The organism is Burkholderia sp. 572, assembly GCF_040545135.1.
Lineage (GTDB): Bacteria > Pseudomonadota > Gammaproteobacteria > Burkholderiales > Burkholderiaceae > Burkholderia > Burkholderia cepacia.
The window spans coordinates 386,726-443,669 of the sequence record NZ_JBEPLH010000004.1; the positions used below are offsets into that span (position 1 = coordinate 386,726).

At 66.9% G+C, this 56,944-nt stretch carries 51 protein-coding genes and 1 tRNA gene (2 of these 52 cut by a window edge); 16 read left to right on the forward strand and 36 right to left on the reverse strand.

Going from position 1 to position 56,944, the window contains the following annotated elements; translation table 11 throughout:
• From pheS to ABIC51_RS10500, 10 genes are all read right to left on the reverse strand, one after another.
• Positions 1-800, reverse strand: the 5' portion of a protein-coding gene (gene pheS / locus ABIC51_RS10455) for a phenylalanine--tRNA ligase subunit alpha (RefSeq protein ID WP_021162419.1). The gene continues 214 nt to the left of window position 1, outside the view; the window shows 800 of its 1,014 coding nt (coding positions 1-800); it begins with the start codon at positions 798-800; its stop codon lies beyond the left edge, outside the window.
• A gap of 148 nt (positions 801-948) precedes the next feature.
• Positions 949-1,308, reverse strand: coding sequence for a 50S ribosomal protein L20 (gene rplT, locus ABIC51_RS10460; RefSeq protein ID WP_004192938.1), 360 nt, complete (start codon positions 1,306-1,308; stop codon positions 949-951).
• 30 nt (positions 1,309-1,338) lie between these two features.
• Positions 1,339-1,536 carry a 50S ribosomal protein L35 gene (gene rpmI / locus ABIC51_RS10465; protein ID WP_004191477.1) on the reverse strand — a complete coding sequence of 66 codons (198 nt, stop codon included), beginning with the start codon at positions 1,534-1,536 and terminating at the stop codon, positions 1,339-1,341.
• Positions 1,537-1,725: 189 nt separating this feature from the next.
• Positions 1,726-2,250, reverse strand: coding sequence for a translation initiation factor IF-3 (gene infC, locus ABIC51_RS10470; protein ID WP_071734130.1), 525 nt, complete (start codon positions 2,248-2,250; stop codon positions 1,726-1,728).
• A gap of 49 nt (positions 2,251-2,299) precedes the next feature.
• On the reverse strand, positions 2,300-4,207 hold the full coding sequence (gene thrS / locus ABIC51_RS10475) for a threonine--tRNA ligase (protein ID WP_354006471.1): 1,908 nt from the start codon (positions 4,205-4,207) through the stop codon (positions 2,300-2,302).
• Between the two features lie 271 nt (positions 4,208-4,478).
• Positions 4,479-4,555 (reverse strand) — tRNA-Val (locus ABIC51_RS10480).
• Between the two features lie 87 nt (positions 4,556-4,642).
• Entirely contained in the window at positions 4,643-6,877 is a 2,235-nt protein-coding gene (locus tag ABIC51_RS10485) for a RelA/SpoT family protein (RefSeq protein WP_175900098.1), read from the reverse strand.
• Positions 6,878-6,921: 44 nt separating this feature from the next.
• Complete coding sequence (locus tag ABIC51_RS10490; RefSeq protein ID WP_021162422.1) at positions 6,922-7,275, reverse strand: RidA family protein; 354 nt, start codon at positions 7,273-7,275, stop codon at positions 6,922-6,924.
• Positions 7,276-7,355: 80 nt separating this feature from the next.
• The gene (locus ABIC51_RS10495) at positions 7,356-8,252 is read right to left on the reverse strand and encodes an alpha/beta fold hydrolase (RefSeq protein WP_175900101.1); all 897 of its coding nucleotides are present in this window, start codon (positions 8,250-8,252) and stop codon (positions 7,356-7,358) included.
• 296 nt (positions 8,253-8,548) lie between these two features.
• The gene (locus ABIC51_RS10500) at positions 8,549-9,433 is read right to left on the reverse strand and encodes an EamA family transporter (RefSeq protein WP_124816499.1); all 885 of its coding nucleotides are present in this window, start codon (positions 9,431-9,433) and stop codon (positions 8,549-8,551) included.
• Positions 9,434-9,525: 92 nt separating this feature from the next.
• Between ABIC51_RS10500 and ABIC51_RS10505 the strand changes: the two genes are divergently transcribed.
• Positions 9,526-10,458 carry a LysR family transcriptional regulator gene (locus ABIC51_RS10505; RefSeq protein ID WP_175900104.1) on the forward strand — a complete coding sequence of 311 codons (933 nt, stop codon included), beginning with the start codon at positions 9,526-9,528 and terminating at the stop codon, positions 10,456-10,458.
• A 79-nt stretch (positions 10,459-10,537) separates the two neighbouring features.
• Here the strand turns inward: ABIC51_RS10505 and ABIC51_RS10510 are convergent, their stop codons facing one another.
• Both ABIC51_RS10510 and ABIC51_RS10515 read right to left on the reverse strand, forming a co-directional pair.
• Positions 10,538-11,179 carry a CoA transferase subunit B gene (locus ABIC51_RS10510; protein ID WP_021162427.1) on the reverse strand — a complete coding sequence of 214 codons (642 nt, stop codon included), beginning with the start codon at positions 11,177-11,179 and terminating at the stop codon, positions 10,538-10,540.
• Between the two features lies 1 nt (position 11,180).
• The gene (locus ABIC51_RS10515; RefSeq protein WP_021162428.1) at positions 11,181-11,885 is read right to left on the reverse strand and encodes a CoA transferase subunit A; all 705 of its coding nucleotides are present in this window, start codon (positions 11,883-11,885) and stop codon (positions 11,181-11,183) included.
• A 222-nt stretch (positions 11,886-12,107) separates the two neighbouring features.
• Between ABIC51_RS10515 and ABIC51_RS10520 the strand changes: the two genes are divergently transcribed.
• Positions 12,108-12,653 (forward strand): LuxR C-terminal-related transcriptional regulator, encoded by a 546-nt coding sequence (locus tag ABIC51_RS10520; protein ID WP_027787711.1) that lies wholly within the window; start codon positions 12,108-12,110, stop codon positions 12,651-12,653.
• Positions 12,654-12,758: 105 nt separating this feature from the next.
• Here the strand turns inward: ABIC51_RS10520 and ABIC51_RS10525 are convergent, their stop codons facing one another.
• Positions 12,759-13,199: an acyl-CoA thioesterase gene (locus ABIC51_RS10525; protein WP_027787712.1), complete on the reverse strand. Its 441-nt coding sequence runs from the start codon at positions 13,197-13,199 to the stop codon at positions 12,759-12,761.
• Positions 13,200-13,231: 32 nt separating this feature from the next.
• Complete coding sequence (locus ABIC51_RS10530) at positions 13,232-14,014, reverse strand: SDR family oxidoreductase (RefSeq protein WP_011351770.1); 783 nt, start codon at positions 14,012-14,014, stop codon at positions 13,232-13,234.
• A 178-nt stretch (positions 14,015-14,192) separates the two neighbouring features.
• Here ABIC51_RS10530 and ABIC51_RS10535 point away from each other — a divergent pair, with 178 nt between their 5' ends.
• Complete coding sequence (locus ABIC51_RS10535) at positions 14,193-15,866, forward strand: electron transfer flavoprotein-ubiquinone oxidoreductase (RefSeq protein WP_060151308.1); 1,674 nt, start codon at positions 14,193-14,195, stop codon at positions 15,864-15,866.
• Positions 15,867-16,000: 134 nt separating this feature from the next.
• On the opposite strand, the gene aroC is transcribed toward ABIC51_RS10535, so the two are convergent.
• The 3 genes from aroC to ABIC51_RS10550 all read right to left on the reverse strand — a co-directional run bounded on the left by aroC (position 16,001) and on the right by ABIC51_RS10550 (position 19,870).
• The gene (gene aroC / locus ABIC51_RS10540) at positions 16,001-17,101 is read right to left on the reverse strand and encodes a chorismate synthase (RefSeq protein ID WP_059699057.1); all 1,101 of its coding nucleotides are present in this window, start codon (positions 17,099-17,101) and stop codon (positions 16,001-16,003) included.
• Positions 17,102-17,340: 239 nt separating this feature from the next.
• Positions 17,341-19,275 (reverse strand): MFS transporter, encoded by a 1,935-nt coding sequence (locus ABIC51_RS10545; RefSeq protein WP_175900107.1) that lies wholly within the window; start codon positions 19,273-19,275, stop codon positions 17,341-17,343.
• Positions 19,276-19,414: 139 nt separating this feature from the next.
• Positions 19,415-19,870: a CBS domain-containing protein gene (locus ABIC51_RS10550; protein WP_006755543.1), complete on the reverse strand. Its 456-nt coding sequence runs from the start codon at positions 19,868-19,870 to the stop codon at positions 19,415-19,417.
• 159 nt (positions 19,871-20,029) lie between these two features.
• Between ABIC51_RS10550 and ABIC51_RS10555 the strand changes: the two genes are divergently transcribed.
• Positions 20,030-20,347, forward strand: a complete 318-nt coding sequence (locus ABIC51_RS10555) for an Mpo1-like protein (RefSeq protein WP_175900110.1) — start codon at positions 20,030-20,032, stop codon at positions 20,345-20,347.
• Positions 20,348-20,363: 16 nt separating this feature from the next.
• Here ABIC51_RS10555 and ABIC51_RS10560 read toward each other — a convergent pair whose 3' ends face one another.
• Positions 20,364-21,695, reverse strand: a complete 1,332-nt coding sequence (locus ABIC51_RS10560; RefSeq protein WP_027787716.1) for a YihY family inner membrane protein — start codon at positions 21,693-21,695, stop codon at positions 20,364-20,366.
• A gap of 145 nt (positions 21,696-21,840) precedes the next feature.
• On the opposite strand from ABIC51_RS10560, the gene wrbA reads away from it, so the two are divergent.
• From wrbA to ABIC51_RS10580, 4 genes are read left to right on the forward strand one after another with little or no spacing between them, the layout of a single operon-like run.
• Positions 21,841-22,461: an NAD(P)H:quinone oxidoreductase gene (wrbA, locus tag ABIC51_RS10565; protein WP_354006472.1), complete on the forward strand. Its 621-nt coding sequence runs from the start codon at positions 21,841-21,843 to the stop codon at positions 22,459-22,461.
• Positions 22,458-22,850 (forward strand): DUF2069 domain-containing protein, encoded by a 393-nt coding sequence (locus tag ABIC51_RS10570; protein ID WP_021160810.1) that lies wholly within the window; start codon positions 22,458-22,460, stop codon positions 22,848-22,850. Before wrbA ends, ABIC51_RS10570 begins: the two co-directional genes overlap by 4 nt.
• 18 nt (positions 22,851-22,868) lie before the next feature.
• The gene (locus ABIC51_RS10575) at positions 22,869-24,290 is read left to right on the forward strand and encodes an FAD-binding oxidoreductase (RefSeq protein WP_060349701.1); all 1,422 of its coding nucleotides are present in this window, start codon (positions 22,869-22,871) and stop codon (positions 24,288-24,290) included.
• 25 nt (positions 24,291-24,315) lie between these two features.
• Positions 24,316-25,146 (forward strand): metallophosphoesterase, encoded by an 831-nt coding sequence (locus tag ABIC51_RS10580; protein ID WP_354006473.1) that lies wholly within the window; start codon positions 24,316-24,318, stop codon positions 25,144-25,146.
• A gap of 70 nt (positions 25,147-25,216) precedes the next feature.
• Here ABIC51_RS10580 and ABIC51_RS10585 read toward each other — a convergent pair whose 3' ends face one another.
• Together ABIC51_RS10585 and ABIC51_RS10590 are read right to left on the reverse strand one after the other, a co-directional pair.
• Positions 25,217-25,369, reverse strand: a complete 153-nt coding sequence (locus ABIC51_RS10585) for a hypothetical protein (RefSeq protein WP_006476208.1) — start codon at positions 25,367-25,369, stop codon at positions 25,217-25,219.
• Positions 25,370-25,486: 117 nt separating this feature from the next.
• Entirely contained in the window at positions 25,487-26,428 is a 942-nt protein-coding gene (locus ABIC51_RS10590) for a LysR family transcriptional regulator (protein ID WP_027787721.1), read from the reverse strand.
• 157 nt (positions 26,429-26,585) lie between these two features.
• Here ABIC51_RS10590 and ABIC51_RS10595 point away from each other — a divergent pair, with 157 nt between their 5' ends.
• From ABIC51_RS10595 to ABIC51_RS10610, 4 genes are read left to right on the forward strand one after another with little or no spacing between them, the layout of a single operon-like run.
• A complete protein-coding gene (locus ABIC51_RS10595) occupies positions 26,586-28,193 on the forward strand; it encodes an efflux transporter outer membrane subunit (protein ID WP_175900113.1) in 1,608 nt (535 codons plus the stop codon).
• A gap of 14 nt (positions 28,194-28,207) precedes the next feature.
• Entirely contained in the window at positions 28,208-30,409 is a 2,202-nt protein-coding gene (locus ABIC51_RS10600) for an FUSC family protein (RefSeq protein ID WP_175900116.1), read from the forward strand.
• On the forward strand, positions 30,406-30,609 hold the full coding sequence (locus ABIC51_RS10605; protein WP_011351756.1) for a DUF1656 domain-containing protein: 204 nt from the start codon (positions 30,406-30,408) through the stop codon (positions 30,607-30,609). The genes ABIC51_RS10600 and ABIC51_RS10605 overlap by 4 nt, the downstream gene beginning before the upstream one ends.
• 12 nt (positions 30,610-30,621) lie before the next feature.
• Positions 30,622-31,497: an efflux RND transporter periplasmic adaptor subunit gene (locus tag ABIC51_RS10610; protein ID WP_014897260.1), complete on the forward strand. Its 876-nt coding sequence runs from the start codon at positions 30,622-30,624 to the stop codon at positions 31,495-31,497.
• 37 nt (positions 31,498-31,534) lie between these two features.
• On the opposite strand, the gene ABIC51_RS10615 is transcribed toward ABIC51_RS10610, so the two are convergent.
• Positions 31,535-32,563: an EpsG family protein gene (locus ABIC51_RS10615; RefSeq protein WP_175900118.1), complete on the reverse strand. Its 1,029-nt coding sequence runs from the start codon at positions 32,561-32,563 to the stop codon at positions 31,535-31,537.
• Positions 32,564-32,763: 200 nt separating this feature from the next.
• Complete coding sequence (locus ABIC51_RS10620) at positions 32,764-34,437, reverse strand: methyl-accepting chemotaxis protein (RefSeq protein WP_027787725.1); 1,674 nt, start codon at positions 34,435-34,437, stop codon at positions 32,764-32,766.
• Between the two features lie 407 nt (positions 34,438-34,844).
• Here ABIC51_RS10620 and ABIC51_RS10625 point away from each other — a divergent pair, with 407 nt between their 5' ends.
• On the forward strand, positions 34,845-36,083 hold the full coding sequence (locus ABIC51_RS10625) for an MFS transporter (protein WP_021162356.1): 1,239 nt from the start codon (positions 34,845-34,847) through the stop codon (positions 36,081-36,083).
• A 69-nt stretch (positions 36,084-36,152) separates the two neighbouring features.
• On the opposite strand, the gene ABIC51_RS10630 is transcribed toward ABIC51_RS10625, so the two are convergent.
• Both ABIC51_RS10630 and ABIC51_RS10635 read right to left on the reverse strand, forming a co-directional pair.
• On the reverse strand, positions 36,153-36,950 hold the full coding sequence (locus tag ABIC51_RS10630) for a 5'-methylthioadenosine/adenosylhomocysteine nucleosidase (protein WP_124674062.1): 798 nt from the start codon (positions 36,948-36,950) through the stop codon (positions 36,153-36,155).
• Entirely contained in the window at positions 36,947-39,310 is a 2,364-nt protein-coding gene (locus ABIC51_RS10635) for a UvrD-helicase domain-containing protein (RefSeq protein ID WP_060357992.1), read from the reverse strand. The genes ABIC51_RS10630 and ABIC51_RS10635 overlap by 4 nt, the downstream gene beginning before the upstream one ends.
• A 224-nt stretch (positions 39,311-39,534) precedes the next feature.
• On the opposite strand from ABIC51_RS10635, the gene ABIC51_RS10640 reads away from it, so the two are divergent.
• Both ABIC51_RS10640 and galU read left to right on the forward strand, forming a co-directional pair.
• A complete protein-coding gene (locus tag ABIC51_RS10640; RefSeq protein WP_175900121.1) occupies positions 39,535-42,402 on the forward strand; it encodes a valine--tRNA ligase in 2,868 nt (955 codons plus the stop codon).
• 87 nt (positions 42,403-42,489) lie between these two features.
• Entirely contained in the window at positions 42,490-43,374 is an 885-nt protein-coding gene (galU, locus tag ABIC51_RS10645) for a UTP--glucose-1-phosphate uridylyltransferase GalU (protein ID WP_027787729.1), read from the forward strand.
• Between the two features lie 60 nt (positions 43,375-43,434).
• On the opposite strand, the gene ABIC51_RS10650 is transcribed toward galU, so the two are convergent.
• The 7 genes from ABIC51_RS10650 to ABIC51_RS10680 all read right to left on the reverse strand — a co-directional run bounded on the left by ABIC51_RS10650 (position 43,435) and on the right by ABIC51_RS10680 (position 50,716).
• Positions 43,435-44,049, reverse strand: coding sequence for a DUF4136 domain-containing protein (locus ABIC51_RS10650; RefSeq protein ID WP_175900125.1), 615 nt, complete (start codon positions 44,047-44,049; stop codon positions 43,435-43,437).
• Positions 44,050-44,086: 37 nt separating this feature from the next.
• Entirely contained in the window at positions 44,087-46,474 is a 2,388-nt protein-coding gene (locus ABIC51_RS10655; protein WP_059699037.1) for a CHASE2 domain-containing protein, read from the reverse strand.
• Between the two features lie 10 nt (positions 46,475-46,484).
• Complete coding sequence (locus ABIC51_RS10660; RefSeq protein ID WP_027787732.1) at positions 46,485-47,846, reverse strand: FecR family protein; 1,362 nt, start codon at positions 47,844-47,846, stop codon at positions 46,485-46,487.
• The gene (locus tag ABIC51_RS10665; RefSeq protein ID WP_006490421.1) at positions 47,843-48,547 is read right to left on the reverse strand and encodes a response regulator transcription factor; all 705 of its coding nucleotides are present in this window, start codon (positions 48,545-48,547) and stop codon (positions 47,843-47,845) included. The genes ABIC51_RS10660 and ABIC51_RS10665 overlap by 4 nt, the downstream gene beginning before the upstream one ends.
• 269 nt (positions 48,548-48,816) lie before the next feature.
• Positions 48,817-49,239, reverse strand: coding sequence for a hypothetical protein (locus ABIC51_RS10670; RefSeq protein ID WP_027787733.1), 423 nt, complete (start codon positions 49,237-49,239; stop codon positions 48,817-48,819).
• Positions 49,240-49,435: 196 nt separating this feature from the next.
• On the reverse strand, positions 49,436-49,663 hold the full coding sequence (locus ABIC51_RS10675; RefSeq protein WP_006402122.1) for a sulfurtransferase TusA family protein: 228 nt from the start codon (positions 49,661-49,663) through the stop codon (positions 49,436-49,438).
• A gap of 117 nt (positions 49,664-49,780) precedes the next feature.
• A complete protein-coding gene (locus ABIC51_RS10680; protein ID WP_027787735.1) occupies positions 49,781-50,716 on the reverse strand; it encodes a LysR family transcriptional regulator in 936 nt (311 codons plus the stop codon).
• A 113-nt stretch (positions 50,717-50,829) separates the two neighbouring features.
• Here ABIC51_RS10680 and ABIC51_RS10685 point away from each other — a divergent pair, with 113 nt between their 5' ends.
• A complete protein-coding gene (locus ABIC51_RS10685; RefSeq protein ID WP_354006474.1) occupies positions 50,830-52,350 on the forward strand; it encodes a CoA-acylating methylmalonate-semialdehyde dehydrogenase in 1,521 nt (506 codons plus the stop codon).
• Positions 52,351-52,429: 79 nt separating this feature from the next.
• On the opposite strand, the gene ABIC51_RS10690 is transcribed toward ABIC51_RS10685, so the two are convergent.
• From ABIC51_RS10690 to ABIC51_RS10710, 5 genes are all read right to left on the reverse strand, one after another.
• Positions 52,430-53,314 carry a MurR/RpiR family transcriptional regulator gene (locus ABIC51_RS10690; protein ID WP_021162369.1) on the reverse strand — a complete coding sequence of 295 codons (885 nt, stop codon included), beginning with the start codon at positions 53,312-53,314 and terminating at the stop codon, positions 52,430-52,432.
• Positions 53,315-53,662: 348 nt separating this feature from the next.
• Complete coding sequence (locus ABIC51_RS10695; RefSeq protein ID WP_027787737.1) at positions 53,663-54,835, reverse strand: Gfo/Idh/MocA family protein; 1,173 nt, start codon at positions 54,833-54,835, stop codon at positions 53,663-53,665.
• A 56-nt stretch (positions 54,836-54,891) separates the two neighbouring features.
• The gene (locus tag ABIC51_RS10700) at positions 54,892-55,818 is read right to left on the reverse strand and encodes a TIM barrel protein (RefSeq protein WP_175854843.1); all 927 of its coding nucleotides are present in this window, start codon (positions 55,816-55,818) and stop codon (positions 54,892-54,894) included.
• 36 nt (positions 55,819-55,854) lie between these two features.
• Positions 55,855-56,868, reverse strand: coding sequence for a bifunctional inositol 2-dehydrogenase/D-chiro-inositol 1-dehydrogenase (gene iolG, locus ABIC51_RS10705; RefSeq protein ID WP_021162372.1), 1,014 nt, complete (start codon positions 56,866-56,868; stop codon positions 55,855-55,857).
• A gap of 59 nt (positions 56,869-56,927) precedes the next feature.
• A protein-coding gene (locus tag ABIC51_RS10710) for a sugar phosphate isomerase/epimerase family protein (protein WP_049096986.1) crosses the window boundary here: on the reverse strand, positions 56,928-56,944 show its 3' end. 895 nt of this gene lie beyond the right edge of the window; 17 of the gene's 912 nt are visible here — the last part of the coding sequence; the start codon falls outside the window, past its right edge; the stop codon is at positions 56,928-56,930.

The following is a 56,944-nucleotide window of genomic DNA, read 5'->3' on the forward strand; positions in this document are numbered from 1 at the left end:
AACATCATGTCGATCTCGGCCGACGGTTCCGTGAACGGGAAATACGACGGACGGAAGCGCACGAGGATGTCGTCGCGCTCGAAGAATTTTTTCAGGAAGTCGGTATAGACGCCCTTGAGATCGGCGAAGCTGATGTTTTCGTCGATCCACAGCCCCTCGACCTGATTGAACATCGGCGAGTGGGTCGCATCGCTGTCGACGCGATACGTGCGGCCCGGCGCGATCACCTTGATCGGCGGACGGTTCATGCGCGCGTAACGCACCTGCATCGGGCTCGTGTGCGTGCGCAGCAGCAGCTGGCGGCCGTCGGCATCCTTGCCTTCGACGTAGAAGGTGTCCTGCATCGAACGCGCCGGATGGTTCTCCGGGCTGTTCAGCGATGTGAAGTTGTACCAGTCGGTCTCGATTTCGGGGCCGTCTGCCACATCGAAGCCGATCGAGCCGAAAATCTGTTCGACACGCTCCCACGTGCGCATCACGGGGTGCAGGCTGCCTGCACCGGCGCCGCGGCCCGGCAACGTCACGTCGATCGACTCGGCGGCGAGGCGCTGGTTCAGCAGCGCGTCGGCCAGTGCCTGACGGCGTGCGGTCAGCGCGGCTTCAACCTGCTGCTTCGCGACGTTGATGCGTGCGCCTTCGGTCTTGCGTGCTTCGGGATCGAGCTTGCCGAGGCCCTTCAGCAACTCGGTCAGCGCACCCGACTTGCCGAGAAATCGTGCTTTCTCGTTTTCGAGCGTGGTGATGTCGGCAGCCTGTTCGAAGGACTGCTGCGCGTCGGCGACAATCTGGTCCAGATCCATAGATCCCATCATTTCCAACGTCATTCGGTCTTGGCGAGCGAAATCGCACACCAAACAAAAAAGGGGCTCGGAAGAGCCCCGTTTTCGCTGCAGCGGCCGAAACTACCGGAGCATCGCTGCAACTAACCACGCAGTGCTAATTTCGCAATTAGGCTGCAACGGCGGCTTTCACCTGCTTGACGATCGCAGCAAAAGCAGCCTTGTCGAACACCGCCATGTCAGCCAGCACCTTACGGTCGAGTTCGATCGACGCCTTCTTCAGGCCATTGATGAACACGCTGTAGGTCATGTCGTGCTGACGAACCGCCGCGTTGATACGCGTAATCCACAGTGCGCGGAACACACGCTTCTTGTTGCGACGATCGCGATATGCGTACTGACCAGCGCGCATCACCGCCTGCTTGGCGATGCGGTAGACGTTATTGCGGCGACCGCGATAACCCTTGGCCAGGTTGATGATCTTCTTGTGGCGGGCCCGTGCGGTTACCCCACGTTTGACTCGAGGCATGTTTCTCTCCTTAGAGTATCGATTGAGGGGTTACGCGAACGGCAGCATCGCGCGGACGGAGTTCAGATCGGAATCATGAACTGCCGTTGCGCCGCGCAGGTGGCGCTTGTTCTTCGTGGTTTTCTTGGTCAGGATGTGACGCTTGAAGGCTTGACCGCGCTTGACGGTACCGCCCGGACGCACCACGAAGCGCTTTGCAGCGCTCTTCTTGGTCTTCATCTTAGGCATGACGAACAACTCCAGTTTATTAGATGGCGATGGGTGTGCGGTTGGCTTGCGCCCTTGACCCGCCCTTCGAAACCCAGTCCACTTGTGTACGGCGAACCGCTTGCGCAGCCGCCGTCATTGCTGGCACGTTGCCCTGACCGGGCAACGCGCCGAACCACTGCGAACCTGCACGCGAAGCGCGCGGGCCCGTTACTTCTTTTTCTTCGGCGAGAGCACCATGATCATCTGGCGCCCTTCCATCTTCGGCATCTGCTCGACCTGGCCGACTTCCTCGAGATCCGTGCGCAGACGCTCAAGCATCCGCATACCGATTTCCTGGTGAGCCATTTCGCGACCGCGGAAACGCAACGTGATCTTCGTCTTGTCGCCTTCTTCGAGGAAGCGCACGAGATTGCGGAGCTTGACGTTGTAATCCCCGTCATCGGTACCCGGGCGGAACTTGACTTCCTTGACCTGGATGACCTTCTGCTTCAGCTTCGCTTCGTGCTGCTTCTTCGATTCCTGGTACTTGAACTTGCCGTAATCCATCAGACGGCAAACCGGGGGAACCGCTTGCGGCGCGATTTCCACCAGGTCAACATCCAGTTCTTCCGATTTACGGAAAGCATCAGCGAGTTTTACGATACCGAGCGGTTCGTTCTCGATCCCGACCAGACGCACTTCCGGCGCAGTGATTTCACCGTTGATGCGATGCGACGACTTATCAGTAGCGATGTTACGTTTCCTCTAAAAATTAAAAAAACGAGCCGCGCTGCCAGGGCGGTTACTTGAACGAGCGCAGGTCTTCCTGCAGACGCTCAACGAAGGCTTCGACCGGCATCACGCCAAGATCGACGCCGCCACGGGCACGCACGGCTACCGTTTGCGCATCACGCTCCTTATCACCCACGACGAGGAGATAAGGCACCTTTTCCAGCGTGTGCTCGCGTATTTTATAGCCAATCTTCTCATTGCGCAAATCGGCCGTCACTCTAACCCCTTGTTTTTGCAACGATTGGGCCAGAGATTGCGCATATTCGGCCTGACTTTCGGCAATATTGAGCACAACTGCCTGGAACGGCGCGAGCCAGGCAGGCATTGCACCAGCATGGTGCTCGATCAAAATGCCGAGGAAACGCTCCATCGAACCGACGATCGCACGGTGCAACATCACCGGCCGGCGACGGCTGCTGTCGTCGGCAACATACTCGGCGCCGAGGCGTTCCGGCAGCACCATGTCGAGCTGCAGCGTACCGCACTGCCACGAACGGCCGAGCGCATCCTTGATGTGGTACTCGATCTTCGGACCGTAGAACGCGCCTTCACCCGGCAATTCTTCCCACGTCAGACCGCAGGCGGTCAGTGCGTCGCGCAGGCCCTGCTCGGCACGATCCCACGTCTCGTCCGTGCCCGCACGCTGATCCGGGCGCAGCGACAGCTTGATGTCGATGTGATCGAAACCGAAGTCCTTGTACACGCTCATCGCCAGCGTATTGAACGCGATCGACTCCGAGATGAACTGGTCTTCCGTACAGAAGATGTGCGCATCGTCCTGCACGAAGCCGCGCACGCGCATCAGGCCGTGCAGCGCGCCCGACGCCTCGTTGCGGTGGCACGAACCGAATTCCGCGTAGCGCAGCGGCAGGTCGCGATACGAGCGCAAACCGTGCTTGAACACCTGGACGTGACCCGGGCAGTTCATCGGCTTGATCGCGTAGTCGCGCTTCTCCGACTCCGTCGTGAACATGTTCTCGCGGTAGTTCTGCCAGTGGCCCGACGCCTCCCACAGCGAGCGGTCCATGATCATCGGCGTCTTGATCTCGAGGTAGCCGGCTTCGTTCACGCGGCGGCGCATGTACTGCTCGACCTGCTGCCACAGCGCCCAGCCCTTCGGATGCCAGAACACCATGCCCGGCGACTCTTCCTGCATGTGGAACAGGTCGAGCTGCTTGCCGAGCTTGCGGTGGTCGCGCTTTTCCGCTTCCTCGAGCATGTGCAGGTACTGGTCCTGGTCTTCCTTCTTCGTCCAGGCCGTGCCGTAGATGCGCTGCAGCTGCTCGTTCTTCGAATCGCCGCGCCAGTACGCGCCCGCGACCTTCATCAGCTTGAAGACCTTCAACTTGCCCGTCGACGGCACGTGCGGGCCGCGGCACAGATCGGTAAAGCCGCCGTGCGAATACAGCTTGATTTCGTCGCTCTGCGGAATCGATTCGATGATCTCGGCCTTGTACTTCTCGCCGATGCTGCGGAAGTAGCCCGCCGCTTCGTCGCGCGACACGACACGGCGCGTCACGGGCTCGTCCTTCTTCGCGAGCTCCTGCATGCGCTTTTCGATCTTCTCCAGATCTTCAGGCGTAAACGGACGGTTGTACGAGAAGTCGTAATAGAAGCCGTTGTCGATCACCGGGCCGATCGTCACCTGCGCGTCCGGATACAGTTCCTTCACCGCGTATGCGAGCAAGTGCGCCGTCGAGTGGCGAATGATGTCGAGGCCATCGGCATCCTTGTCGGTCACGATCGCGAGCGACGCGTCGCGGTCGATCACGGCCGACGTATCGACGAGCTCGCCATCGAGCTTGCCACCAAGCGCAGCCTTCGCAAGGCCGGGACCGATCGAGGCTGCAACCTCGGCAACTGTCACCGGATGCTCGTATTGTCGAACTGAGCCGTCAGGCAAGCGTATCGAAACCATAGCAATCTCCGTGATGCCGACAGTGGGCGGCAGACCAGGTACGCGACATGAAAATCGCGCGGGAAAATTTCGCGACAAAAAAAATGCGGCCCCGCTTTCGAGGGGCCGCATTCGATACTTCACTCAGACTGAAAGGGCGAAAGGGTTCCTCGACTAGCGTCGCTCCGAAAAGGTTTCGGTCAACGTTCGCGGTGTCATAACCGTATTCGCCTTGTTCGCGTTGAGTTATTTACTGCATCGAACACCCGGAGACCGGGCATTCTCAATTCGTTGGTAGGCTCGATTGGACTCGAACCAACGACCCCCACCATGTCAAGGTGGTGCTCTAACCAGCTGAGCTACGAGCCTAAAGAAGCTAAGATTATATGGAGCCGTTACCGGCTTGGCAAGTGTTTTTATGCGGTCGCAGCAAAATAACGGGGCTCCAACCCCATGTCATGCCTTCCGCCCCGCCCGCACGACGCCCTGCACCTCGCCGAGCAGCGCGCACGCGCGCTGCACCTGCGCCGAGTTCGACACCTCGACCGTGAACTGCATGAATGCCGCATTGCGGCGGCTCTGCGTCTTCACACCCACCACGTTCATCTTCTCGCGCGCGAACACTTCGGAGATATCGCGCAGCAACCCTTGCCGGTCGCTTGCCTCGATCATCAGGTCGACCGGATAGACGGACGCACCGCGCCCGCCGAGTACGTCGGCCGACCAAGTCGTCTGCAGCACGCGCTCCGGCGCGCGCTCGACCATCCGGCGGAACGTCGGGCAATCGGTGCGGTGGATCGACATCCCCTTGCCGCGCGTGACGAAACCGCTGATCGGATCAGGCGGCGCCGGACGGCAGCAGCGCGCGAGCTGGGTCAGCAGCGCGTCGACGCCCACGACCAGCACGCCGGTCGACGCGCCGTGCGCCACGCTCGCGCCGCTGCTGCGCTTCTCGAAATCGGCGGGCGCTTCGGGCGCCGGCTCCGGCGGCGGCGCATCGGACAGCGCGTGCTCGACATTGCGCAGGCTGAACTCTTCCTTGCCGACGACCGAGAACAGCTCCTCGGGCGACTTGAAGCCGAGCTTCGCGGCGAGATTGTCCAGGTTGACCGATGTCTTGCCCTCGCGCTGCAGCGTCTTTTCGACGAGCGCGCGGCCGTGCGAGATGTTTTCTTCCTGCTCGATCGAGTTGAACCATGCACGCACCTTCTGACGCGCGCGCGGGCTCTTCATGTAACCGAGCTGCAGGTTCAGCCAGTCGCGCGACGGCCCGCCCTCCTTCACCGCGACAATCTCGACCGTCTGGCCGTTTGCGAGCGGCGTGTTGAGCGGCACCATCGCGCCGTCGACGCGCGCGCCACGGCAGCGATGGCCAAGCTCGCTGTGCAGGTGGTACGCGAAATCGACCGGCGTCGCGCCCTGCGGCAACGCAATCACACGCGCCTGCGGCGTCAGCACGTAGATGTGGTCGTCGTCGAGCGACGTCTCGCGTAATTGGGCCCACGCCTTGTCGCCCGACTTTTCCGCGCCGTCCTCGACGTCATCCTTCCACGCGAGCAGCTGCCGCAGCCATGCGATCTTCTCGTCGTATTTGTCGCTCGCCGAGAACTGGCCGCCGTAGCCGCGCGCGCCGGCCTCCTTGTAGCGCCAGTGCGCGGCGACGCCGTACTCGGCGAAACGGTGCATCTCCTGCGTGCGGATCTGCACCTCGAACGCGCGGCCGTCATCGCCGATCACGACCGTATGCAGCGACTTGTAGCCGTTCGGCTTCGGCCGCGAGATGTAGTCGTCGAATTCCTTCGGCACCGGCTGCCACAGGTGATGCACGATGCCGAGCACCGCGTAGCAATCCTTGATGTCCGGCACGATCACGCGAAACGCGCGCACGTCGTACAGCTCGGAGAAATCGAGCTCCTTGCCGCGCATCTTGCGCCAGATGCTGTAGATATGCTTCGGCCGGCCGCTCACATCGGCCTGGATGCGCGCGTCCGCCAGCTCCTGCTGCAACCGGTCGATCGCCTGCGTGACGTACGCTTCGCGCTCGATGCGCTTCTCGTCGAGCAGCTTCGCGATCCGCTTGTAGGTGACGGGATCCTCGAAGCGGAACGCGAGATCCTCGAGCTCCCACTTCAGTTGCCAGATACCGAGACGGTTCGCGAGCGGCGCATAGATCTCGAGCGTCTCGCGTGCGACGTCGGGCGGCGGGTCGATCTTCGCGGCAGCGTAGTAGCGCAGCGACTGCAGGCGCGACGCGAGCCGGATCAACACCACGCGGATGTCTTGCGCGAACGCGAGTAGCATCTTGCGCAGCGCCTCGATCTGCGTACGCCGCTCTTCCGCCGTGTCGCGCCCCGCATCGGGCACCGCGTTCTGCGCGGCACGCAGGCTGACGGTACCGAGCCGCAACAGCTTACGCACGTCGGACACGAGCCGCGCCACTTCGTCGCCGAAACGCTCGGTGAGTTCGCGCTCAGGGTCGCTCAAGTGCGGCGTCAACACGAACAGTGCGGCCGCCTGCATCGCGGGCGGATCGACGTTCAGCGTGCGCATGATCGACGCCGTGCCCGCCGAGTGATCGGCGAGCAGTTCGCCCGACGACAGGCGCGCGTCGCCGGCCCGTTCGCGCACGAACGCGAGCACGTCGTCGAACGACGGTGCCGCGACGGGGGAAGCGGAAACGGACTCGGTCATTGCTTGGCCTGGCGGAATGCGATCATCGTCGGGTTACGTCCGGTTCAGCTCCGCTGTGCGGCGACCACCACGATCTCGACGAGCAGCGCCGGATCCGCGAGCTTCGCCTCGACGGTGGCGCGCGGCGGCGTGTTGCCCTGCGCGACCCATGCGTCCCACTCCGCATTCATGCCGTCGAAATTCGCCAGATCGGAAATGTAGATCTGCACCGACAGCAGATGCGCCTTGTCGCTGTTCGCTTCGGCGAGCAGGCGGTCGATGTGGCCGAGCACTTCGCGCGTCTGGCCCTTGATGTCCTGCGTGGTGTCTTCGGCGATCTGGCCGGCCAGATACACGGTACCGTTGTGGATCGCGGTTTCGGAGAGTCGGGCCCCGACGTGGTGACGAATGACTGCCATGGAATGTTCCGGTCGTGAGTGGATGGAGATTCGGGTGACGGCACGGCCCGCGTGCCGTCGAACCGCATATTATGACGCGTTTATGCGCCGCCTTCGACGAAAAACCGCCGCGCGAGCGCAATCTGGCCTGCGTCGACGAACGCCGGCGCGTGGCCCGCCCCCGGAATCTCGGCGTGCGTGACGTGCCGGCCACGACGCACCATGTCGGCCACCGTCTCGCGCGACAGCAGGTCGGACGTCTCGCCGCGCACGACGAGCAGCGATGCATCCGTCGTCTCGATGGCGTGCCACAGCGCGGCCTCGCCGAGTGCGGCCAACTCGGGCGTGGTTGCCTTGAACGGCTCGGCGATGCGCGGATCGTAGCGGACCGTCCAGCCACCTTCGGGTAGTTCGCGCAACAGCGGCCCGTTGATCTCGCGCCACTCGTCGGCGCTCAGCGCACCGAACGGCAGCGACAGCGACGTCAGATAGTCGATGCCCTCCTGCTCGGTCGCAAAGCGCGGCTGCACGCCGAGATATTCGCCGATGCGCGTCAGCGAATCGGGTTCGATGCGCGGGCCGACGTCGTTGACGATCATCCGGCGCAGCGGCGAACCGGGCAGCCCCGCGAACGCCATGCCGATCAGGCCGCCCATCGACGTGCCGAACCAGTCGACCGATTCGACGTCGAGTCGCGCGATCAGCGTCACCATGTCGGCCACGTATTGCGGAATCGCGTAGAGCCGCGGATCGGCCAGCCAGTCCGATTGGCCGCGCCCGACGATGTCGGGGCAGACGACGCGATACGTATCGGACAGCGCCGTGGCAAGCCGGTCGAAGTCGCGCCCGGAACGGGTCAGGCCGTGCACGCAAACCAGCACGCGCGGGTTCGCGGGCTCGCCCCACTCGGTATAGGCGACGTGGTGAAGGCCGGCCGCGCTCGCACACTGCACGCGCCGCTGACGGGGAATCGGGGAGTTCACGGGGGAAGTGGGCATCGGAGGCGTCCTGCCGAACGGTGCGGCGCGATGGCATGTGGGCCCGGCCCGCCAGGGCAGCCGGGGGATGCGATCGATTGTAAACCCGTTCCGGATCACGAGTCGCCTGACCACCCTTGCGGGCTTGCGGCTCGTGCGAGCGCCAATGAAATGTCACGCGGCCGTGCGGAATCGGGCGCGGTGTTCCGTGTTCAGCAGGCTACCGATCCAGCCTCCCCTGCGGCCGCGGCGACGGCGCCGCAAACGCACCATCGCGCACCATCGCGCACCGGCCCGTCATGACCGGGAAAGCGCGGCTATTTCTGCATGACCGCGCCGATGCTCGCACCGACCACGCACAGCGTGCCGGCGACCTGCAGCGTGCTCATCGGCTGCGCAAGCACGACATAACCGATCCCCGCAGCGATCGCGGGCTCGGCGCTCATCAGGATGCCGAATGCCGATGCGCTCATCCGTCGCAATGCAATCAGTTCGAGCACGTAAGGAAACAGCGGGACGAGCACTGCCAGATACGCTGCATCGATCAGTTGACCGGCCGGCAAGTGGCCGCCGCTTTGCGCCAGCCCGAACGGCGTCGTGACGAGCGCGGCCACGAACAGCGACGCGGACAGCCCTTGCAGCCCGTCGAACAGCGTGCCGACACGCTTCATCAACACGATATAGGCGGCCCAGCCAAGCGCAGAGCCGACCGGGAAGACCAGCGCGGCCGGCGCCGTCACCCACATGCCGTCCTGCCGCGCCAGCAGCAGCACGCCAGCCAGCGCAAGTGCCGGCCATGCCAGCATCGCCGGCTTGCGCACGCCGATCGTGGCGACCGCCAGCGGCCCGAGAAAGTTGATCGCGACCGCCAGCCCGAGCGGCACGCGACGCACGGCTTCGAAGAAACACAGCGTCATCGCGGCCATCGCCGTGCCGAGCGCGATGGCCGCGATCCAGCGCTGCCGGGAATAGGTGTGGAGCGGCGGCCGGACGACAACGGCCAGCGCGAGCGCGGCGAAACAGAGTCGCAGCCAGGTCGTGCTGACGGTGCCGTACTCGATCGTCGCCGGCCTCGACAGCGCCGCGCCGAGCTGCACGCTGCACATCGACGCGACGGCCAGCAGCGGCGCCACCGCATTCGTGAAAGGTGACGCCACGCGCTGCGCGACATCCGGTCGTACCGTACTCGATTCCTCGCTCATGCAACCGCTCCGGTTCAGTGACACGCCGATGCTAACCGCGGCCGCATGCTTGATATAAGCTGATAATTCTTATGCCCGCATCAGGAATATTGATGACCCGCGATCTCGACAGCACCCTGCTGCGCACGTTCGTCACCGTGGTCGAAACCGGCAGCGTCAGCACGGCGGCAACGGCGCTGCATCGCACGCAGGCCGCCGTCAGCATGGCGCTGCGACGGCTCGAGGATGAAGTCGGCCAGCGCCTGCTCGAACGCTCGCCGCGCGGCGTCACGCCGACGGCCGCGGGCAATGTGCTGCTGCCCTATGCACATCAACTGCTCGGCGTCGGGCTCGCCGCACGCGCCGCGCTCGCCGCAGGCGACATCTCGGGCACCGTGCGGCTCGGTGTCCTCGAGGACATCGCCGTCGGCCGTCTGCCGCACGCGTTGCGACAGTTCGCAGCGTCATTTCCGAACGTCGCGCTCGAGATCGTCGTCGACACGAGCCCCGTCCTGTCGCAGCGACTCTCGACCCACGCGCTGGATTTCGTGATCGGCGACCCCGCGCTGATCCGGGCAGAGCCGCTCGCGACATGGCAGCATCCGCTGCACTGGGCCGCCGCAGCCACCACCAACCGGCTCCCTCGCAACGAACCGGTACCGATCGTTGCGTTCGGCGGCACCTGCCCGTGGCAGGAAAAGCTGTTCGCGATGTTGCGCGACGCCGGCCGTGCGTGGCGCGTCATCTGCACCAGCACGAGCCTGTCCGCGATCCAGTCGGCGGTCGAGGCAGGCCTCGGCGTCGCGGTACTGCTCGACTGGAACGTGCGTCGCGACACGATGCGCGCACTCGATCCGCAGGCAGCCGGGTTGCCCGCGCCACCCGCCGCGGATTTCGGGCTGTTCAGCCGCGCGGACCTCGGCGATCACACGTCGGCGGCAGTCACGCTGCAACGCTTCCTGTTTCATGCGCTGCAGCTGGGTTCGCCCGACGACGGCACGCCCACCGGCGAACAACGCGTGGAATCGTTGCAGACCGCCGTCTGACGCGGCCGGGCGCGCATGCCACAAACATAAACGCCCCGCATGCCTGACGGCATGCGGGGCGAATCGACATGAAGAAAACTCAGGCGACCGCGCTGACGTCGAGCGGCGCACCCGTCTTTGCCTGGATCTCGTCGGCGCTCACGCCATCGGCGAGCTCAAGGACCTTCAGGCCGGACGGCGTCACTTCGATCACGCCGAGATCGGTGATGATCAGGTCGACCACACCGACACCCGTCAACGGCAGGTTGCATTCCTCGAGGATCTTGTGCTGATCGCCCTTCGCGACATGCTCCATCAGCACGACGACACGCTTCACGCCGGCGACGAGATCCATCGCGCCGCCCATCCCCTTGATCATCTTGCCGGGGATCATCCAGTTCGCGAGGTCACCCTGCTTGCTGACCTGCATCGCGCCGAGGATCGCGAGGTTGATGTGGCCGCCGCGGATCATCGCGAACGAATCGGCCGACGAGAAGATCGACGAGCCCGGCAGCGTCGTGACGGTTTGCTTGCCGGCGTTGATGAGATCGGCGTCGACTTCGTCTTCGGTCGGCGACGGGCCGATGCCGAGCAGGCCGTTCTCCGACTGCAGCCACACCTCGACGCCTTCCGGCACGTGGTTCGCGACGAGCGTCGGCAGGCCGATGCCGAGGTTCACGTAGAAGCCGTCCTGCAGTTCCTTCGCCGCGCGCGCGGCCATCTGGTCACGATTCCAGGCCATGTCAGTCTCCTTTCGCGCGTACGACGCGTTGTTCGATGCGTTTTTCGGGCGTCGCGTTCAGCACGATGCGCTGCACGAAAATCCCCGGCGTGTGGATGTGATCCGGATCGAGCTCGCCGTTCTCGACGATTTCCTCGACCTCCGCGACGGTGATCTTGCCGGCCATCGCGCACATCGGGTTGAAGTTGCGCGCGGTGCGGCGATAGATCAGGTTGCCCGACTTGTCGGCCTTCCAGGCCTTCACGAGCGCGACATCGGCCGTCAGCGACGGCTCGAGCACGTAGTGGCGATCGCCGAACTGGCGCGTTTCCTTGCCTTCCGCGATCACGGTGCCGTAGCCCGTGTTCGTGAAGAACGCCGGGATGCCCGCGCCGCCCGCACGCAGCTTTTCGGCGAGCGTGCCTTGCGGCGTGAATTCGAGTTCGAGTTCGCCGGCCAGGTACTGGCGCTCGAACTCCTTGTTCTCGCCGACGTACGACGAGATCATCTTCTTGATCTGGCGCGTTTCCAGCAACAGGCCGAGGCCGAAACCGTCGACGCCCGCGTTGTTGCTGATGCAGGTGATGCCCTTGACGGCCGAATCGCGCAACGCCGCGATCAGCGCCTCCGGAATCCCGCACAGGCCGAAGCCACCCACCGCGAAGGTCTGTCCGTCACGGACGATCCCTTCCAGCGCGGCAGCCGCGCTTGGATAGACTTTGTTCATCTGTTGTCCCTTCCTCTATGGAAACCAGCGAAACCGGTTCACGCGCCACGTGGCCCGCAAGCCCGCCGCATCATTCTATGCATGCACGGCGATGCCTGCGTCGAGGCGCGCTGTTTTTATACCGCGGCAAACCGCCACGAGATGCCTGAAAGGGTACGATGCGGCGCGGATGCGGCACAATACGCAAAAATACATAAGCGTTTGCCTCCGCTTGCCTGCGCCATGCCCGCTCTCGATTACCAGACCGCCTTCCATCTCGCGCCGCTCGGCCTTGTCCTGTCGCGCGACCGCGTGATCGAGGATTGCAACGACGCGCTCGCGTCGATCTTCCGCTGCGTGCGGGCCGACCTGATCGGGAAATCGTACGAGGTGCTCTACCCGTCGACGGACGAATTCCAGCGAATCGGCGAACGTATCGCGCGCATGATGGCCGCGAACGGCATCTACTCGGACGACAGAATCATGAAACGCGCGGACGGCGAGCTGTTCTGGTGCCACGTCACCGGCCGCGCGCTCGACCGCACCGCACCGCTCGCGGCAGGCGTCTGGACCTTCGAGGATTTGAGCGCGACGCGCCGGGTCGCCGTCGAACTGACCCCGCGCGAGCGCGAGATCGCCGCCCAGCTCGCAACCGGCAAGACCAGCAAGCAGATCGGGCGCGTGCTCGACATCAGCTCGCGCACGGTCGACATCTACCGCGCGCGTCTGATGCGCAAGTACGGCACCAACAATACGCCGGAGCTGCTGCAGCGCCTGCTCGGGCAGTGAACGGCGGCTCCCGGATGACAATCGGCCGCGCATGGCGGCCGATTCGTGAAACAGCAGGCATGGCGTGCCGCCGGCGCCCGGGCGGCGGCCTCGCCGTGCCGGCGCTCAGCCGACCTTCGTCGCGAGCGCGCGCTCGATCGTGTCGCGCAGCAACTGGGGCAGCGGTACCGACTTGCCGAGCGCGTAGTCGACCCACACGCAGCGCGCCTTGCCGCGCGCATAGACATGCTGCGGATCGTCCGCGCGCGTAAGCTCGAAACCGGTGTCGAAGCTGCTCCGGCCGGGTTTCGCGGCCGACATCTTCGCGATCACGTCGCCCGGATAGTGCAGTTGCTTGAGGAATTCCATCGACGCCGTGACGATGACGGGCCCCTGCCCCTCGCCATTGCCGCCGGCGATGCCGAGCTCCTCGAACCACGAGATCCGCGCCTGCTCCATGTAGCGGAAATAGACCGTGTTGTTCACATGGCCGAACGCGTCCATGTCGCCCCAGCGGATCGGCATCGACATCTCAAATACGGGGGAGTAATCGCTTGTTGCGCTCATTGCAGTCTTCTGTGTTGCTGAATGTCATCCGCTCAGGCGAGGCCGAAGCCGTCGTCGGCGGAGATAATCGAGCCATTGATGAACTGCGACTCGTCGGCCGCGAGCAGCAACAACAGCCCGTCGAGATCCTGCGGCTTGCCGACGCGCCGGCGCGGCAGCATCGACTGCAGCTTCTGGCCCTGCTCGGTTTCCCACAGGTAATGATTGATTTCGGTATCGATATAACCCGGACAGATCGCGTTGACGTTGATCCCGTGGCGCCCCCACTCGAGCGCCATCGCGCGCGTCATCTGCACGACCGCGGCCTTGCTCATCGCGTACAGCCCGATCTGCGGGAACACGCGCAGGCCGGCCACCGACGCGATATTGATGATCCGGCACGGCGGCTTGCCGTTGCCGCTGCCGTTCGCGCGCATGATCATCCGCTTCGCGACTTCCTGCGCGACGAAAAACGCGCCGCGCGTGTTGGTGTCGAACACGAACTCGAAATCGGCCGGCGTCACGTCGACGAGCTTCTGCATCGTCGAGACGCCCGAATTGTTCACGAGGATGTCGATCGTGCCGGCCTCCGTTTCCGCATGCGCGACCGCCGCCTTGATGCTCTGGACGTCGGTGACGTCGAGCGACACGACGTGCGCGGCGCCGCCCGCCGCCTCGATCTCGGCACGCAATTCCTTCAGGCGCTCGACGCGACGACTCGCGAGCACGACCTTTGCACCGGCCTGCGACAGCACCTGCGCAAAACGCTGCCCCAGGCCGCTCGACGCCCCCGTGACCAGCGCAACCTTGCCTTCCAGATTGATCGAACGACCCATTTGCACATCCCCTTTCGATGTCGTTTCGCCGCTACGGGCAGCACGGCCCGAGCGGCATTACCCTAGCACAAAAATAGAACGATCGTGCTAATCTAGCCGCATGCTGTTGCGGCAAGCGTTTCGTTTCGCAGACAATACGCTCCCGAATAAAAGCATTCTAACGGTTAGAGGAACGCCAATGACCCCCGCAAGCCTCATCGAGCAATATGGCCCGCGCGAATCGATGGAATACGACGTCGTGATCGTCGGCGGCGGCCCCGCCGGGCTGTCGGCGGCGATCCGGCTCAAGCAGCTGGCCGCCGAGAAAGGCACCGAGATCGGCGTGTGCGTGCTCGAGAAAGGTTCCGAGATCGGCGCGCACATCCTGTCGGGTGCGGTGATGGACCCGCGCGCGATCACCGAACTGTTCCCCGACTGGAAGGAACGCGGCGCGCCGCTCGACGTCGAGGTGACGGAAGACCGCTTCCTGTTCCTGTCCGAGAAAAGCGCGGTCACCACGCCGAACTGGGCGCTGCCCGCCAACTTCCAGAACCACGGCAACTACGTGATTTCGCTGGGCAACGTGACCCGCTGGCTGGGCCAGCAGGCCGAAGCGCTGGGCGTCGAGATCTTCCCCGGCTTCCCGGCCGCCGAGATTCTCTACAACGACGACGGCTCCGTGAAAGGCGTCGCGACCGGCAACATGGGCGTGGGCAAGGACGGCGAGCCGACCGAGAACTTCCAGCTCGGCATGGAACTGCACGCGAAGTACACGCTGTTCGCCGAAGGCTGCCGCGGCCATCTCGGCCGCCAGCTGATCGCGAAGTTCAAGCTCGACGCGAACGCCGATCCGCAGGCGTACGGGATCGGCATCAAGGAGCTGTGGGAAATCGATCCGGCCAAGCACAAGCCGGGCCTCGTGATCCACACGGCCGGCTGGCCGCTGAAGTCGGACACCTACGGCGGCTCGTTCCTGTATCACATGGACAACAACCAGGTCGTGGTCGGCTTCGTGGTGGGCCTCGGCTACACGAACCCATACCTGTCGCCGTTCGAGGAATTCCAGCGCTACAAGACGCACCCGTCGATCCGTGCGTTCCTCGAAGGCGGCAAGCGCGTGTCGTACGGCGCGCGCGCGATCACGGCGGGCGGGCTGCTGTCGCTGCCGAAGACGGTGTTCCCGGGCGGCGCGCTGATCGGCGACGACGCGGGCTTCCTGAACGCATCGCGGATCAAGGGCAGCCACGCGGCGATCAAGACCGGCATGCTGGCGGCCGACGCCGCGTTCGACGCGGTGCAGGCGGGCCGCCAGTCGGACGAGCTCAACGCGTACCCGGATGCGTTCAAGCAATCGTGGCTGTACACGGAGCTGTACCGCGCGCGCAACTTCAAGCAGTGGATGGCCAAGGGGCTGTACCTCGGTACGCTGATGGTCGGCCTCGAGCAGAAGGTGATGGGCGGCAACGTGCCGTGGACGCTGCACCACAAGCATGCGGACCACGAGATGCTGAAGCCGGCGTCGCAGTGCGAGCCGATCGAGTACCCGAAGCCGGACGGCAAGCTGACGTTCGACCGGCTGTCGTCGGTGTTCATCTCGAACACGAACCACGAAGAGAACCAGCCGGCGCACCTGACGCTGAAGGATGCGAACGTGCCGGTGAACGTGAACCTGCGCACGTATGCGGGGCCGGAAGGACGTTTCTGCCCGGCGGCCGTGTACGAGTTCGTGAAGAACGACGACGGCAGCGATCGACTGGTGATCAACGCGCAGAACTGCGTGCACTGCAAGACCTGCGACATCAAGGACCCGACGCAGAACATCGTGTGGGTCACGCCGGAAGGCGGTGGCGGGCCGAATTACCCGAACATGTAATCCGCCACGACGCGTCGCCGCGAGCGGCGCGTTTTTGCCGGTCGCCACAAACGAAACGGGGCGCTGCCTGAAGCAGCGCCCCGTTTTGCATTCCCTGCGCGTTCGCGAGGCGTGCCGCGCCCCGCCCGCTTGTGTCAGGTCGCGCTACCGGCGATCTTCGGCGTCGACGTCTCGACGTCCCCGCACTGCGCGCGATGGCGCAGCGCATGGTCGATCAGCACCAGTGCGAGCATCGACTCGGCGATCGGTGTCGCGCGGATGCCAACGCACGGATCGTGGCGGCCGAACGTTTCCACCGTCGCCTCGTCGCCCGCCTTCGTGATCGAACGGCGCGGCGTGCGGATGCTCGACGTCGGCTTGATCGCGATCGACACGGTGATGTCCTGCCCCGTCGAAATCCCGCCGAGCACGCCGCCCGCATGGTTGCCGACGAAACCGCCCGGCGTCAGCTCGTCGCCGTGCATCGAGCCGCGCTGCGCGACACTGTCGAAACCCGCACCGATCTCGACGCCCTTCACCGCGTTGATGCTCATCATCGCCTTCGCGATGTCCGCATCGAGACGGTCGAACACCGGCTCGCCCCAGCCGACCGGCACGCCCGACGCGACGACGTCGATGCGCGCGCCGATCGAATCGCCATCCTTGCGCAGCGCATCCATGTACGCCTCGAGTTCCGGTACGACCGCCGCATTCGGCGCGAAGAACGGATTCTCGTGCACGTGCGACCAGTCGACGAACGGCACGTCGATTTCGCCAAGGCCGCTCATGTAGCCGCGCACCTCGACGCCGAAGCGCTCGCGCAGCCACTTCTTCGCGACCGCACCCGCGCCGACGATCGGTGCGGTCAGGCGCGCGGACGAACGGCCGCCGCCGCGGTAGTCGCGGATGCCGTATTTCTGCCAGTAGGTGTAGTCGGCGTGGCCGGGACGGAACGTCTCGACGATGTTGCCGTAGTCCTTGCTGCGCTGGTCGGTGTTGCGGATCAGCAGTGCGATCGGCGTACCGGTCGTCACGCCTTCGAACACGCCCGACAGGATCTCGACCTGATCAGCCTCCTGCCGTTGCGTCACGTGACGCGACGTGCCCGGCTTGCGGCGATCGAGTTCGACCTGGATGTCGGCTTCGGTCAGCCCCATTCCCGGCGGGCAGCCGTCGATCACGCAACCGATCGCGGGACCGTGCGATTCGCCGAAGGTCGTGACAGTGAAAAGCGTGCCGAGGGTATTGCCGGACATGATGGAACCGCCCAAAGAGAAATGGGCAAACCGATGCGCTGCCCGGGCCGCAGGCAGATCGATCGTTTGCCGGTCGAGAAAAGAGGTAAGCCGCTATTATGCCAGCCGTCCCGCACCCGCGGGCCGCAGGCCGCATGAAAGGCAGCCCGGACGCGCGGAACGTGCGCGCGCGGCCCGGCTTGTGCGGCGCAAGCCCGTCCGGCCCGGTTGCAGCCGAACGCATCCGGACAGGCGCCCGCCTACTTCCGCGCGCCGCGCAGTTCGGTTACCGCGGCCTGCAGCGACTCGGGCGTCGCGACCGACGCCGGGACCGGCTCGCCGACCGCCAGAGTCAGCCGGCTCATCACGCCGCGCTTGATGGGTCGCGGCATCCGCGCATCGGAATGCCGCGAAAAATAGCTGCCCCACAGCCCGCGCAGCGCCATCGGAATCACGGGCGCCGGCGTGCGGCCCAGGATCTCGGTGATGCCGTGATGGAACGTGTTGATGTCGCCCGTCTTGGTCAGCTTGCCCTCGGGGAAGATGCACACGAGTTCGCCGTCCTTCAGCGCGGCCTCGCACAGGTCGTACGCGCGCGCGAGCATCGCGGGATCCTCGTGGCTCGGCGCGATCGGGATCGCCTTCGCATGCCGGAATACCCAGCTCGCGAAGCGCGTCTTGAAGATCCGGTGATCCATCACGAAACGGATCGGGCGCGGGCTCGCGGCGGCCAGCACGAGCGCATCGACGTAGCTGACGTGGTTGCACACGAGCACGGCCGCGCCTTCCGCCGGAATCCGCTCCGCGTGCACGAGACGAATCCGGTAGAACGTGTGGACGAGCACCCACGCGACGAAGCGGAGCAGGAACTCCGGCACGAGCAGATAGATATAGGCCGCGACGATCACGTTCAACAGCGCGGTGACGAGGAACAGCCCCGGGATGTCGACGCCGGCCTTGGTCAGCCCCATCGCCATCACGGCCGACAGGATCATGAACAGCGCGTTCAGGATGTTGTTCGCGGCGATGATCCGCGCGCGGTGCGTCGGCGCGCTGCGGCTCTGGATCAGCGCGTACAGCGGCACGCTGTAGAAGCCGCCGAACATCGCGAGCAGGAACAGGTCCGCCAGGATGCGCCAGTGGCGCGCGCCGGCCAGGAATTCGCCGACCGACAGCAGATGGCCGGGCGACGGCAGCGCGCGGCTCGCGAAATACAGCTCGATCGCGAACACGCTGATGCCGATCGAGCCGAGCGGCACAAGGCCGATCTCGACGCGCCGCTGCGACAGCCGTTCGCACAGCAGCGAACCGAGGCCGATACCGACCGAGAACGTCGCGAGCAGGATCGTGACGACGTCGGGGCTCGCCGACAGCACGTCCTTCGCGAAATTGAAGAACGACGTGAGGAACGTCGCGCCGACGAACCACAGCCACGAGATGCCGAGCAGGCTCAGGAATACGGTGCGGTTCTGGCGTGCGAGCCCGAGGTTGCGCCAGGTCTCGCTGACCGGATTCCAGTTGATCACGAGATCGGGCTGCGGCGCCGGCGTGGAAGGCACGCGCTGCGCGACAAGGCGCCCCGCGATCGCGATGACGAGCACGCTCACCGCGAGCACGCGCTCGCCGGCACCTTCGATGCCCGCGGCCGCGCCGCCGATGATCGTGCCGATCAGGATCGCGATGAACGTGCCCATCTCGACGAGGCCGTTGCCGCCGACCAGCTCATGCTCGCCGAGATGCTGCGGCAGGTACGAATACTTGACGGGCCCGAACAGCGTCGAGTGCATCCCCATCATGAACGTGCACAGATACAGCAGCGGCGCGCTGTGCATGACGAAGCCCGCCGCGCCGACCAGCATCAGCACGATCTCGAAGGTCTTCACGAAACGCGTGAGGGTCGCCTTGTCGTACTTGTCGGCGATCTGGCCGGACGTCGCCGAGAACAGCACGAACGGCAGGATGAAGATCGCGGAAATCAGGAAGGCCGCCGTCTTCGCATCGACACCGGCGAACCGCGCGGTGTGATAGGTGACGAGCGACGTGAAGCCGATCTTGAAGACGTTGTCGTTCAGCGCACCGAGGAACTGGGTCGTGAAGAACGGCGCGAAACGGCGCTCGCGCAGCAGGTCGAACTGCGACGCGTGGGCGTGCCGTTCGTCGCGCCGCCTGGAAGTGGCTTGCGTTTGATCGCTCATGCGGAATACGCGCGCGCCGTCTGGGCGACGCTGCGCGGGCCTTGTGTGGTCATTGAAAAAACGGCGGCGCAGGACAAGCCTGCGCCGCCGCGTGCCGGGTGGCGGCGCCCGCGCATGACGGCGACGGGCGCGGCGTGGTTCACGACTTGTGCGCTTCGGCTTCCGATTCCGGCCAATCGCGGATGTACGCCTTCAGCATCCGGTTCTCGAAGCTCTGCGCCTCGACGACCGTCTTTGCGACGTCGTAGAACGAAATGACGCCCATCAGCACCTTCTTGTCGAGCACCGGCATATAGCGCGCATGGCGCTCGAGCATCATCCGGCGCACTTCGTTGACGTCCGTTTCCGGCGTGCACGTGAGCGGCTCGTCCATCACCTTGCGCACCTGCACGTCGCCAATCGCGCCGCCGTTCACGTGCAGGCGCAGGATGATCTCGCGGAACGTCAGCATCCCGACGAGATCGCCGTACTCCATCACGACGAGCGAACCGATGTCGTGCTCGGCCATCGTGTCGACCGCTTCGCGCAGCGGCTTGTCGGGCGTCACCGTAAACAGCGTGTTGCCCTTAACTTTCAGAATATCGCTGACGCGCATCGTAGTCCCCTCATGCTTGAATGCAAAACCTCTTTCGATCCTATCGGAAAGCCTGTCAAAAGGAAAGCGCGGGCCCGTGCGGCGGGCCGCCGCCCCGCTTGCGGAAGCAGGCCGCCGGCAGCACAATGGCCCCATGAACAGCGGCCCGAGGAGACGGCCATGGCGCATACGCATACGGAGCAATTCGCCAGCTTCGCTGATTTCTACCCGTATTACCTGAACGAACACCAGAACCTGACGTCGCGGCGGCTGCACTTCGTCGGCTCGCTCGGCGTGATCGGCTGCGTCGCGATGGCGATCGCGACCGGCGACTGGCTGTGGCTGCCGGCGGCGATCGTCTGCGGCTACGGGTTCGCGTGGGTCGGACACTTCTTCTTCGAGAAGAACCGCCCGGCCACGTTCCGGCACCCGATCTACAGCCTGATGGGAGACTGGGTGATGTTCAAGGACATCTGCACCAGCAAGATCCCGCTGTAACGGCCAGGCACCCCGCTCACGCGGGCCGCGGCGGCCGCGCGTGCGGGTCGGACACGCCGCCCGGCGCCTGCCCCGGGACACCCGCCGCTTGTGCGCCGGCCGGCCGGTGCGCGGCGATCAGCGACGCGAGCGACACGTCGAAGCGATCGCTCGACAGCACCGCGAGCAGCGCCGCGCCATCGACATGGCTGCGGCGTCGCTGCAACTGGTAGGTCAGCTCCGTGCGGTCGATCACCAGCACGTCGAACAACTGCGCGAGCGTCAGCTGCTCCGGGTTCGCGAGCAGGATGTAGCGCGGCGTGGTCTCGCCGCCGCCGTCCAGCCGCGCGATCCATTCCCGCTCCTCCATCGTCGTCAGCAGGCGCTGCGCGGTTTCCATGTCGCAGCGCAGCATGGTCGCGAGCCGCATCGCCGTGTAGCCTCGCTTGCCGGCCGTGCGCGCTTCGGCCAGCCGCGCGAGCATTTCCAGTGCGTCGAGCAGGTCGCTGCCCGGATAGTGGATGCGGTGGAACTGGCCGACGCGGATCGCCGGCAGCGCGGAGGCCACCATCGCGCCGAGCAGCGCGATGAACCAGCTCAGGTACACCCATAACAGGAACACGGGCAACGCCGCGAACGCACCGTATACGGCCGTATAGGTCGGAATGCGCCGCACGTAGTAGCCGAAACCGCGTTTCGCCAGCTCGAACGCAATTGCCGCGAACAGCCCGCCGATCACCGCATCGCGCCACGCGACCGTGCAGTTCGGCAGGTACACGTACAGCAGCGTGAACGCGAGCACCGCCAGCGGCAGCGACACGAGCGCCAGCAGCCACTCGACGATCGACGTGGACGGCCCCGCGCCGGTAAACGCGAGCGACTGCGTGAACAGGTACGACGAGATCGACAGGCTCACACCGAACAACAGTGGGCCCAGCGTGATCAGCGCCCAGTACGCGAGCACGCGCTGCGCGAACGGTCGCGGCTTGCGTACACGCCAGATCAGGTTGAACGCCGACTCGATCGTCATCATCGTCATCACCGACGTGACGACGAGCACGATCAGGCCGGCCGTCGTCAGCCCCTTGGCCTTCGACGCGAACTGGTTCAGGTACTTGAATATCTGGACGTTGAACTGCGCGGGCATCAGGTGATCCGCGAGGAATCCCTGCAGCGAGATCTGGAACGACGCGAACATCGGGAACGCGGTGAACAGCGCGAACGCGACCGTCACGAGCGGCACGAGGGCCAGCATCGTCGTGAACGTCAGGCTGCCCGCCACTTGCGGGATGCGATCCTCGGCGCTGCGCCGGGCTGCGAACTGCGCCAGGCGCTTGAGGGTGTCGAGATCGACGCTCAACTTCGGCAAACGGCTTCTCCTTCTTGATACCGCGCGCCCGACGGCGCGCCGCCGCCGCGCTGCGCGACGGCTTCAGCCCCTATAATAGCCGCTCGATTCCAGCAGGGGCCGACTGCACCGGGCACGCGCGCGGCCGCACGCGGTTCCGTCGCCCATGAAAGACATCCTCGTTCTCTATTACAGCCGTCACGGCGCCACGCGCGATCTCGCGCTCGCGATCGCGAACGGCATCGACAGCGTGCCGGGCATGCAGGCCCGCATCCGCACCGTGCCGCCCGTGTCGACCGTCTGCGAAGCCACCGCCCCCGACATCCCCGCCGACGGCCCGCCGTACGCGGAACTGCGCGATCTCGAGGAATGCGCGGGCCTCGCGCTCGGCTCGCCGACCCGCTTCGGCAACATGGCCGCGTTGCTCAAGTATTTCCTCGACGGCACCACGCCGCAATGGTTGTCGGGTGCGCTGACCGGCAAGCCGGCAAGCGTGTTCACGTCGACGGGCAGCCTGCACGGCGGCCAGGAATCGACGCTGCTGTCGATGATGCTGCCGCTGCTTCATCACGGCATGATGATCGTCGGGATCCCGTACACGGAATCCGCACTCAGCACGACGCGTACCGGCGGCACGCCGTACGGCGCCTCTCACGTCGCGCAGCACGACCGCTCGGCCGCCGGCGGGCTGTCCGCGGACGAAAAAACGCTCGCGGCCGCGCTCGGCGTGCGACTCGCGCGCGCGGCGGCTGCCCTCTCCAGCGCCCGGGCCGCCGAAGCCGCATGAATGCCCCCGCCCGTCCCGCCGTCACTGCCCGGCCGCGCTACGCGCTGATTGCCGCCGCATGCCTCGTCGCGCTGATCGCGCTGTCGCTCGCGTGGGAGCTGCGGCTCGCGCCGCTGCGCCCGGGCGGTTCCGCGCTGATGCTCAAGGCCATACCGCTCGCGCTCGCGCTGCCCGGCGTCTGGCGGCGTAACATCTATACGATGCAGTGGGCGAGCATGCTGATCCTCGTCTATTTCGCCGAAGGCGTCGTGCGCGGCATGTCCGATCGCGGGCTGTCCGCGACGCTCGGCTGGTGCGAAACCGCGCTCGCCGTCGGTTTCTTCGTGACGGCGCTGGCATACGTCGCGCCGTTCAAGCGCGCGGCGAAAAAGTCGCGCGCCGCGTCCTGACCCTTACGCGACAAGGTGATGATGTCCTCCGAAGCTTTCGTTTCCGCGTGCCGCGATGCGATCGGCGCCGATCATGTGCTGACCGACCCGCACGATACCGAACCGTTCCTGACCGACTGGCGCCGCCGCTACAAGGGTGCCGCGTGCGCGGTGCTGAAACCCGCGAACACGGCCGAGGTCGCCGCCCTCGTCAAGCTGGCCAACGCACACGGCATCGCGCTCGTGCCGCAAGGCGGCAACACCGGCCTTGCCGGCGGCGCCACGCCCGACGCGAGCGGCAGCCAGGCCGTGCTGAGCGTCGCGCGCCTGAACCGCGTGCGCGCGCTCGATCCGCACAACAACACGATCACCGTCGAATCCGGCGTGATTCTCGCCGACGTGCAGGCACGTGCCCGCGAAGGCGGCCGGCTGTTCGCGCTGAGCCTCGCGGCGGAAGGCAGCTGCACGATTGGCGGCAACCTGTCGACCAACGCGGGCGGCACCGCGGTGCTGCGCTACGGGAACGCGCGCGAGCTGTGCCTCGGGCTCGAGGTGGTGACGCCGCAGGGCGAGATCTGGGACGGCCTGCGCGGACTGCGCAAGGACAACACGGGCTACGACCTGCGCGACCTGTTCATCGGCGCGGAAGGCACGCTCGGGATCATCACGGCGGCCGTGATGAAGCTGCATCCGCTGCCGGCCGCGCAGGTCACGGCACTCGCCGCGCTCGAATCGCCGCACGCGGCGCTCGATTTCCTCGCGCTCGCGCAGCGCGCGGCCGGGCCGCTCCTGACCGGCTTCGAGCTGATGTCGGATTTCTGCATGCAGCTGGTCGGCAAGCACTACCCGCAACTGCGCTACCCGTTCGCGCAGACGCACGCGCAAACGGTGCTGCTCGAACTGTCCGACAACGAAAGCGAAGCGCATGCGCGCGCGCTGTTCGAGAAACTGATGGAGGAAGCGTTCGAGGCCGGGCTCGTGGTCGACGCGGTGGTCGCGGAGAATCTCGCGCAATCGCGCGCGTTCTGGGATCTGCGCGAGCACATCCCGCTCGCACAGGCCGACGAGGGGCTCAACATCAAGCACGACATCGCGGTGCCGATTTCGTCGATCGCGCGCTTCATCGACGAAACCGACGCGGCGATCCAGCAGGCCGCGCCGGGCGCGCGGATGGTCACGTTCGGCCACCTCGGCGACGGCAACCTCCACTACAACGTGCAGATGCCCGAAGGCGGCGATCCGAAGGCGTTCCTCGCCGCGTTCCAGGCGCCGATCAACCGGATCGTCTACGACAACGTGCACCGCCACCACGGCACGATCAGCGCGGAGCACGGGATCGGCCAGCTGAAGATCGACGACGCGCAGCGCTACAAGTCCCCGGTCGAAACGACGCTGATGCGCACGCTGAAGACCGCGCTCGACCCGCGCGGCCTGATGAATCCCGGCAAGGTCCTGCGCTGAAGCCGCCCACTCCGGAGCCCCGCCCGTGAAAATCCGCGTCCTGTCCGATCTGCACCTCGAAAGCAACCGGCCCGACGCGATCGCGCATGCCGACGCGGATCTCGTCGTGCTGGCCGGCGACATCCACAATCATGCGGAAGGCCTGCGCTGGGCGGCCGAAACGTTCGATCCCGCGGTACCGGTGATCTACGTGCCAGGCAACCACGAGTACTACGACGGGGAATTCGGCGCGCTGGAGACGGCGATGCGCGACGCGGCGCAGGCGCTCGACAACGTGCATTACCTGAACAACGACGTCTACGTCGATCCCGGGCAGCGGTTCCGCGTGCTCGGCACGACGCTCTGGGCCGATTTTTCGCTGTTCGGTACCGACGAAGCCAGCCTCGCGGGCGCAATCGACGCCGGGCTGCGCGTGATGCTCGATTTCAAGGGCTTGATCCAGGTGACCTGGCCGCATGACGCGGCGCTGCATGCGGCGCCGGGCACGCCGGAACGGGATTTCTCGCCGGCCGACGCGATCGCGCTGCATCGACGCAGCCGCGCATGGCTGGAGACGCAACTCGCAACGCCGTTCGCGGGCCGGACGATCGTCGTTACCCACCATGCGCCGCACCGGCGCTCGCTGGCGCAGCGCTATGCGGACGATCTTGCGTCGGCGGGATTCGTCACGGACATGGCGGAACTCGTGCAGCCGCCGGTGGATCTGTGGCTCCACGGCCACACGCATACGTCATTCGACTATGTGGCGGACGGTGGCACACGCGTGGTATGCAATCCGCGCGGCTACATCCACCGGCGCACCGGCGAACGGGAAAACACCGCGTTCACGTGGGACAAGGTCGTCGAGCTCGGCTGAACGCCGGCCCGCCCGGCCGCATTGCGCGGCCTTTTTGCGCGACCTTTTCGACCCGGAGCGTGACCGCGGATCAGCGCCCCGGGCGGCGCGGCTCGCGCACCCGTACCGGCACCGGCTTCATCTGCGCCTTCGCCTTCATCGCGCGCAGCAGGTCGCGGGTCGCCGCGGCGGCCGCGGCCGCGCCCAGCAGGACTCCAAGGCCGATCATCAGGTGCGTATCCATCGCTACTCCGGGGTTGCGTATCTCGTTAATTTCCACAGTATCAAACTGTCCGGCACGCGTTCGTAAAAAAATGTTGCGTGAAGGACAAATCTCGTCAGATTGCGGCCAACCGCGCGGTCATGTCGCACGCGTGTACTGTTCGAGCGCGGCTTCGTCGGCTGCCAGCGTGGCCGGCAGCTCGTCGCGCAGGAAATCGACCCAGGTACGGATTTTCGCGTCGAGGTACTGACGCGACGGATACAGCGCGTAGATGTTCATCACGTGCGACCGGTATTCGGGCATCACGCGCACGATGTGCCCGCTGCGCAACCAGCCGATCGCCGAATAGAGCGGCAGGCCGCCGATCCCCATCCCTTCGCGCACGGCCACGGCGAGCGCCTCGGCGACGTTCACGCGAAACGGCGGCGCCGTGATCGGGACGACTTCGTCGCCGTTCGGCCCCGCGAGCGCCCATTCGTCGAACTGAAAGCCCGGCGCGACCATCCCGAGGCATACGTGCTGCGCGAGATCCGCGGGCCGCTGCGGCACGCCGTTCGCCTCGACGTAGCCGCGCGACGCGCACACCACGCTGTAGCTCTCGCCGAGCCGCTGCGACACGAGCCCCGAATCCGGCAGGTCGCGGCCGACGACGATCGCGACGTCGTAGCCCTCGTCGAGCAGGTCGGGCATCCGCTGCGCGAGCGTCAGCTCGACGTGCACGTCCGGGTAGCGCTCGCGATAGCGCGCGATGGCCGGCACCAGGTAGTGCTGGCCGAGGCTCGTGAAGCAATGCACCTTCAGCTTGCCCGACGGGCGCGCATGCGCGTCGCCCGCCTCGGCTTCGGCCTGGTCGACATACGCGAGGATCTGCTCGCAGCGCTGCAGGTAGCGCTCGCCGGCTTCGGTCAGTGCGATCCGGCGCGTCGTGCGGTTCAGAAGGCGCGTGCGCAGGTGCGCCTCGAGATCCGAGACCGCGCGCGACGCGTAGGCAGTGGTCGAATTCATCTGCTGGGCGGCCGCGGTAAAGCTTCCCGCGTCGACCACGCGGACGAATACCCGCATGTTTTGTAACGTATCCATCCCATTACCCGTTTGAATCCGGACGGATTGTTGCACAGAGGCAAACAAGTATTGTCTCAGGATTCGTAAAAATGACTTGCACCCTTGTCCATATATTCAGGAATCGCTGAAAAATATAATCGCATCCGACTCATCTATATCCGAAAGGGAGAAAATCGTGCAGTCTCCGGCGACAAAAGGGACGCTCGCACTGGCGGTTCTTGCAGTCTCATTAATAATGGCCGGGTGCGCGAGCATGGGCGACAACAAGCCGCAGTCGGCCCGCATCGAAGCGAACGCGCTCGATGCCGGCGCGGCCATCCGCGCGGCCGACCGCGACGCGGGCTGGCCCGCGGCCGACTGGTGGCGCGCCTACCGCGATCCGCAGCTCGACACGTGGATTGCCGCCGCGCAGGCCGGCAACCCGACGCTCGCGGCCGCCGAGGCCCGCGTGCGCGAAGCGCAGGCGATGGCGCGCGTGGCCCGCTCGGCCGAATTGCCGCAGATCAACGGCAACCTCTCGCTGATGCGCCAGCACTGGCCGGACAACGTCTATTACGGCCCCGGCCCGCTCGCGAACACCGACACCTGGAACAACACCGGCACGCTCGGCCTGTCCTACCACCTCGACCTGTGGGGCAAGGACAAGAACGCGACCGAGCGCGCGCTCGATACCGCGCACGCGACCGCCGCCGACGCACGCGCGGCGAAGCTCGAACTCGAAGTCAATGTCGTGCGCGCGTACGTCGGCATGTCGATGAACTACGCGCTGCTCGACCTCGCGCACGAAACGTTCGAACGCCAGCGCTCGCTCGCCGATCTCGCGCGCAAGCGGCTGCAGGCTGGCCTCGGCACGCAGCTCGAGGTAAGCCAGGCGGAATCGACGCTGCCCGACTATGAGCGCCAGATCGACAGCTACGAGGAAGCGATCCAGCTCGCGCGGCACCAGCTCGCCGCACTGGCCGGCAAGGGCCCGGGCGCCGGCGATGCGATCAAGCGGCCTCGGCTGTCGCTCGACGCACCGGCCGGCTTGCCGTCGGCGATGCCGGCCGACCTGCTCGGCCGCCGCCCCGACGTCGTCGCGGCACGCTGGACGGTCGACGCGCAGGCGCGCGGCATCGACGTCGCGAAGGCTTCGTTCTATCCGAACATCGACCTGCTCGCGACGGTCGGCGGCTTCGGCGTGACCGCGCCGTTCACCGACTTCCTGCGCGCGATGAACGGCGGCTGGACGGCCGGCCCCGCGCTGTCGCTGCCGATCTTCGAAGGCGGCCGGCTGCGCGCGCAGCTCGGCGCGGCGAATGCCGGCTACGACCAGGCGGTCGAGCAATACAACCAGACGATCGTCGGCGCGCTCAAGGACATCGCCGACCAGGTCGTGCGGATCCGTTCGCTCGATACGCAGAAGAAGGACGCCGCACGCTCGGTGGCCGCCAACGACCGCAGCTACCAGCTGTCGCGCGAAGGTTTCCGCCGCGGGCTGACCGACTACGTCAACGTGCTGGTCGCGCAGCAGCAATTGTTGCGCGCGCAGGAAACGGCCGCCCGCATCGATGCGGAACGCCTCGCCGCGCACGCTCAGTTGATGGCCGCGCTTGGCGGCGGCGTCGAGACGGGCACGGACGTGCCGGGCGGCCATCCGCCGGGCGGCCAATCGTCGCATGGCGAATCCGCCGCGGGCGCAGCCGCGCCGGCCGCCGCGTCGGGTGCGAAACCCGTGGCAGCCGCCGCCCGGCCCGCGCAGGTCGCGGCCGCCGGTGCCGCCGGCGTGCCGGCCGCACGGTAACCCGGAGCGACGCCATGTCAGCCTCCTCCCCCCTCTCCCCGACCGCCGGCGGTCCGTTCGCGGCCTGGTATGCCGCGTTCGGCGACTGGGCCCGCACCGACGGCGCCGCGTGGCTCTACCTGTTCAAGGCACTGCTCGCGGCCTTCATCGCGCTCGGCGTGTCGATGCGGCTCGACCTGCCGGCGCCGAAAACGGCAATGACGACCGTCTTCATCGTGATGCAGCCGCAAAGCGGCGCCGTGCTCGCGAAAAGCTTCTATCGGGTCGCCGGCACGATCTTCGGGCTCATCGCGACGCTCACGTTCGTCGGGCTGTTCCCGCAGCAGCCGCAGCTGTTCCTGCTGGCGATCGCCCTGTGGATCGCGCTGTGCACCGCCGGCGCCGCGCGCAACCGCAACTTCCGCAGTTACGGCTTCCTGCTCGCCGGCTATACGACCGCGCTGATCGGCCTGCCCGCGTCGCAGCACCCGGATGGCGCATTCATGAGCGCGATGACGCGGGTCTCCGAAGTCATCATCGGGATCGTGTCGGCCGGCGTCGTCAGCGCGCTCGTGTTTCCTCGGTACACGGGCGAGCAGATGCGCACGACGGTGCGCAAGCGCTTCGGCAGCTTCGTCGACTACGTCGCGTCGGCGCTGTCGGGCCAGCTCGACCGCGCGCACATCGAGACCATCCATACGCGCTTCGTCGCCGACGTGGTCGGCTTCGAGGCCGCGCGCAGCATGGCCGTGTTCGAGGATCCGGACACGCGCATGCGCAGCGGCCGCCTCGCGCGGCTGAACAGCGAATTCATGAGCGCGTCGAGCCGCTTTCACGCGCTGCACCAGCTGATGAACCGGCTGCACGCGGCCGGCGCGCAGGCCGCGATCGATGCGATCGAGCCGTATTTCCGCGAGATCGCGCCGCTGCTCACGCGCGATGGCGAACCCGTGCGCACGTCGATCGACGCCGCGCACTCGGCCGAGCAACTGCTCGCGTGGCGCGACGCGCTGCCGCGCCGTATCCGCGCGACACGCGCGGAACTCGAAACGCAGCCCGACTTCCCGCTGCTCGACTTCGATACCGCCGCCGAACTGCTGTACCGCTTCATCACCGACCTGCAGGAATACGCGGCGACCTATGCGTCGCTCGCGACCGCGACGCACGAGCGCGAACGCTGGATCGAACGCTACGAGCCGCGCACCAACAAAACGGCCGCCACGATCGCGGGGATCCGCACCGCGACGGTGATTCTCGCGCTCGGCTGGTTCTGGATCGAGACCGCGTGGCCGAGCGGCGTGATGCTGGTGCTGAACGCCGCGGCGACCTGCGCGCTCGCGTCGTCGGCGCCGCGCCCGACCGCGATGGCCGCGCAGATGGGGATGGGCACGGCGCTGGCCGTCTGCACCGGCTTCCTGCTGACGTTCGGCATCTACCCGCGGATCGACGGCTTCGTCCTGCTGTGCGCGGCGCTCGCGCCGTTGCTCGCGATCGGCATCTACATGTCGCTGAAGCCGAAGCTCGCCGGCTACGGCGCGGGCTATCTGATCTTCTTCTGCTTCCTCGCCGGCCCCGACAGCATCACGCACTACGATCCCACGAGCTTCATGAACGACGCGCTCGCGCTCCTTTTGTCGATGCTCGTCTCGGCGATCGCGTTCGCCGTGCTGTTCCCGCCGACCGCGCCGTGGCTCAAGAAACGCCTGTTGGCCGACCTGCGTCACCAGGCCGTCGCGGCCTGCCACGCGCGGCTCGCCGGACTGCGCACGCGCTTCGAGAGCGGCGCGCGCGACCTGATGTACCAGGCGCACACGCTGTCGGCCGACCAGCCCGACGTGCAGCGCGACGCGCTGCGCTGGATGTTCGCGGTGCTCGAAACCGGGAATGCGGCCATCGACCTGCGCCACGAGCTGGCAACGCTGCCGTCCGACCCGCGCTACGCGCCGACGACGCCGTGGCGCCGTGCGATCGAAACGATGCGCGCCGCGCTGTCGTCGCTGTTCGCGCGGCCGGACGCCGAACGTTTCGATGCAACGCTCGCCGCGGTGAACGATGCGATCGACGCGACCCGGCAGACGCTCGACGCGTTCACGCCGACGCGCGAGGAACGCCACCGGCTGCAGCGCATCCTGAGCCATCTGCATTTCGTGCGCACGGCACTGCTCGATCCCGAATCGCCGCTCGCCGCGCTCAACCGCAACCGCCCCGTGCGTCCCCAACCAGGAGCCTCGTCATGATGCCGCGTGAAATCGCCATTCTCGATGCCTACATGCCCACGGTGGTGCTGATGTTCGTCCTCGGCGCGCTCGCGACCTGGGCCGTCGACCGCCTGCTCGCCTATACGGGCCTCTACCGTCTCGTCTGGCACCCGTCGCTGTTCCGGGCCTGCCTCCTCGTCTGCATTTGCGGCGGACTGAGTCTTGCCGTTTACCGTTGATTCCGAACCATCATGATTCTCAGAAAACTCTTCGGCTTCGTCGCGACCGCCGTCATTCTTCTCGTCGCGATCCTAATCGGGCGCTCGCTGTGGGTGCACTACATGGACGATCCGTGGACGCGCGACGGGCGCGTGCGCGCCGAGATCGTCAACGTCGCGCCGGACGTGTCGGGCGCGATCGTCGAACTGCCCGTGCATGACAACCAGCTCGTGAAAAAGGGCGACCTGATCATGCAGATCGACCCGTCGCACTACCAGATCGCGGTCGAGCAGGCGCAGGCGGCCGTCGCCGCCCGCCGCGCGGAGCTGCAGATGCGCCGCGACGACGCGGCGCGCCGCGCGGATCTCGATGCGCTCGTCGTGTCGAAGGAAAACCGCGAGAACGCCGCGCACAGTGCGTCGAGCGCCGATGCGCAGTACCAGCAGGCGATCGCCGCGCTCGATGCCGCGAAGCTCAACCTCGAGCGCACGCGCGTCGTCGCGCCGGTCGACGGCTACATCACGAACCTGCAGACGTTCAAGGGCAACTATGCGGTGGCCGGCCAGGCGAAGCTCGCGATCGTCGACAGCCACTCGTTCTGGGTCTACGGCTACTTCGAGGAAACCAAGCTGCCGCGCGTGAAGATCGGCGCGCCGGCCGAAATGCGGCTGATGAGCGGCGGCGTGATGAAGGGCCACGTCGAAAGCATCTCGCGCGGCATCTACGATCGCGACAACCCGCAAAGCCGCGACCTCGTCGCGGACGTGAACCCGACCTTCAACTGGGTGCGCCTCGCGCAACGCGTGCCGGTGCGCATCAGGATCGACGAAGTGCCGGCCGACGTGGTGCTGTCGGCGGGTACGACCTGCACGGTCATCATCGATCCGGACAAGCAGAAGAAGTCGTAAGCGCAACGCGCGCCGGGCGGCATCCCGCCCGGCGGCGTCACTCCCAGAAGAACCGGTAAGGCAGGAACGGCGACGGGCCGAGCCCCGCTTCGCCGATCATGTTGCGCAACCGCATCGCAAAGCCGATGGCGCCGATCGCGACGAGTGCGGCGATCACATACGGGCGCCGCACGTACGGCACGCGTTGCAGCGGCACGAACTGGCAGCCCATCGCGAACAGCACGAGCCACTGGAAGCGCAGCCCCGCATAGCTGACCCGCGCGAGCGCGAAACTCGCGATCTCGCAGGCGAACAGGAACACGAGCGTGCGCGGCATGCGGGCAAGCAGCGCCCAGCCGGCCGCGAGGGTCAGCAGCGCGAGCACGAGCGGTGCGCTGCCCGACATCTGTGCCGGCGGAGTGAATGCCGCATAGAGTCCGAACTTCGCCAGCAACGCGTCGTGGTGCATCGCGAACAGCACGCCGCCGATCGCGACCGCCAGCCCCGCATAACGCAGCAGGCGCAGCCGCCGCACCTGGAGCAGCACGACGAGCAGCACCGCCGACACGTGCATGCCGGCCGCCGCGGCCGCCAGCGCGATCGACGCGCCATGCCGCCTGCGCGCCCATTCGTCCGACGCGATCTTGGCCGCGCAGAACGCGAGGCCATAACGCAGCCCGCTCATCGCCATGTCGTAGAAGAACAGCGGAAAGATCAGCGTGGCGAACACGCACGCATCCTCGGCCGTCCGCCCGAACGCGACGACACATGCGATGACGATCAGCAGCGACAGGATTGCCGTCACGATGCGCGGGTCGTGCCCGACCCATTCGAGCGCGCGCACGAGCCATACGAAGCCCGGCTCGAGCGTGCGCGGTACGACCTTCAGGTTGCCGCTCCAGATGCCGGCGATGATGTCCTGGTAAATCGCCGTGTCGGTGCCCGTCCGGCCACGCAGCACGGCGAACGTGGCGGCCGGTGCGATACCCGCCGCGAGCCACCGCCACGGCGGCATGCGCGTGCGCATGCCGAGCGCGGCGGAGACGAGGATGCACAGGTATCCGCTCAGATAAATCGTCGTTGTCATTGTTATGAATGACCCGCTCGGCGCAGTGCCGCACCGGTGTCGATGCGCGCGCCGCGGGTTCTGGTCCCCAGCTGTGTGGAAGCGCATTGTAGGGGATCGCGCGGCGCGTGACTGCCGGTTTTGTCACCCACCGGCGGATGAGCGGCGGATTGCGCGTGTCGCGGGTGGCCGGCCCGCGACCGCGCGGCGCTCGGGCCGCGTCAGGCCGCGATACGAAAGCGCCCGACCAGCGACTTCAAGGCCTGCGCCTGCTCGTCGAGCGCATTCGCCGCGGCGGCCGCCTGCTCGACGAGTGCCGCGTTCTGCTGGGTGCCGGCGTCCATCTGCGTGACCGCGCGGCCGATCTCGTCGATCCCCGCGCTCTGCTCGTCCGATGCGGCGGAAATTTCGCCGATGATGTCGGTCACGCGCTTGACCGCGCGAACGACGTCGCCCATCGTGCGGCCCGCATCGTGCGCGAGCGCCGCACCGTTCGCGACTCGCTCGACCGACGCGCCGATCAGCGCGCGGATCTCCTTCGCCGCGGTCGCCGCGCGCTGCGCGAGCAGGCGGACTTCACCCGCGACCACCGAGAAGCCGCGCCCCTGCTCGCCCGCGCGTGCGGCCTCGACGGCTGCGTTCAACGCGAGAATGTTGGTCTGGAACGCGATCCCCTCGATCGTGCCGATGATGTCGCGGATGTTCTTCGCGCTGTCGTCGATCTCGCTCATCGTCGCGACGACGCGCCCGACGACTTCCCCGCCCGTCTCCGCAACGGCCGAAGCATTGGCCGCGAGCGCGCTCGCCTGCCGCGCGTTCTCGGCGTTCTGCCGTACGGTCGACGTGAGCTGCTCCATGCTGGCCGCGGTGCGCTCGAGCGCGACGGCCTGCTGCTCGGTGCGCCTGGACAGATCGAGATTGCCGGTGGAAATCTCGCCCGACGCGGCCGCGATCGCCTCGGCGCTGACGGCGATCTCGCCGACGGTCGCCGCAAGCCCCGTCTGCATCTCGGCCAGCGCACGCACCATGCTGTCGCGGTCGTGCCGGCCCAGCGTGATCGGTCGCGTCAGGTCGCCGCGCGCGATGTCCGCGGCAATCGCCTTCGCATGCGCGGGCTCGCCGCCGAGCTGCGACGCGAGACGGCGCACGACGCGCTCCGCGATGACGATCGCGAGCACGATCAGCGCAACCGTCATCGCCGCGATCATCGCGAACGACGACGAGAAAATGGTGGCGGACGCATCGAGCGTCGCCTTCGACTTCGCACCGCGTGTCTTCACGAGTTCGGCGACCAGTTTCTCGAGCTTGCCGGTTTCGACCAGCAGCGACACGTCCTGCGTGCCGACCTGCCAGCTCATCTGCGACAGGTCGAGCGGCTGTGCCTGCACGAGCGCGACGAAATCGCGCAGATGCGCGCTCCACGCGCCGACCGCCGTCGAGAATGCGCGCAGCCGCGCCGAATCGTCGACGTCGGCCGGATCCGCATAGCGCTGCAGCGTGCCGAGCGCCTGGCCGATCGACGCGAGCCCGGCGCCCACGTCTGCGCCCAGCTCGTTGCGTTCCTTCGCGGTGGTCGCGGTCAGCAGCATCTTCTGGGCACGGCTCGCACGCAGCACTTCTGCCCGAACCTCCTCGGCCGCGCGGCTCGCGACGTGACCCTGCTCGTAGACGGACGCGATCGACGCATTCAGCCGGCTGATCTGCCAGAGCGAAAACATGCCGATCGCCAGCGTGCCGGCGAGCAGGATCGCGAATGCGGCGCGCAACGTCGCCTTGACGGTCCACGGCCGGCGCTCGCGACGCGCCGCCCGCGGGCGCCGGGCGGCGCGACCGGCGGCGACGTCGGGTGCGGCGGCGGCCGCACCGGGCTGTGGACGCAAAGATGCTGCTTTCATCGATATATCCCCGTATTGATCACGCGGCCGGAAAGGTCGGTCCCGGCGTACCCGCGATGGCTGGCCATGCCGCGCGTCCTGCGCCCGCACGGCGGATAGCCGGTGCCGGGCGCGGCGCGCCTGTTGTCATTGGGTCGTTCTACGGCCGCCACCGCCGTTTCTTGAGTCCGGTAAACCACGCACCGGCCCCGGACGCCCGCCCCGCTTGCGGGCGAGCGTGCCGCCAGCGTTATACCCGGCCAAAAAAGCGGGCACCGGCCGATCCGTCGGATGAATGTCCGATTCACGATAAAACTTGTCCGGACATTCCCGATACGCCACATTACACTTCTTTGACGCAGCAACGATTCAAGACGCGCCGATCCCCAGCAGAGCGCGCCCGCCACCTCAACTCGTTCAGCTCTCACATGGAAACCAGCCTCGACACCGGCTCCGCCGGCGCAGCCGCCACCCAGCCTTCCGCGCCACCCGTCGCCCGCACCGTCTACCCGGTGCTCGGCGCAATCAGCTTCTCGCACATGCTCAACGACATGATCCAGTCGTTGATCCTCGCGATCTACCCGATGCTCAAGAGCCAGTTCGCGCTGTCGTTCGCGCAGATCGGCCTGATCACGCTCACCTACCAGATCACCGCGTCGCTGCTGCAGCCGCTCGTCGGCCTCTATACCGACAAGCGTCCGAAACCGTATTCGCTGCCGGTCGGCATGGGTTTCACGCTCGCCGGGCTGCTGCTGATGTCGGTCGCGCCGAATTTCCCGATGCTGCTGGTGGCCGCGGCGCTCGTCGGCTGCGGCTCGTCGGTGTTCCATCCCGAATCGTCGCGCGTTGCGCGGATGGCGTCGGGCGGCCAGCACGGGCTCGCGCAGTCGGTGTTCCAGGTCGGCGGCAACGCGGGCTCCGCGCTCGGGCCGCTGCTCGCCGCGCTCGTGATCATTCCGCACGGCCAGCACAGCATCGCGTGGTTCTCGGCAGCCGCGCTCGTCGCGATGATCGTGCTCACGCAGATCGGCCACTGGTACAAGAAGCATCCGTCGATGAAGAAGAAAGCCGCGGCGGCCGGCCACCCGACGCTGTCGCGCGGCCGCGTGATGGGCGCGATCGGCGTGCTGGTGCTGCTCGTGTTCTCGAAGTATTTCTACCTGGCGAGCATCAACAGCTATTTCACGTTCTACCTGATCGACAAGTTCCACCTGTCGGTGCAGGCCGCGCAGATCCACCTGTTCGTGTTCCTCGCGGCCGTGGCGGCGGGCACGCTGATCGGCGGGCCGGTGGGCGACCGGATCGGCCGCAAGTACGTGATCTGGGTATCGATCCTCGGCGTCGCGCCGTTCACGCTGCTGCTGCCGTACGCGAACCTGTTCTGGACCAGCGTGCTGACCGTGATCATCGGCATCGTGCTCGCGTCCGCGTTCGCCGCGATCCTGGTCTACGCGACGGAGCTGATGCCCGGCAAGGTCGGGATGGTCGCGGGCCTGTTCTTCGGCTTCGCGTTCGGCCTCGGCGGTGTCGGCGCGGCCGTGCTCGGCCAGCTCGCCGACGCGACGAGCATCACGTTCGTCTACAAGGTGTGCTCGTTCCTGCCGCTGATCGGCGTGCTGACGGTGTTCCTGCCGAACCTCGAAAGCAGCCGGCGCAAGAAGGCGTGAAAAAACGGCCGCGGCGCGCCTGCCGGCGCCGCGGCCGTGATGCTCCGATCGACGGGATCGACGGCGGCTTCAGGCCGCCGTCGTCGCATGCAGCGTCAGGAAACGCTTGAGGATGCCGGACGAATAGCTGCTAGCGATCGCCGACAGGAAGTGCGAGAACGACTGCGTCGCGTGATCGTCGGCCGTATCGGAGATCGTGCGCACGAGCGCGAACGGCACGTCGTGCTCCGCGCACACCTGCGCGATCGCTGCCCCTTCCATTTCGACCGCGAGTGCATCCGGCAGCGCATCGCGCAGAGCGACGACCTCGCGCTCGCTCGACACGAAGCGGTCGCCGCTGATGACGAGCCCCGCGTGCAGCGTCGCGCCGGCCAGGCTGAAGCGTGCGGCGAACTGCGCCCCCTCTTCCGCGACGAATTGCGTGCACGCGGCCCGCAGGCGCGCGGTCAGTGCGGCGTCGGTCGCGAAACGCGTGATGCCGAGCAAAGGCACCTCATAGCGCGGAAACAGCGGCGACGCGTCGAGATCGTGCTGCAGCAGCGTATCGGCCACGACGACATCGCCGACGCGCACCGTGCGCGACACACCGCCCGCGACGCCGGTGAACACGATGCCCGACACGCCGAACACGTGGATCAGCGCGCTGACCGTCGCGGCGGCCGCGACCTTGCCGACCCGCGCGAGCGTCACCACACAGGCCGCGCCGTGCACGGTACCGACGTGATAATCGCGGCGGCCGAGCGTGACCGTCTTCATCGCGCCGTCGGCGCGCATCGCGGCGATCAGGTCGCCGAGTTCCTCGGGCAGCGCGGCCAGGATGCCGAGCGGTCGAATCGAAGCCGTACCCACCACGTCGACGCTCGTCATTCCACCGCCTGCAGTTTCGCGACCGCGAGCGCGAGCCACTTCTCGCCGTGCCGCTTGAATTTCACCTGTGCCTTCGCATCGGTGCCGTTGCCTTCGAGCGCGGTGACCGTGCCTTCGCCGAACTTGGTATGGAACACCTGCTGGCCGACGCGGAAACCGGTATCGGCGGCCCGCTGCTTGTTCGCGAACGCCGGCAGCGGCGCGGACACGGCCGCATCGACGATCTGCTCGCGACTGCCGCCGCCCGGCCGCGCGAACCAGTCGCGCCCGTACCCGGCGTTGTCCGACCGGCCACCCCAGCGCGAACCGGCCTCGACCTTCGGCGTCAGCCACTTGAGCACGTGTTCGGGCAGCTCGTCGAAGAAGCGCGAGCGCACGTTGTAGCGCGTCTGGCCATGCAGCATCCGGCTCTGCGCGAACGACAGGTAGAGCCGCTCCTTCGCGCGCGTGATCGCGACGTACATCAGCCGGCGCTCTTCCTCGAGACCGTCCGATTCGAGCACGCTGTTCTCGTGCGGGAACAGCCCTTCCTCGAGGCCCGTGATGAACACGGCCGAGAATTCGAGCCCCTTCGCCGCGTGCACCGTCATCAGCTGCACGGCGTCCTGGCCGGCCTGCGCCTGGTTGTCGCCGGCCTCCAGCGACGCATGCGACAGGAAACCGGCGAGCGGCGTCATCGTATCGGGGTTCTGTGCCGGGTCGGCAGGCGATACCGGGTCGAGCACGTCGACCGCCTGATCGTCCGCCGCGGTGCCGAGCTCCGGGGCCGCGATCGCGCCTGCGCGCAGCGGAATCGAACGGGCCGGCGTGTCGAGCCCGTAGCCCTCCTCGGCGATGAACGCGGTGGCCGCGTTCACGAGTTCCTGCAAGTTCTCGAGACGGTCCTGGCCTTCGCGCTCGCCCTGGTAGAAATCGGCGAGACCGCTGGCGCGCACGATGTGCTCGACGGTGTCGGGCAGGTTCATCTGCTGCGTGTCGGCGCGCATCTTCGCGACCAGGTTCGCGAACCCGCCGAGGCTCGTGCCGGCCTTCCCCGTCACGTACGGAATCGCGGCGGCCATCGAGCAGCCGTACAGGCGCGCGGCGTCGGCGAGCTGCTCGATCGAGCGCGCGCCGATTCCGCGGGTCGGGAAGTTCACGACGCGCACGAACGCGGTGTCGTCGTTCGGGTTGTCGATCAGGCGCAGGTACGCGAGCGCGTGCTTCACTTCCTGGCGTTCGAAGAAGCGCAGGCCGCCATACACGCGGTACGGGATGCCCGACGACATCAGCGTGTGCTCGATCGAGCGCGACTGCGCGTTGCTTCGGTACAGGACGGCCACTTCGCTGCGCGCCATCCCGGTGTTGATCAGCGAGCGGATCTCCTCGACGATCCAGCCGGCTTCCTGCGAATCGGTGCTCGCCTCGTACACGCGCACGGGTTCGCCGTGGCCGGCGTCGGTACGCAGGTTCTTGCCGAGGCGGTGCGCGTTGTTCGAGATCAGCTGGTTCGCCGCGTCGAGGATGTTGCCGTGCGACCGATAGTTCTGCTCGAGCTTGATCAGGTTGCGCACACGGAATTCGTCTTCGAAGTCGCGCATGTTGCCGACGTTCGCGCCGCGGAACGCGTAGATCGACTGATCGTCGTCGCCGACCGCGAAGATCGCGTTCTGGCCGCCCGCGAGCATCTTGAGCCACGCGTACTGCAGCTTGTTGGTGTCCTGGAACTCGTCGACGAGGATGTGCCGGAAGCGCGCCTGGTAGTGCGCGCGCAGCGGCGCGTTGTACGCGAGCAATTCATAGCAGCGCAGCAGCAGCTCGGGGAAATCGACGACGCCCTCGCGCTGGCACTGCTGGTCGTATGCCTGGTACAGCTCGACGAACTTGCGGTTGAAGTTGTCGGTCGCGTCGACCTTGTCGGGACGCAGCCCCTGCTCCTTCGCATTGTTGATGAAGTACTGGACGTTCTTCGGCGGGTACTTCTCGTCGTCGACGTTCGCCGCCTTCATCAGCCGCTTGATCGCGGACAGCTGGTCGGCCGTGTCGAGGATCTGGAAAGTCTGCGGCAGGCCAGCGTCGCGCCAGTGCGTGCGCAGCATCCGGTTGCACAGGCCGTGGAACGTGCCGATCCACATCCCGCGCGTGTCGATCGGCATCATCGCCGACAGGCGCGCCATCATCTCGCGCGCGGCCTTGTTCGTGAAGGTCACGGCGAGCACGGTGGGCGGCGATGCGTAGCCCTGCTGGATCAGCCACGCGATGCGCGTGATCAGCACGCGGGTCTTGCCGCTGCCCGCCCCTGCGAGGATCAGCGCCGGTTCGTTCGGCAACGTGACGGCGGCGAGTTGTTCGGGGTTCAGATTGGCGAGCAGGTCGGGCATGGAGCGGCAGCGAACGGGCGAGAAAAATGCGGACCCGACATTATAAGGCGGCCGGACGATGCCGTTCCCGATCCGTTCGACCGCCTGTCGCGCGTACGTTGCCGGCACGTGGCGGCCGCGTCGCGACGGGCCCGCGCCGGCAAGGCGATGGCTGGTCGATGTGCATCCATTTATAATTGTCGGATTCGGCATCCAATTCACGCATTTTTCGGCAGATTTCCAACATGAGCGACAACACGCTTGCGAAGAGTTTCGAGCCCCACACCATCGAGTCCCATTGGGGGCCGGAGTGGGAAAAGCGCGGTTACGCGGCCCCGGCATTCGATCCGGCCCGCCCCGATTTCTCGATCCAGTTGCCGCCGCCGAACGTGACGGGCACGCTGCACATGGGCCACGCGTTCAACCAGACGATCATGGACGGCCTCGCCCGCTACCACCGGATGCTCGGCGAGAACACGCTGTGGGTGCCCGGCACCGACCACGCGGGGATCGCGACCCAGATCGTCGTCGAACGCCAGCTCGACGCGCAGGGCGTGTCGCGCCACGACCTCGGCCGCGAGAAGTTCGTGGAGCGCGTGTGGGAATGGAAGGAAAAATCCGGTTCGACGATCACCGGCCAGGTGCGTCGCATCGGCGCGTCCACCGACTGGTCGCGCGAATACTTCACGATGGACGACAAGATGTCGTCCGCCGTGCGCGACGTGTTCGTCACGCTTTATGAACAGGGCCTGATCTACCGCGGCAAGCGCCTCGTCAACTGGGATCCGGTGCTGTTGACCGCCGTGTCGGATCTCGAAGTCGTGAGCGAAGAGGAAAACGGCCACCTGTGGCACATCCGCTACCCGCTCGTCGACGGCTCGGGCTCGCTGACCGTTGCCACGACGCGCCCGGAAACGATGCTCGGCGACGTCGCGCTGATGGTCCATCCGGAAGACGAGCGCTACGCGCACCTGATCGGCAAGCTCGTCACGCTGCCGCTGACGGGCCGCGAGATCCCGGTGATCGCCGACGACTACGTCGACCGCGAGTTCGGCACGGGCGTCGTGAAGGTCACGCCCGCGCACGACTTCAACGACTACCAGGTCGGCCTGCGCCACAAGCTCGCGCCGATCGAGATCCTGACGCTCGACGCGAAGATCAACGACAACGGCCCCGAGCAGTATCGCGGCCTCGACCGCTTCGACGCGCGCAAGGCGATCGTCGCCGACCTCGACGCGCAGGGCTTCCTCGATTCCGTGAAGCCGCACAAGCTGATGGTGCCGCGCGGCGACCGCACGGGCGTCGTCATCGAGCCGATGCTGACCGACCAGTGGTTCGTCGCGATGACGAAGCCGGCGCCGGAAGGCACGTTCAATCCCGGCAAGTCGATCACGGAAACGTCGCTCGACGTCGTGCGCAACGGCCAGATCAAGTTCGTGCCGGAAAACTGGACGACCACCTATTACCAGTGGCTCGAGAACATCCAGGACTGGTGCATCTCGCGCCAGCTGTGGTGGGGCCACCAGATTCCCGCGTGGTACGGCGAGAACGGCGAGGTGTTCGTCGCGCGCAACGAGGAAGAAGCGCGCGCGCAGGCCGCAGCGAAGGGTTACGCGGGCGCGCTGAAGCGCGACGAGGACGTGCTCGACACATGGTTCTCGTCGGCGCTCGTGCCGTTCTCGTCGCTCGGCTGGCCGAACGAAACGCCTGAACTGAAGCACTTCCTGCCGTCGTCGGTGCTCGTCACGGGCTTCGACATCATCTTCTTCTGGGTCGCCCGGATGGTAATGATGACCACGCACTTCACGGGCCAGGTGCCGTTCCACACCGTCTACGTGCACGGCCTCGTGCGCGACGCGGAAGGCCAGAAGATGTCGAAGAGCAAGGGCAACACGCTCGACCCGATCGACATCGTCGACGGCATCGATCTCGACACGCTGGTCGCGAAGCGCACGACGGGCCTGATGAACCCGAAACAGGCCGCGACGATCGAGAAAAAGACGCGCAAGGAATTCCCGGACGGCATCGCCGCGTTCGGCACCGACGCGCTGCGCTTCACGATGGCGTCGATGGCAACGCTCGGCCGCAACGTGAACTTCGACCTCGCGCGCTGCGAGGGCTATCGCAACTTCTGCAACAAGCTGTGGAACGCGACGCGCTTCGTGCTGATGAACTGCGAAGGCCACGACTGCGGCAGCGACAAGCCAGAAGTCTGCGGCGCGGGCGATTGCGGCCCGGGCGGCTACCTCGACTTCTCGGCGGCCGACCGCTGGATCGTCTCGCTGCTGCAGCGCACCGAGGCCGACATCGCGAAGGGCTTCGCCGATTACCGCTTCGACAACATCGCAAGCAGCATCTACAAGTTCGTGTGGGACGAGTACTGCGACTGGTATCTCGAACTCGCGAAGGTGCAGATCCAGAACGGCACGCCGGAACAGCAGCGCGCAACGCGCCGCACGCTGCTGCGCGTGCTCGAAACGGTGCTGCGCCTCGCGCACCCGATCATCCCGTTCATTACCGAAGCGCTCTGGCAGAAGGTCGCGCCGCTCGCCGGCCGCTATCCGGAAGGCAAGGCCGACGGAGAAGCGTCGCTGATGGTGCAGGCGTACCCGGTCGCGAACCTGCAGAAGATCGACGAGGTGTCCGAACAGTGGGCGGCCGACCTGAAGGCGATCGTCGACGCGTGCCGCAACCTGCGCGGCGAGATGAACCTGTCGCCGGCAACCAAGGTGCCGCTGCTTGCCGCCGGCGATGCCGAGCGCCTGCGCTCGTTCGCGCCGTACGTCCAGGCCCTCGCGCGCCTGTCGGAAGTGCAGATCCTCGCGGACGAAGCGGCGCTCGACAAGGAAGCGCACGGCGCGCCGATCGCGATCGTCGGGCCGAACAAGCTGGTGCTGAAGGTGGAAATCGACGTCGCGGCCGAACGCGAGCGCCTGTCGAAGGAAATCGCGCGCCTGACGGGCGAAATCGCGAAATGCAATGCGAAGCTCGGCAACGAGGCTTTCGTCGCGAAAGCGCCGCCGGCGGTGGTCGAACAGGAGCAGAAGCGCGTCGCGGAATTCCAGAGCACGCTCGAAAAACTGCGCGCGCAGCTCGATCGGTTGCCTGCGTAACAAAGGGTAAGGTTGTTTGCGTTCACTATAATGCGGACGTGAACATAAACCGTCTGACAAGTCGATTACAGAAATAAAGGTTCGATCATGTTGAAAGTCACCAAGGCGGTATTCCCTGTTGCCGGCCTCGGCACGCGCTTCCTCCCGGCAACGAAGGCAAGCCCGAAGGAAATGCTGCCGGTCGTCGACAAGCCGCTGATCCAGTACGCGGTCGAGGAAGCGATCGCCGCCGGCATTACCGAGATGATCTTCGTCACCGGGCGCAGCAAGCGCGCGATCGAGGACCACTTCGACAAGTCGTACGAAATCGAGGCCGAACTCGAGGCGCGCGGCAAGGAGAAGCTGCTCGAACTTGTGCGCAGCATCAAGCCGAGCCATGTCGACTGCTTCTACGTGCGCCAGCCGGAAGCGCTCGGCCTCGGCCATGCGGTGCTGTGCGCGGAAAAGCTCGTGGCCGACAACCCGTTCGCGGTGATCCTCGCCGACGACCTGCTCGACGGCAACCCGCCCGTGATGAAGCAGATGGTCGACGTGTTCGACCACTATCACAGCTCGGTGATCGGCGTCGAAGAGATCCCGCCGTCGGAGACGAAGTCGTACGGAATCGTCGACGGCAAGGAGTGGGAGGAGTCGATCGTCAAGATGTCGGCGATCATCGAAAAGCCGGCGCCGGAAGTCGCGCCGTCGAACCTCGGCGTGGTCGGCCGCTACATCCTGAAGCCGAGGATCTTCGAGCACCTGCGCGCGCTGAAGCCCGGCGCGGGCGGCGAACTGCAGCTCACCGACGCGATCCAGGCGCTGCTCGCCGATGAACAGGTGCTGGCCTACAAGTACCAGGGCACGCGCTACGACTGCGGCAGCAAGCTCGGCTACCTGAAGGCGACGGTCGAATTCGCGCTGCGCCACGCGGAAGTCGGCGCGGAATTCGACGCGTACCTGCGCGCGCGCGCCAGCGCACACCCGGCCGACTGAACGCGGCAAGGGCACAAGGGCTCACTCCGGCGAGCCCGCCCTCACCTCACCGGCCGGCGCTCAGCGCGCTTCGGCCGGCTTCACCGAGACGACGCCCGGCATCCCGCCCGCGTCGTCTTTTTTCGTCTTGACGAGCCAGCCGTTGCCCGCGTCGAATGGCATCTTCGCGAGCGCGCTCTTCACGAGCGCCGGCGCGGCCTGCTGCGCGCCCGGCTCGCGATCGCGCAGCGACGCCGTCACGCGATAGACGTCGGCCCCCGACTTCGCGTCGACGAACCGCAGCGTCAACACGTGGCGGTATACCTTCCCGGCGAACGGCAGCGCGAGCGGCGACGGCCCGTCGACGGTCACGCACGCGCTGCTCGCCGCACCGCACTGGTCGGCGACGGCCGCGACCGCCGTCGGCTGCGTCGCGTAGGCGACCGACAGCCGGTAGCGCGCGTCCTTGAGCGGTTTCGCATCGAAGCCGCGGTGCGCGAGTTCGTCGCGCACGAGCGTCTCGATCTGCCGGTATTCGGCATCGTTGGCCTGCGCGGCCGTCCGCACGAAATCGTAGCCGTGTGCATCGGATGCGAACGCGTTCGGCTGCCCGACCGCACTCACGCCGCTCGTCACGCCGGCGCAACCCGTCAACAGCGACGCCGCCAGCGCGGCCGCTGCCCATTCCTTTCTCATGGCTTTCCCCAAATACCTGCCGTCGTGCCCGGCCCTATCAGGCGGACGGCTCGTCGATCGCGGGCAGCGACACCGTCACCGCGGTGCCGACACCCACCTCGCTGTCGACCGACACGCTGCCCCCATGGCGCGTGACGACCGTCTTCACGAATGCCATGCCGAGCCCGGAACCCGAGATTTCGGGCCGCTCGCCGGCATGGAACCGCTTGAAACGCTCGAACAGATGCCGCTGATCTTCCGGCGCAATGCCGTACCCCTGATCGCGAATCGTACAGAACATCCGTTTCGACGCATGCTCGACCGCCAGCGTACACGTGATCACGGTATCGGACGGACTGTATTTGACTGCGTTGTTCAGCAGGTTCACGAACGCGCGCGTGATCAGCGAGCGGTCCGCGCGCACCCAGCACATGTCGGTGCCGACGTCGGTGTCGATGCGGATGTGCTTCGCCTGCGCCTGCGGCCATACCTCGTCGCTCGCGTCGATCAGCACGTCGACGAGGCTCGTCGCCTCGAGCTGGTACGCCTGCGACTCCGCGCGCGCCAGCTGCACGAACTCGTCGGCGAGCGACAGCGCGCGGTGCGCATAGCGCTCGATCCGCGCGAGCAGCCCGCGCATCGCGTCGGTCTCGACGCGGTCGCGCTCGATCTCGACGAGCGCGAGGATCGACGACTGCGGCGAGCGCATGTCGTGCGACAGCAGGTGCAGCGCTTCCTCGCGATGCCGCTCGGCCGCATGCAGTTCGGTCACGTCGACGAGGCCGGCGATCCAGCCCGTCACGCGGCCCTGCGCGTTCGTGCAAGCGGCGTAGCGTAACAGATGGTCGAGCCCGTCGCGATCGCGCACCTCGATGCCGCGTGCCATCGCGTCATGCTCGTCCTCGAGCGTCGGGTCGAGCACGGCCGGCCAGCGCTCGCGAATCGCCGCGTCGTGTTCCGCGTTGCCGTCGACGGTCTTCATGAACGTCAGCTCGCCGAGCGCGGTGCGCAGCGGCCGCCCTTCCGGCAGCGGCAGCGCGAGCCGCGACCCGTAGCGCTTGGCCGCATGGTTCGCAATCAGCACGGTGCCGGCCAGGTCGGTCACGAAGATCGGCTCGGGCATGCTGTCGAGGCTGTCCCACACGAAGCGCTTCATGTCCTGCACGCGCTGCGCGGCTTGCGCCATCAGCGCCATCTGCCGCTCGAGCACGTCGCCGCCGACGCTGCGCGTGCGCGGCGCCTCGGGCAGCAGGTGCGGCTCGTCGGCGAGCCGCTGCAGCTCGCGGCGCAGGTACGACATCGTCATTTCCAGGCGCCGCCAGTTCCAGATCGGGTAGACGGCGACCAGCCCGAAGATCGCGGGCGCCGGCGACAGCCAGATGCGCGCTTCGAACAGCAGCGCCATGCTCGCGACGACGGCGAGCCCGGCAAGGCTCAGCGTGAGCAGCAGCGCGCGCCACGGCGACAGCATCAGGAAGCCGCCCAGCAGCACGGCGAGCGGCAGCAGCGACGCGGCGAACAGCCCGGCGCGCGACGCGGGCGAGATCGCGCTGCCGGTCGCCAGCATGTCGAGCACGTTGGCGTGGATGTACACACCGGCGAGCGGCCCGAACTCGCCGGACACGGGCGTCGCGAAGCGGTCGTACAGCCCCGACGCCGTCACGCCGACGACGACGATCTTGCCGCGCAGCGCGTCGGGTTTCACGCGCCCTTCGAGCACGTCGTCGAACGACAGCGTCGGATACGCGGGCGTGTTGCGGCTGAACGGGATCAGGTAGCGGCCCTCGCCCGCCGCGTCGCGCGACAGGTCGTGCGCATGCGCACCGGGCACGCCGCCGACCGGATGCAGCCGGCCGCCCTGGATCGCGCGATACACGGGCACCATCAGTTGCGGCCAGCGCACGCGGCCGTCGCTTTCGAACAGCGCGACGCTGCGTACGATACCGTCGCGGTCGACTTCGAGGTTGATGTGGCCGAGGCCGACCGCGCGCGCCGCGAGCGCGGCCACCGGCGGATCGACCGCGCGCGTGCCGTCCGCCTGTTCGGGGCTCAGCAGCACGGGCAGGAAGGTCGGCACGTGGCTCATCGCGTCCGCGAACGCGCGATCCTCCGCGGACGGTTCGGTAAACAGCACGTCGTAGACGACGGCAGCCGGCTGCGCGCGCGCGAGCGTATCGAGCAGCCGCGCGTGCACGTTGCGCGACCACGGCCAGCGGCCGAGCGCGGACACGCTCTGGTTGTCGATGTCGACGACCACCACGTCGGGCGACAGCGGCAGGCTGCGCAGCATCAGCAGCCGGTCGTAGATCAGGCCGTCGACGCTCGTCGACAGGCGGCCCAGCGCGCACGCGAGGATCACCGCGATCCCGAGGCAGCCGATCGCGATCCATTCGATCAGGAAGCGGCGGCCGAGGCGCCGCCGCGGGGAAACGGAGTCGGGTTTCATGCGCCGCGGATCAGCGCGACAGCGTGAACGCGCTGACCGGACTGGTCTTCTCGTAGAACTTGCCGCCTTCGAATTCCTCGACGGTCACGGCCCAGAAATAGTCGCCCGGCGGCAGGTGCGCGACGGTGATCTGGCGCGCATGCAGGCCGACCTGGTCGACGACCGGTGCGCTCAGGTCCTTCGAGCGCGACAGCACGAACCGGTAGCGCGCATCCTTGCCCGAACCGTTCGGCGACCAGCGGAACTCGTAGCCGTCGGCGCCAGGCGACGCGCTCGCGTCGAGCCCCATCACGCGGCGCTCGAACGCATACGTGCGCGGCCGGCCCTCGAGGCCGTTCGCGTCGATCGCGGCGACCCGCACGAAGTAGTTCCCGTTCGGCACGTCGTGAAAGACCGCCCGCGGAGAATCGGTGCGCGTTTCGCGGAACAGGTCGAGCAGCCCGGCGTCGTGCGCGAGCTGCAAGCGGTAGCCACGCGCGTCGCCGAGCGGCGCGACGTCGAATGTGACGTCGGGCTCGTCCTGCACCTTGTCGGGATGCGCGAGCGCCGGTGCGGGCAGCAGCTCGACGGGCGCGCCGACCGCGCCGGACGATGTCGCGACGCTGCCGAAATTCGCATGCACGAGCGTCGGGCCGGCCGGCTGCCGATCGCCCGCGACGCCAACGGTGCCGTCGAGCACTTCGACGCGCGTCGACGCGCTACCGGCCGCGTCGTAATTCACGCGAAAGTGCGTACCGCGCACGCCGGCCACGACCGACGGCGAACGGATCTGGAAGCGATCGTCGCGTTTCTTCAGATGGGTGACCTCGCTGTCGACCGAGCCGCGCGTGAGTTCGAACTCGCGATCGAGCGTGCCGGTCAGCACCGTGCGGCGCAGCGCCTTCAGGTCGAGCTGGCTGTCGGGCGGCAGGCTCATGTGCGTGCCGTCGGCGAGCTCGAGCGTCACGAAGCCGTTCGGGCCCGTGCGCACGCGATCGCCCTCGGCAAGCGTCGCATCGTTCGCGAGCGGCGCGTAAGCGTCGCCGGACGCGCGTTCGGCCGTCCCCTGTACCGCAACGACGCGCGCGGTCAGTTTTTCCTTGCGCAGACGCGCCACCGGCAGCTTCAGCGCGATGCCGGGCTGCAGGTGCTTCGGCGCGGGTACGCCGTTGATCTGCTGAAGCAACTGCCAGTCGTCCGCGCCCTGCAGGTAGCGCGCGGCGACGTCGTACAGCGTGTCGCCCGCCTGCGTGCGGTAGACGACCATCTTGCCCGCCGCAGCAGGCGGCTGCGCGGCCGCATGCTGCGCGGCGAACGCAAACGCGACCGCGCAGGACACACGCAGCGCCGCCGTCCGCAGGTTCGCCGTGTGCTGCGTGATTCCCGTGGTCACTCCGGTTCTCCCTGGCCGACCCGCTCGAGCCGGTAGCCGTAGCCGTAGATCGGCGCGAGGCGATAGCCGTTTTCGGGCCGCAAGCCGAGCTTGGTACGCAGCATCGAGATGTGCGTATCCATCGTGCGCGACGGGATGTCGGTCGCCTGCTTCCACACGAGATCGAGAATGTGCGCGCGCGACAGCGGCCGGTCGAGGTGCTGGAACAGCAGCAGCGCGAGCTCGAATTCCTTCTGCGTGAGGCTCACGGCCTTGTCGCCGACGTAGGCCTGCTTCAGGTTCACGTCGAAGCGGAACTGGTCGAACTCGCGAACGGTTGCCTCGGCGTTGACCGGATACGCGCGGCGCAGCAACGAGCCGATGCGCGCACGCAGGATCGGGCCCGACACGGGCTTGACCACGTAATCGTCGGCGCCGGCGTTGAGGATCTGCGTGATCCCCGCCTCGTCGTCACGGCTCGTCATGAAGATGATCGGCAGGCTGTGCTCGGTCTGATTCGCACGCACCCACTTCAGCACTTCCTCGCCGGACATGTCGGGCACGTTCCAGTCGAGCACCAGCAGATCGAACGTCTCGCGCTGCAGGCGCTTCTTCAGGGCCTTGCCTTCCTTGAACGCATAGCACGTATGGCCGACGGCCGTCAGCGTTTGACTGACGAAATCCGTCTGGGCCGGATCGTCATCCAGTACAGCAATTCTCATAGCACCCCGCAAATCGAAATCGATTCGTCCAGTTCAGCTCCCCGCCCCCACCCCGGCCGCGCAGAACATGCGCGGCTTCCGGATACCGGCCGGCGAGCCGTCGTTCGCCGCTCGCGCCACCTGCGCAAACCGGCGACCCCGGCTAAATATCTCAAAAACGGGGCACGGACGAACCGGCGATTTCATCATAGTAGTATGAAATTCGCCAATAAATTGCGCGGACTACCGTCTTTTCTTCGAATAATGCTTCCTGTCGCGCAATCGGGCGTCTAGTCGGCGCCCGCGATGCCGGCCACCGGCTCGACAACATCGTCGGCCGGCACGTGCTGCGACAGCGGTTCCGCATGCGCCGGTTGTACAAGCATCCGCTGCAGCTGGCCGCGCACGCGCTCCCACGCGGCGGCCGCGTAGTCCGGCTGGCTCGCCGCCCACGCCTGCGCCAGATCGAACACGCGCTCGATCGTCGCACCGCAGTAGGTCAGGCCCGAGCCGTCGTCCAGCGCGGCGTCGCGCAGCCGTTCGTCGAGCCACTCGGCCAGCCACGGCATCTCGGCCGCGGCCGAATCCGCGTAAGCCTCCAGCGCCGCACGCGCGTGACGATCCTGCTGCGGATCAAGCTCGATACGGCTCAGTCCCGATACGCTGCGTTCCGCTCCGGACGGACTTCGAATGGTCCCTGGTCTGAAGGACATGTCCTCTCCCCGTTGTACGACGGTAGCGTCAGGCATGGCCCCCGTGCCCGCCGTAAGACGTACCGTGGCCGGCGCATCCGCTGGGAGCGGACGACCGGCCGGGTCAGTATACGCAGCCGGTCACGAAACGAGGTTTAAGAATTGTCAGAAAAGCGCGGCCTGGCGCCAGGCGCGGCCGGCAGCATGACGCCGGCCTTCAGCGGCGGCGCATCAGGAACACGAAGGTCTTGTCCTGCGTCGTCGATTCGACGATCTCGTTGCCCGTCTGCTTCGCGAACGCGGCGAAATCGCGCTGCGAACCCGGATCGGTCGCGAGCACCTTGAGGATTTGCCCGCTTTCCATATCGGCAAGCGCTTTCTTGGCACGCAGGATCGGCAACGGGCAATTGAGCCCGCGCGCGTCCACTTCCTTGTGAATCTGCATCGGTTGTCGACCTTCGAATGTCGCGCCACACGCGGCGCGGGAAGAAGCCGCGATTTTACCGCAGCGCCGCCGCGCCTGCCCGGGCAGGCCAAGGCCCGGCACCCGCGGGCACCGGGTTCACGCGCCGGAGAAACCGCCCGCGAGCCGTTCCCGCAGGTGCCGCACGAGCGCGCGCACCGCGCTCGGCACGACCGGGCTGTACGGGCGGATCGCGAAGATGTGGTCGCCGAATGCGCCCGACGGCCGCCAGCCGTCGAGCAACGCGACGAGCCGGCCGGCGTCGAGATCGCGCTGCGCGCTGAAATCCGGCAGCAGCGCGATGCCGAGCCCGCCGAGCGCGGCTTCGCGCATCGCCTCGCTGTTGTTCGCCGCGAAACTGCCGCGCACCGGCACGCTCACGCGCTGGCGCCGCCGGCCGTCGGGCTCGAAGCTCCACGCGGCCGGCTCGTGCTCGCGCAGGTAGCACAGGCAGCTGTGCTCGACGAGTTCGCTCGGGTGCCTCGGCGCGCCGCGCGCGTCGAGGTAGTCGCGGCTCGCGACGAGCAGCGAACGCGTGTCGCACAGCTTCCACGCGACGTGGGTCTGCGGCGCGGTGGTCGTATGGCGGATCGCGAGGTCGAAACCCTCCTGCGTCAGCGAATGCAGCCGGTCCGACAGGTCGAGCTCGATATGCACGCCCGGATGCCGCCGCAGGAAATCGGGCAGGTGCGGCACGACCTGCTGGCGCCCGAGCGCGACCGGCACCGTCACGCGCAGCAGGCCGCGCGGCTCCCCGGCCAGGTCCTTCACGCGCGCGAAGTGCTGCCCGATCGACTCGAACGCGTCGCGCGTGCTGTCGACGAGCGTCTGGCCCGCGTCGGTGAGCCGCACGCTGCGCGTCGTGCGCCGCACGAGCGGCACGCCGGCCGCTTTTTCGAGATCGGCGATACGCTGGCTCATCGCGGCCTTGCTGATGCCGAGCCGCTGCGCGGCGGCCGTGAAACTGCCGGCCGCGGCCAGCACCGTCAGCGAATGGATATGCGGCCAGAGGGCCTGGACATTTTGCTGATTCATCCGCCGATTATTCAGAATTCTGAACAGTGAATCAAGCTGCGCGGCCTTCTCCCGCCCGGCGCGTTTGCCTAGACTGGGTGCCGTCCACCCTACCCGATCCCTCAGGAGACACGATGAATCCGGTTCCCGCGTACACCTCCGACGCCGACGTCGGCCACTATGTCGACGGCGCGCCCGTCTCCGGCCGCAGCGGCCGCTTCCAGGACGTGCTCAATCCGGCGCTCGGCCGCGCGGTGCGCCGCGTCGCGCTCGCCGACGACAGCGAAGTGCAGCAGGCCGTCGCGTCGGCCCATGCCGCGTTCCCCGAGTGGGCCGCGACGCCGCCGATCCGCCGCGCGCGCGTCCTGCATCGCTTCCTGCAACTGATGAACGAGCACCGCGACGCGCTCGCGGCGATCATCACGGCCGAGCACGGCAAGGTGTTCTCCGACGCGCAGGGCGAAGTCGCACGCGGTATCGACATCATCGAATTCGCGTGCGGGGTGCCGCAGCTCCTGAAAGGCGACTTCACCGACCAGGTCAGCACCGGCATCGACAACTGGACGATGCGCCAGCCGCTCGGCGTCGTCGCGGGCGTCACGCCGTTCAACTTCCCGTGCATGGTGCCGTGCTGGATGTTCCCGGTCGCGATCGCGACGGGCAACACGTTCGTGCTGAAGCCGAGCGAGCGCGACCCGTCGGCGGCCTTGTTCATCGCCGACCTGCTCACGCAGGCCGGGTTGCCGGCCGGCGTGTTCAACGTCGTCCAGGGCGACAAGGGGGCGGTCGACGCGCTGCTCGACCACCCGGACGTGCAGGCCGTCAGCTTCGTCGGCTCGACCCCGATCGCGGCCTACGTGCAGCAACGCGCGGTGCAGTCGGGCAAGCGCGTGCAGGCCCTCGGCGGCGCGAAGAACCATCTGGTCGTGATGCCCGATGCGAACCTCGAGCAGGCCGTCGACGCGCTGATCGGCGCCGCGTACGGCTCGGCCGGCGAACGCTGCATGGCGATCAGCGTCGCGGTGCTGGTCGGCGACGTCGCGGACAAGATCGTGCCGCTGGTGGCCGAGCGCGCCCGCAAGCTCGTGATCGGCGACGGGATGTCGCCGGAAGTCGAGATGGGCCCGATCGTCACCGGCGATGCACTCAAGCGCATCGAAGGCTATATCGAGCAAGGCGTGAACGAAGGCGCGCAACTGGTGGTCGACGGCCGCGGGCTGCGCGTGCCGGGCCGCGAGGCAGGCTTCTTCACCGGCGGCACGCTGTTCGACCACGTGACCCCCGACATGCGCATCTACAAGGAAGAAATCTTCGGGCCCGTGCTCGGCTGCGTGCGCGTGAAGGACTTCGGCGAGGCGGTCGACCTGATCAACGCGCACGAGTTCGGCAACGGCGTGTCGTGCTTCACGAGCGACGGCGGCATCGCGCGCGAATTCGCGCGGCGCATCCAGGTCGGGATGGTCGGCATCAACGTGCCGATTCCGGTGCCGATGGCGTGGCATGGCTTCGGCGGCTGGAAGAAGAGCCTGTTCGGCGACATGCACGCCTACGGCGAGGAAGGCGTGCGCTTCTACACGCGCCAGAAGTCGGTGATGCAGCGCTGGTCGTCGAGCATCGGCAAGGGTGCCGAATTCGCGATGCCGACCGCGAAGTAATCGCCTGAAGGCACACCGACGGCCGGTCGCTGGCCGCCGGTTGCCGGTCGCTCCCGCGCCGGTATACCGGCAGGCGACGTCAGCCGGCCTTCGTGCCGTGTGCGCCGTCGGCGGTCGGCAGGTACGATAGTTCGAGCCGATACGCGAGCGCGACGAACAGGCTCTGCGCGAGGCCCATCGTGGCCGTCAGCGCGCGGAAGCCGAACGTCTCGCTGTCCTGCACCATCAGCGTCACCTCGGCCTCCCGTGCAAGCGGGCTCATCCGGCTGTCGGTGATCGCGATCAGCCGCGCGCCGCGCTGCACGGCCTGCTGTGCGACCTGCACGGTTTCCTCCGCATACGGCATGAACGAGATGACGATCATCACGTCGCCCTCGCGCACCGACCGGATCTGCCCGAGATGCATGCTGCCCAGCGCGCTGAACAGCCCGATGCGCTTGTCGGTGTGCTGCAGCGCGTAGTCGAGGTACACGGCGATCGGAAACGCGCGCCGCGAGCCCGCGATCCAGATCGCCTGGGTTTCGGCGAGCAGGTCGACGGCCTGCGCGAGCGCCTGCGAATCGAGCGTCTGCCGCAGCTGCTGCATGCCGGCAATGCTGCCCTTGATGAATTCGTCGGCGATCTGTTCGGGCTGCAGGCTCGACGAGCCCGACTCGATCACGTCGCGCAGTCGCAGGTTGTACGCGCGCCCCGGCGCGATCTGCTGCGCGAGCCCTTCGCGGAACAGCCGCTGCATCTCGGAGAAGCCGGAAAAGCCGAAATGCTTCGCGAAGCGCACCACGGCCGACGGCTGGACGCCGCACGCCTCCGCGAGCGACTGGATGCCTTCCAGGCCAAGCTGGTCCCGATGCGTTTCCACGTGGCGCGCAATCACCTTCAGGCGATTGCTGAGGCCGTCGTACTCCTGCGTCAGGTGCTGCAGGAACTGCTCGACGGTGGCGGGAGGTTTCTCGGATGAACTCATCGGATAGCGCGAAGTTGACGGCCCCGATGCGCGCACGACACTGACGGACGCGGCCCGGGGCTCACCTGAACACATGCATGAAGGGCGAATTTAATCACGTTTGCGGCGCGGCCCGCGCCACGTGCTCGCTCCCACGCGCTCGATCATCACTTGCCTACGCTCCACGGCGATACTGGAAGCGATTGTCCAACGCTCGCGCGGCGTCGTAAAGATTAGGGCGTCTACCAAGCCGGCCATCGGCGAGAAGCGGCGAGAAGCGGCGAGAAACAGCGAGAAACGGCAAAAGCGACAGAAGCGGAGACATGCGGCAGGCAGCCGCCTGCCCCGCAGCCTGCCCGCGCCGCCGGTTCAGCGATAGTCGACCCACACCCCGCCCGCATCGGCGGAGCGCACGCAGTTCTCCACCCAGCGCACGCCTTCCACGCCCGCATGGACATCCGGAAAGCGAATGCTCTTCAACGCCGCGGCGTCGCCGCGATCGGCCGCATCCATCGCAAGCGCGAAGCGCGCATAGAGATTCGACCAGGCCTCGAACAGCCCCTCCGGATGCCCGGCACCGATGCGATCTTCGCGCAATGCGTGCGGATGCAGATAACCCATCCCGCGATCGAGCACCTGGGCGGGCTGCCCCTGCACTTCGTAGCGCAACTGGTTCGGATGCTCGTCCCACCATTCGACGCTCGCCTTCGCGCCGATCACCCTCACCTTCTGGCCGTGCATCGAGCCCGCGTTCACCGCGCTCGACCACACGTAACCGACCGCGCCCGTGTCGTACTCCATGATCGTGAACGCGTTGTCCTCGAGCGGCGCGCGGCTCTTCACGAAGCTCTGCCGCGAGCACATCAGCCGCCGGATCTTCAGCTCGGGCGCCATCACTTCGGAGATGTACAGCGGATGCGTGCCGATGTCGCCGAGCACGTAACTCGGGCCCGCGAACTTCGGGTCGACGCGCCAGCGCGCGGCCGCGCTCGCGGCCTCGACGCCCTCGCTGTGGAACCCGTGTGCGAACTGCATCTGCACGATGCGGATCTCGCCGAGATCGCCGCGCGCGATCATCTCGCGCGCCTGTTCGATCATCTGGTGTCCGGAATAGCCGTACGCGACGCCGACGATCCGGTTCTTCTCGACCGACAGCCGCTGCAGCGCCTCGGCCTCCTCGGTCGTGAAGCACAGCGGCTTCTCGCAGACCACGTGCAGCCCCGCGTTCAGCGCGGCGCGGCAGATCTCGAAGTGCGTGTTGTTCGGTGTCGCGATCGACACCGCGCGGATGCCGTCCGGGCGGCGCGCCTCGGCGTCGAACATCGTCGCGTAGTCGGGATAGCAGCGCTCGGCGGCGACGCCGAGCTTCACGCCGAACTGGCGGCCGCGTTCGGGATCGATGTCGAACGCACCGGCGACCAGCTGGAAGCTGCCGTCGCGCAACGCGGCCGACCGGTGGCTGTAGCCGATCTGGCTGCCGAGCCCGCCGCCGACCATGCCCCAGCGAATCGAATGTCCAAGCAGAATCTGTCCGTCAATCATGATGGTGATGTTCCTGGTCCGTGTTCAGGGTGTTCAGGGGTGCAACGCGCGGTGGATCATGCGAAGCCGGCCGACGCGAGAAACGCGCGGCTCGCGGCGACGTCGCGCAGGCTCGTGCCGGCATTGCGCGGGTCGCGCTCCTGTTCGATCGTGATGTACCCGGCGTAACCGATGTCGTCGAGCGCGCGGCGGATCGCCCGGTAGTCGAGCACGCCGGTGCCGATCGGGCACATCACGCCGCGCGCGCACGCGGCGAAGAACGCGATGTGCTCGCCCATCACCGCGTCGTACACGGCCGCGTCGATATCCTTGAAGTGCACATAGTCGAGGCGCGCCGCATGGCGGCGCAGCCAGGCTTCCGGGTCCATGCCCGAGTAATGCAGGTGGCCGGTATCCAGACAGAGGCCGGCCGTGTCGGCCGGAATGTCGGCGACGATCCGGTCGATCTCGTCCGCGAATTCGATGTAGCCGCCCGCATGCGGATGGATCACCGTGCGCACGCCGAATTCGTCGCGCGCGATCGTCGCGATCTGCCGGATGTGCTCGACCATGCCGGCCCAGCGTGCGCCGGACAGCCGCGGCGCGCGATCGGCGTGGCCGGCCGCGTAGTCGCGTTCTTCATGCCCCCAGTCGATCACGACCAGGTACGGCGCCGCGTAGCGCTGGCCGTCCTGCGTCGGCAGTTTCGGCAGCCGCGTGATCAGCGCGCAGATCTCGCGCGTCTGGCGCAACAGGTTCGGCAGGTTCTCCGGCGCCACGAGATCGTCGAAGATCGTACCGGCGGTGATGCTCAGGCGCTGCCGCTCGAGCTCGGCGCTCACCACGTCGAGTTCGAGCGGGATGTAGCCGTACGGCCCGAGCTCGATGCCCGAGTAGCCGGCCTGCGCGGCCTCGGCGAGCACCTGCCGCCACGGCGGCAGGTGCGGGTTCTTCACGTCGTCGACACCCCAGCAGCACGGTGCGCAACCCATCTTCATCGTCATGTCGGTCAGTCCGGCAGGTAGGTAGGCGGCTGCGGTTCAGCCGCGATAGAACGCGGGGCGTTCGGCCATCGCGATCGATTCGACCGCCCCGCTCTTTTGCGCACGCACGCATGCGTCGGCCGCGACCGCCGCCGCGTAGCCGTCCCAGGCCGACGGCCCGGTGAGCGCGTGCGCGCGCACGCCGTCGATGAACGCCTGCAGCTCGACGTCGTACGATGCGATGAAGCGCTCCTTCCAGTCAGTCATGATCTCGACCGACTGCCGCGCCGCATGCTTGAGCCCCACCGCCGGCGGATCGGGCAGCTTCGCGATGCCCTGCTCGCCGACCACCTCGCACTGGATGTCGTAGCCGTACTGGCAGTTCACGAAGATCTCGACGTCGATGCGCACGCCGCTCGCGGTTTCCAGCAACACGATCTGCGGATCGGCGAGATGCGACGATGCATGGCGCGTCTTCTTCGGATAGACGACCTGCGTGCTCACGTAGTCCTCGCCGAGCAGCCAGCGCAGCACGTCGAGTTCGTGAATCAGCGTGTCGGTGATCGCCATGTCGGTCGTGTAACGCTCGCCGACCGACTGGTTGCGGTGCGCGCAATGCAGCATCAAGGGCGCGCCGATCTCGCCGCTGTCGATCACGCGCTTGAGCGCGCGATAGCCTTCGTCGTACGGACGCATGAAGCCGACCTGCACGAGCCGCTTGCCGTGCGCGACTTCCGCTTCGACGATCCGCATGCAGCCTTCCGCCGTGACGGCGAGCGGCTTCTCGCAGAACACGGGCTTGCCGTGCGCGATCGCGTCGAGCACGAACGCTTCGTGCGTCGGCCCCCACGACGTGACGAGCACGGCCTGCACGTCGGCGGCCGCGACCACCTCGTGGCCGTCGGCGTAGATCTCGGCATCGAGCCCGTACTTCGTCACCGCGTCGCGCGCCTGCTGCGGATCGATGTCGTTGACGGCCACGACACGCGCGCCGGACAGCGTGCGGGTCAGTCTGCGGATGTGGTCCTGGCCGATCGCGCCGCAGCCGATCACGCCGATTTGCAAGGTCATCTAACAGTCTCCAGTCGTTCATCTGCGGTGCGACACCCGCCGCACCGGCCAGCAACAGGTCAGCGCGCGGTGCGAT

Excerpts from the sequence above, each read along its gene's own strand:
- ABIC51_RS10625 (WP_021162356.1), top strand. The coding sequence starts at position 34,845 with ATGGAAACCAGCCTCGACACCGGCTCCGCCGGCGCAGCCGCCACCCAG.
- ABIC51_RS10505 (WP_175900104.1), top strand. The coding sequence starts at position 9,526 with ATGACCCGCGATCTCGACAGCACCCTGCTGCGCACGTTCGTCACCGTG.
- ABIC51_RS10495 (WP_175900101.1), bottom strand. The coding sequence starts at position 8,252 with ATGCCCACTTCCCCCGTGAACTCCCCGATTCCCCGTCAGCGGCGCGTG.
- ABIC51_RS10630 (WP_124674062.1), bottom strand. The coding sequence starts at position 36,950 with ATGACGAGCGTCGACGTGGTGGGTACGGCTTCGATTCGACCGCTCGGC.
- ABIC51_RS10520 (WP_027787711.1), top strand. The coding sequence starts at position 12,108 with ATGCCCGCTCTCGATTACCAGACCGCCTTCCATCTCGCGCCGCTCGGC.
- ABIC51_RS10500 (WP_124816499.1), bottom strand. The coding sequence starts at position 9,433 with ATGAGCGAGGAATCGAGTACGGTACGACCGGATGTCGCGCAGCGCGTG.
- thrS (WP_354006471.1), bottom strand. The coding sequence starts at position 4,207 with ATGGTTTCGATACGCTTGCCTGACGGCTCAGTTCGACAATACGAGCAT.
- ABIC51_RS10680 (WP_027787735.1), bottom strand. The coding sequence starts at position 50,716 with ATGAATCAGCAAAATGTCCAGGCCCTCTGGCCGCATATCCATTCGCTG.
- rplT (WP_004192938.1), bottom strand. The coding sequence starts at position 1,308 with ATGCCTCGAGTCAAACGTGGGGTAACCGCACGGGCCCGCCACAAGAAG.
- ABIC51_RS10695 (WP_027787737.1), bottom strand. The coding sequence starts at position 54,835 with ATGATTGACGGACAGATTCTGCTTGGACATTCGATTCGCTGGGGCATG.
- ABIC51_RS10490 (WP_021162422.1), bottom strand. The coding sequence starts at position 7,275 with ATGGCAGTCATTCGTCACCACGTCGGGGCCCGACTCTCCGAAACCGCG.
- ABIC51_RS10590 (WP_027787721.1), bottom strand. The coding sequence starts at position 26,428 with ATGGATACGTTACAAAACATGCGGGTATTCGTCCGCGTGGTCGACGCG.
- ABIC51_RS10555 (WP_175900110.1), top strand. The coding sequence starts at position 20,030 with ATGGCGCATACGCATACGGAGCAATTCGCCAGCTTCGCTGATTTCTAC.
- aroC (WP_059699057.1), bottom strand. The coding sequence starts at position 17,101 with ATGTCCGGCAATACCCTCGGCACGCTTTTCACTGTCACGACCTTCGGC.
- ABIC51_RS10700 (WP_175854843.1), bottom strand. The coding sequence starts at position 55,818 with ATGACGATGAAGATGGGTTGCGCACCGTGCTGCTGGGGTGTCGACGAC.
- ABIC51_RS10640 (WP_175900121.1), top strand. The coding sequence starts at position 39,535 with ATGAGCGACAACACGCTTGCGAAGAGTTTCGAGCCCCACACCATCGAG.
- ABIC51_RS10690 (WP_021162369.1), bottom strand. The coding sequence starts at position 53,314 with ATGAGTTCATCCGAGAAACCTCCCGCCACCGTCGAGCAGTTCCTGCAG.
- wrbA (WP_354006472.1), top strand. The coding sequence starts at position 21,841 with ATGAAAGACATCCTCGTTCTCTATTACAGCCGTCACGGCGCCACGCGC.
- galU (WP_027787729.1), top strand. The coding sequence starts at position 42,490 with ATGTTGAAAGTCACCAAGGCGGTATTCCCTGTTGCCGGCCTCGGCACG.
- ABIC51_RS10665 (WP_006490421.1), bottom strand. The coding sequence starts at position 48,547 with ATGAGAATTGCTGTACTGGATGACGATCCGGCCCAGACGGATTTCGTC.
- ABIC51_RS10635 (WP_060357992.1), bottom strand. The coding sequence starts at position 39,310 with ATGCCCGACCTGCTCGCCAATCTGAACCCCGAACAACTCGCCGCCGTC.
- rpmI (WP_004191477.1), bottom strand. The coding sequence starts at position 1,536 with ATGCCTAAGATGAAGACCAAGAAGAGCGCTGCAAAGCGCTTCGTGGTG.
- ABIC51_RS10545 (WP_175900107.1), bottom strand. The coding sequence starts at position 19,275 with ATGAGCGATCAAACGCAAGCCACTTCCAGGCGGCGCGACGAACGGCAC.
- ABIC51_RS10610 (WP_014897260.1), top strand. The coding sequence starts at position 30,622 with ATGATTCTCAGAAAACTCTTCGGCTTCGTCGCGACCGCCGTCATTCTT.
- ABIC51_RS10535 (WP_060151308.1), top strand. The coding sequence starts at position 14,193 with ATGACCCCCGCAAGCCTCATCGAGCAATATGGCCCGCGCGAATCGATG.
- ABIC51_RS10605 (WP_011351756.1), top strand. The coding sequence starts at position 30,406 with ATGATGCCGCGTGAAATCGCCATTCTCGATGCCTACATGCCCACGGTG.
- ABIC51_RS10515 (WP_021162428.1), bottom strand. The coding sequence starts at position 11,885 with ATGAACAAAGTCTATCCAAGCGCGGCTGCCGCGCTGGAAGGGATCGTC.
- iolG (WP_021162372.1), bottom strand. The coding sequence starts at position 56,868 with ATGACCTTGCAAATCGGCGTGATCGGCTGCGGCGCGATCGGCCAGGAC.
- ABIC51_RS10675 (WP_006402122.1), bottom strand. The coding sequence starts at position 49,663 with ATGCAGATTCACAAGGAAGTGGACGCGCGCGGGCTCAATTGCCCGTTG.
- ABIC51_RS10525 (WP_027787712.1), bottom strand. The coding sequence starts at position 13,199 with ATGAGCGCAACAAGCGATTACTCCCCCGTATTTGAGATGTCGATGCCG.
- ABIC51_RS10585 (WP_006476208.1), bottom strand. The coding sequence starts at position 25,369 with ATGGATACGCACCTGATGATCGGCCTTGGAGTCCTGCTGGGCGCGGCC.
- ABIC51_RS10615 (WP_175900118.1), bottom strand. The coding sequence starts at position 32,563 with ATGACAACGACGATTTATCTGAGCGGATACCTGTGCATCCTCGTCTCC.
- ABIC51_RS10620 (WP_027787725.1), bottom strand. The coding sequence starts at position 34,437 with ATGAAAGCAGCATCTTTGCGTCCACAGCCCGGTGCGGCCGCCGCCGCA.
- ABIC51_RS10575 (WP_060349701.1), top strand. The coding sequence starts at position 22,869 with ATGATGTCCTCCGAAGCTTTCGTTTCCGCGTGCCGCGATGCGATCGGC.
- ABIC51_RS10655 (WP_059699037.1), bottom strand. The coding sequence starts at position 46,474 with ATGAAACCCGACTCCGTTTCCCCGCGGCGGCGCCTCGGCCGCCGCTTC.
- ABIC51_RS10685 (WP_354006474.1), top strand. The coding sequence starts at position 50,830 with ATGAATCCGGTTCCCGCGTACACCTCCGACGCCGACGTCGGCCACTAT.
- ABIC51_RS10570 (WP_021160810.1), top strand. The coding sequence starts at position 22,458 with ATGAATGCCCCCGCCCGTCCCGCCGTCACTGCCCGGCCGCGCTACGCG.
- ABIC51_RS10550 (WP_006755543.1), bottom strand. The coding sequence starts at position 19,870 with ATGCGCGTCAGCGATATTCTGAAAGTTAAGGGCAACACGCTGTTTACG.
- ABIC51_RS10650 (WP_175900125.1), bottom strand. The coding sequence starts at position 44,049 with ATGAGAAAGGAATGGGCAGCGGCCGCGCTGGCGGCGTCGCTGTTGACG.
- ABIC51_RS10530 (WP_011351770.1), bottom strand. The coding sequence starts at position 14,014 with ATGGGTCGTTCGATCAATCTGGAAGGCAAGGTTGCGCTGGTCACGGGG.
- ABIC51_RS10600 (WP_175900116.1), top strand. The coding sequence starts at position 28,208 with ATGTCAGCCTCCTCCCCCCTCTCCCCGACCGCCGGCGGTCCGTTCGCG.
- ABIC51_RS10670 (WP_027787733.1), bottom strand. The coding sequence starts at position 49,239 with ATGTCCTTCAGACCAGGGACCATTCGAAGTCCGTCCGGAGCGGAACGC.
- ABIC51_RS10485 (WP_175900098.1), bottom strand. The coding sequence starts at position 6,877 with ATGACCGAGTCCGTTTCCGCTTCCCCCGTCGCGGCACCGTCGTTCGAC.
- ABIC51_RS10510 (WP_021162427.1), bottom strand. The coding sequence starts at position 11,179 with ATGGCCTGGAATCGTGACCAGATGGCCGCGCGCGCGGCGAAGGAACTG.